At 38.9% G+C, this 57,671-nt stretch carries 52 protein-coding genes and 3 pseudogenes (1 of these 55 running past the window's edge); 16 read left to right on the top strand and 39 right to left on the bottom strand.

Going from position 1 to position 57,671, the window contains the following annotated elements; genetic code table 11:
* A protein-coding gene (gene groL, locus A9Y75_RS11810; protein WP_071190125.1) for a chaperonin GroEL crosses the window boundary here: on the bottom strand, window positions 1-640 show its beginning. Its footprint begins 1,052 nt before the window's first position; 640 of the gene's 1,692 nt are visible here — the first part of the coding sequence; its start codon is at window positions 638-640; its stop codon lies beyond the left edge, outside the window.
* A 158-nt stretch (window positions 641-798) separates the two neighbouring features.
* On the opposite strand from groL, the gene A9Y75_RS11805 reads away from it, so the two are divergent.
* A complete protein-coding gene (locus A9Y75_RS11805; RefSeq protein ID WP_071189764.1) occupies window positions 799-1,899 on the top strand; it encodes an MraY family glycosyltransferase in 1,101 nt (366 codons plus the stop codon).
* 550 nt (window positions 1,900-2,449) lie between these two features.
* Here A9Y75_RS11805 and A9Y75_RS11800 read toward each other — a convergent pair.
* The 11 genes from A9Y75_RS11800 to A9Y75_RS11750 all read right to left on the bottom strand — a co-directional run bounded on the left by A9Y75_RS11800 (window position 2,450) and on the right by A9Y75_RS11750 (window position 13,222).
* Entirely contained in the window at window positions 2,450-3,088 is a 639-nt protein-coding gene (locus A9Y75_RS11800) for a lysophospholipid acyltransferase family protein (RefSeq protein WP_071189763.1), read from the bottom strand.
* 241 nt (window positions 3,089-3,329) lie between these two features.
* Complete coding sequence (locus tag A9Y75_RS11795; protein WP_071189762.1) at window positions 3,330-4,196, bottom strand: phosphate ABC transporter substrate-binding protein; 867 nt, start codon at window positions 4,194-4,196, stop codon at window positions 3,330-3,332.
* A gap of 10 nt (window positions 4,197-4,206) precedes the next feature.
* Window positions 4,207-4,920 carry a PspA/IM30 family protein gene (locus A9Y75_RS11790; protein WP_071189761.1) on the bottom strand — a complete coding sequence of 238 codons (714 nt, stop codon included), beginning with the start codon at window positions 4,918-4,920 and terminating at the stop codon, window positions 4,207-4,209.
* Window positions 4,921-5,189: 269 nt separating this feature from the next.
* The gene (locus A9Y75_RS11785) at window positions 5,190-6,308 is read right to left on the bottom strand and encodes a fatty acid desaturase (protein WP_071189760.1); all 1,119 of its coding nucleotides are present in this window, start codon (window positions 6,306-6,308) and stop codon (window positions 5,190-5,192) included.
* A gap of 200 nt (window positions 6,309-6,508) precedes the next feature.
* Window positions 6,509-6,901 carry a DUF5615 family PIN-like protein gene (locus tag A9Y75_RS11780; protein WP_071189759.1) on the bottom strand — a complete coding sequence of 131 codons (393 nt, stop codon included), beginning with the start codon at window positions 6,899-6,901 and terminating at the stop codon, window positions 6,509-6,511.
* On the bottom strand, window positions 6,898-7,272 hold the full coding sequence (locus tag A9Y75_RS11775) for a DUF433 domain-containing protein (protein ID WP_177176164.1): 375 nt from the start codon (window positions 7,270-7,272) through the stop codon (window positions 6,898-6,900). The genes A9Y75_RS11780 and A9Y75_RS11775 overlap by 4 nt, the downstream gene beginning before the upstream one ends.
* A 60-nt stretch (window positions 7,273-7,332) precedes the next feature.
* Window positions 7,333-8,214, bottom strand: coding sequence for an ACP S-malonyltransferase (gene fabD, locus A9Y75_RS11770; RefSeq protein ID WP_071189757.1), 882 nt, complete (start codon window positions 8,212-8,214; stop codon window positions 7,333-7,335).
* 77 nt (window positions 8,215-8,291) lie between these two features.
* The gene (locus tag A9Y75_RS11765; RefSeq protein WP_236721385.1) at window positions 8,292-9,329 is read right to left on the bottom strand and encodes a beta-ketoacyl-ACP synthase III; all 1,038 of its coding nucleotides are present in this window, start codon (window positions 9,327-9,329) and stop codon (window positions 8,292-8,294) included.
* A gap of 345 nt (window positions 9,330-9,674) precedes the next feature.
* Window positions 9,675-10,700: a phosphate acyltransferase PlsX gene (gene plsX, locus A9Y75_RS11760; RefSeq protein ID WP_071189756.1), complete on the bottom strand. Its 1,026-nt coding sequence runs from the start codon at window positions 10,698-10,700 to the stop codon at window positions 9,675-9,677.
* Window positions 10,701-10,969: 269 nt separating this feature from the next.
* Complete coding sequence (locus tag A9Y75_RS11755; protein WP_071189755.1) at window positions 10,970-11,821, bottom strand: DUF4351 domain-containing protein; 852 nt, start codon at window positions 11,819-11,821, stop codon at window positions 10,970-10,972.
* A gap of 21 nt (window positions 11,822-11,842) precedes the next feature.
* The gene (locus tag A9Y75_RS11750; protein WP_236721384.1) at window positions 11,843-13,222 is read right to left on the bottom strand and encodes an NB-ARC domain-containing protein; all 1,380 of its coding nucleotides are present in this window, start codon (window positions 13,220-13,222) and stop codon (window positions 11,843-11,845) included.
* Between the two features lie 241 nt (window positions 13,223-13,463).
* Between A9Y75_RS11750 and A9Y75_RS11745 the strand changes: the two genes are divergently transcribed.
* Window positions 13,464-14,147 carry a US12 family protein gene (locus A9Y75_RS11745; RefSeq protein WP_071189754.1) on the top strand — a complete coding sequence of 228 codons (684 nt, stop codon included), beginning with the start codon at window positions 13,464-13,466 and terminating at the stop codon, window positions 14,145-14,147.
* A gap of 71 nt (window positions 14,148-14,218) precedes the next feature.
* Window positions 14,219-14,743, top strand: coding sequence for a hypothetical protein (locus tag A9Y75_RS11740; RefSeq protein WP_071189753.1), 525 nt, complete (start codon window positions 14,219-14,221; stop codon window positions 14,741-14,743).
* 158 nt (window positions 14,744-14,901) lie between these two features.
* On the opposite strand, the gene A9Y75_RS11735 is transcribed toward A9Y75_RS11740, so the two are convergent.
* From A9Y75_RS11735 to A9Y75_RS11725, 3 genes are all read right to left on the bottom strand, one after another.
* Complete coding sequence (locus A9Y75_RS11735) at window positions 14,902-15,237, bottom strand: DUF5615 family PIN-like protein (RefSeq protein WP_071189752.1); 336 nt, start codon at window positions 15,235-15,237, stop codon at window positions 14,902-14,904.
* On the bottom strand, window positions 15,221-15,547 hold the full coding sequence (locus tag A9Y75_RS11730; protein WP_071189751.1) for a DUF433 domain-containing protein: 327 nt from the start codon (window positions 15,545-15,547) through the stop codon (window positions 15,221-15,223). The genes A9Y75_RS11735 and A9Y75_RS11730 overlap by 17 nt, the downstream gene beginning before the upstream one ends.
* Window positions 15,548-15,734: 187 nt before the next feature.
* Window positions 15,735-17,207: a leucyl aminopeptidase gene (locus A9Y75_RS11725; protein ID WP_071189750.1), complete on the bottom strand. Its 1,473-nt coding sequence runs from the start codon at window positions 17,205-17,207 to the stop codon at window positions 15,735-15,737.
* Between the two features lie 294 nt (window positions 17,208-17,501).
* On the opposite strand from A9Y75_RS11725, the gene A9Y75_RS11720 reads away from it, so the two are divergent.
* On the top strand, window positions 17,502-18,833 hold the full coding sequence (locus A9Y75_RS11720) for a hypothetical protein (protein WP_071189749.1): 1,332 nt from the start codon (window positions 17,502-17,504) through the stop codon (window positions 18,831-18,833).
* A 298-nt stretch (window positions 18,834-19,131) separates the two neighbouring features.
* Here the strand turns inward: A9Y75_RS11720 and A9Y75_RS11715 are convergent, their stop codons facing one another.
* Window positions 19,132-20,415 (bottom strand): aspartate aminotransferase family protein, encoded by a 1,284-nt coding sequence (locus tag A9Y75_RS11715; protein WP_071189748.1) that lies wholly within the window; start codon window positions 20,413-20,415, stop codon window positions 19,132-19,134.
* A gap of 163 nt (window positions 20,416-20,578) precedes the next feature.
* On the opposite strand from A9Y75_RS11715, the gene A9Y75_RS11710 reads away from it, so the two are divergent.
* Entirely contained in the window at window positions 20,579-21,643 is a 1,065-nt protein-coding gene (locus A9Y75_RS11710) for a potassium channel protein (RefSeq protein WP_071189747.1), read from the top strand.
* A gap of 73 nt (window positions 21,644-21,716) precedes the next feature.
* Here the strand turns inward: A9Y75_RS11710 and A9Y75_RS11705 are convergent, their stop codons facing one another.
* From A9Y75_RS11705 to A9Y75_RS11695, 3 genes are all read right to left on the bottom strand, one after another.
* Window positions 21,717-22,277 (bottom strand): methylmalonic aciduria and homocystinuria type D protein, encoded by a 561-nt coding sequence (locus A9Y75_RS11705; RefSeq protein WP_071189746.1) that lies wholly within the window; start codon window positions 22,275-22,277, stop codon window positions 21,717-21,719.
* A gap of 194 nt (window positions 22,278-22,471) precedes the next feature.
* Window positions 22,472-22,678: a glycogen debranching protein gene (locus tag A9Y75_RS11700; protein ID WP_071189745.1), complete on the bottom strand. Its 207-nt coding sequence runs from the start codon at window positions 22,676-22,678 to the stop codon at window positions 22,472-22,474.
* A gap of 118 nt (window positions 22,679-22,796) precedes the next feature.
* Window positions 22,797-23,432 carry a MotA/TolQ/ExbB proton channel family protein gene (locus tag A9Y75_RS11695; RefSeq protein WP_071189744.1) on the bottom strand — a complete coding sequence of 212 codons (636 nt, stop codon included), beginning with the start codon at window positions 23,430-23,432 and terminating at the stop codon, window positions 22,797-22,799.
* A 385-nt stretch (window positions 23,433-23,817) separates the two neighbouring features.
* Between A9Y75_RS11695 and A9Y75_RS11690 the strand changes: the two genes are divergently transcribed.
* Window positions 23,818-24,255 (top strand): helix-turn-helix transcriptional regulator, encoded by a 438-nt coding sequence (locus A9Y75_RS11690; RefSeq protein ID WP_071190122.1) that lies wholly within the window; start codon window positions 23,818-23,820, stop codon window positions 24,253-24,255.
* Window positions 24,256-24,262: 7 nt separating this feature from the next.
* Here the strand turns inward: A9Y75_RS11690 and A9Y75_RS11685 are convergent, their stop codons facing one another.
* The 5 genes from A9Y75_RS11685 to A9Y75_RS11665 all read right to left on the bottom strand — a co-directional run bounded on the left by A9Y75_RS11685 (window position 24,263) and on the right by A9Y75_RS11665 (window position 28,747).
* Entirely contained in the window at window positions 24,263-25,000 is a 738-nt protein-coding gene (locus A9Y75_RS11685) for a DevA family ABC transporter ATP-binding protein (protein ID WP_071190121.1), read from the bottom strand.
* Window positions 25,001-25,187: 187 nt separating this feature from the next.
* Window positions 25,188-26,369: an ABC transporter permease DevC gene (gene devC, locus A9Y75_RS11680; protein ID WP_083389568.1), complete on the bottom strand. Its 1,182-nt coding sequence runs from the start codon at window positions 26,367-26,369 to the stop codon at window positions 25,188-25,190.
* Between the two features lie 26 nt (window positions 26,370-26,395).
* Window positions 26,396-26,719, bottom strand: coding sequence for a DUF2834 domain-containing protein (locus A9Y75_RS11675; RefSeq protein WP_071189743.1), 324 nt, complete (start codon window positions 26,717-26,719; stop codon window positions 26,396-26,398).
* A 96-nt stretch (window positions 26,720-26,815) separates the two neighbouring features.
* The gene (locus tag A9Y75_RS11670; RefSeq protein ID WP_071189742.1) at window positions 26,816-28,105 is read right to left on the bottom strand and encodes an ABC exporter membrane fusion protein; all 1,290 of its coding nucleotides are present in this window, start codon (window positions 28,103-28,105) and stop codon (window positions 26,816-26,818) included.
* A 48-nt stretch (window positions 28,106-28,153) separates the two neighbouring features.
* Entirely contained in the window at window positions 28,154-28,747 is a 594-nt protein-coding gene (locus A9Y75_RS11665) for a TetR/AcrR family transcriptional regulator (protein ID WP_071189741.1), read from the bottom strand.
* A 243-nt stretch (window positions 28,748-28,990) separates the two neighbouring features.
* Between A9Y75_RS11665 and A9Y75_RS11660 the strand changes: the two genes are divergently transcribed.
* The gene (locus A9Y75_RS11660; protein WP_071189740.1) at window positions 28,991-30,256 is read left to right on the top strand and encodes an HhoA/HhoB/HtrA family serine endopeptidase; all 1,266 of its coding nucleotides are present in this window, start codon (window positions 28,991-28,993) and stop codon (window positions 30,254-30,256) included.
* Between the two features lie 800 nt (window positions 30,257-31,056).
* Here A9Y75_RS11660 and A9Y75_RS11655 read toward each other — a convergent pair.
* From A9Y75_RS11655 to A9Y75_RS11645, 4 genes and pseudogenes are all read right to left on the bottom strand, one after another.
* Window positions 31,057-31,386 (bottom strand): hypothetical protein, encoded by a 330-nt coding sequence (locus tag A9Y75_RS11655; protein ID WP_071189739.1) that lies wholly within the window; start codon window positions 31,384-31,386, stop codon window positions 31,057-31,059.
* A 497-nt stretch (window positions 31,387-31,883) separates the two neighbouring features.
* Window positions 31,884-32,021 (bottom strand): annotated as a pseudogene (locus A9Y75_RS26415) (DNA-binding response regulator); the annotation flags it as partial.
* Window positions 32,022-32,218: 197 nt separating this feature from the next.
* Window positions 32,219-32,905, bottom strand: coding sequence for an NYN domain-containing protein (locus A9Y75_RS11650; RefSeq protein ID WP_071189738.1), 687 nt, complete (start codon window positions 32,903-32,905; stop codon window positions 32,219-32,221).
* Between the two features lie 167 nt (window positions 32,906-33,072).
* Window positions 33,073-33,600: a universal stress protein gene (locus tag A9Y75_RS11645; protein WP_071189737.1), complete on the bottom strand. Its 528-nt coding sequence runs from the start codon at window positions 33,598-33,600 to the stop codon at window positions 33,073-33,075.
* 426 nt (window positions 33,601-34,026) lie between these two features.
* On the opposite strand from A9Y75_RS11645, the gene A9Y75_RS11640 reads away from it, so the two are divergent.
* The 3 genes from A9Y75_RS11640 to A9Y75_RS11630 all read left to right on the top strand — a co-directional run bounded on the left by A9Y75_RS11640 (window position 34,027) and on the right by A9Y75_RS11630 (window position 36,835).
* Entirely contained in the window at window positions 34,027-34,704 is a 678-nt protein-coding gene (locus A9Y75_RS11640) for a phosphoribosyltransferase (RefSeq protein ID WP_071189736.1), read from the top strand.
* Window positions 34,705-34,862: 158 nt separating this feature from the next.
* A complete protein-coding gene (locus A9Y75_RS11635; RefSeq protein WP_071189735.1) occupies window positions 34,863-35,921 on the top strand; it encodes an ATP-binding protein in 1,059 nt (352 codons plus the stop codon).
* 2 nt (window positions 35,922-35,923) lie between these two features.
* Window positions 35,924-36,835, top strand: a complete 912-nt coding sequence (locus A9Y75_RS11630) for a DUF4435 domain-containing protein (protein WP_071189734.1) — start codon at window positions 35,924-35,926, stop codon at window positions 36,833-36,835.
* Window positions 36,836-36,995: 160 nt separating this feature from the next.
* On the opposite strand, the gene A9Y75_RS11625 is transcribed toward A9Y75_RS11630, so the two are convergent.
* From A9Y75_RS11625 to A9Y75_RS11615, 3 genes are read right to left on the bottom strand one after another with little or no spacing between them, the layout of a single operon-like run.
* Window positions 36,996-37,493, bottom strand: coding sequence for a DUF1622 domain-containing protein (locus tag A9Y75_RS11625; RefSeq protein WP_071189733.1), 498 nt, complete (start codon window positions 37,491-37,493; stop codon window positions 36,996-36,998).
* A gap of 5 nt (window positions 37,494-37,498) precedes the next feature.
* On the bottom strand, window positions 37,499-37,885 hold the full coding sequence (locus A9Y75_RS11620; RefSeq protein WP_071189732.1) for a response regulator: 387 nt from the start codon (window positions 37,883-37,885) through the stop codon (window positions 37,499-37,501).
* A gap of 22 nt (window positions 37,886-37,907) precedes the next feature.
* The gene (locus A9Y75_RS11615) at window positions 37,908-41,771 is read right to left on the bottom strand and encodes a response regulator (RefSeq protein WP_071189731.1); all 3,864 of its coding nucleotides are present in this window, start codon (window positions 41,769-41,771) and stop codon (window positions 37,908-37,910) included.
* 512 nt (window positions 41,772-42,283) lie between these two features.
* Here A9Y75_RS11615 and A9Y75_RS11610 point away from each other — a divergent pair.
* A complete protein-coding gene (locus tag A9Y75_RS11610; protein WP_071189730.1) occupies window positions 42,284-42,814 on the top strand; it encodes a universal stress protein in 531 nt (176 codons plus the stop codon).
* Here the strand turns inward: A9Y75_RS11610 and A9Y75_RS29560 are convergent.
* The 4 genes from A9Y75_RS29560 to A9Y75_RS11595 all read right to left on the bottom strand — a co-directional run bounded on the left by A9Y75_RS29560 (window position 42,737) and on the right by A9Y75_RS11595 (window position 44,935).
* Window positions 42,737-43,027, bottom strand: a complete 291-nt coding sequence (locus tag A9Y75_RS29560; RefSeq protein WP_083389567.1) for a response regulator — start codon at window positions 43,025-43,027, stop codon at window positions 42,737-42,739. The two genes, A9Y75_RS11610 and A9Y75_RS29560, sit on opposite strands and share 78 nt — an antisense overlap.
* 166 nt (window positions 43,028-43,193) lie before the next feature.
* The gene (locus tag A9Y75_RS11605) at window positions 43,194-43,760 is read right to left on the bottom strand and encodes a hypothetical protein (protein WP_071189729.1); all 567 of its coding nucleotides are present in this window, start codon (window positions 43,758-43,760) and stop codon (window positions 43,194-43,196) included.
* Window positions 43,761-43,842: 82 nt separating this feature from the next.
* On the bottom strand, window positions 43,843-44,502 hold the full coding sequence (tsaB, locus tag A9Y75_RS11600) for a tRNA (adenosine(37)-N6)-threonylcarbamoyltransferase complex dimerization subunit type 1 TsaB (RefSeq protein ID WP_071189728.1): 660 nt from the start codon (window positions 44,500-44,502) through the stop codon (window positions 43,843-43,845).
* Window positions 44,503-44,686: 184 nt separating this feature from the next.
* Window positions 44,687-44,935: a Ycf34 family protein gene (locus A9Y75_RS11595; RefSeq protein WP_016952413.1), complete on the bottom strand. Its 249-nt coding sequence runs from the start codon at window positions 44,933-44,935 to the stop codon at window positions 44,687-44,689.
* 86 nt (window positions 44,936-45,021) lie between these two features.
* Here A9Y75_RS11595 and A9Y75_RS11590 point away from each other — a divergent pair, with 86 nt between their 5' ends.
* Window positions 45,022-46,293 carry a CCA tRNA nucleotidyltransferase gene (locus A9Y75_RS11590; RefSeq protein WP_071189727.1) on the top strand — a complete coding sequence of 424 codons (1,272 nt, stop codon included), beginning with the start codon at window positions 45,022-45,024 and terminating at the stop codon, window positions 46,291-46,293.
* Between the two features lie 251 nt (window positions 46,294-46,544).
* On the top strand, window positions 46,545-49,541 hold the full coding sequence (locus tag A9Y75_RS11585; protein ID WP_071189726.1) for a PAS domain S-box protein: 2,997 nt from the start codon (window positions 46,545-46,547) through the stop codon (window positions 49,539-49,541).
* 50 nt (window positions 49,542-49,591) lie between these two features.
* Here A9Y75_RS11585 and A9Y75_RS11580 read toward each other — a convergent pair.
* Window positions 49,592-50,086, bottom strand: a pseudogene (locus A9Y75_RS11580) (cobaltochelatase subunit CobN); the annotation flags it as partial.
* Between the two features lie 148 nt (window positions 50,087-50,234).
* Between A9Y75_RS11580 and A9Y75_RS11575 the strand changes: the two are divergent.
* Entirely contained in the window at window positions 50,235-50,516 is a 282-nt protein-coding gene (locus A9Y75_RS11575; protein ID WP_071189724.1) for a hypothetical protein, read from the top strand.
* 88 nt (window positions 50,517-50,604) lie between these two features.
* Here the strand turns inward: A9Y75_RS11575 and A9Y75_RS11570 are convergent, their stop codons facing one another.
* The 3 genes from A9Y75_RS11570 to bchH all read right to left on the bottom strand — a co-directional run bounded on the left by A9Y75_RS11570 (window position 50,605) and on the right by bchH (window position 55,956).
* Window positions 50,605-51,132 (bottom strand): cytochrome b, encoded by a 528-nt coding sequence (locus A9Y75_RS11570; RefSeq protein ID WP_269086298.1) that lies wholly within the window; start codon window positions 51,130-51,132, stop codon window positions 50,605-50,607.
* Between the two features lie 377 nt (window positions 51,133-51,509).
* The gene (locus tag A9Y75_RS11565; RefSeq protein WP_071189722.1) at window positions 51,510-52,124 is read right to left on the bottom strand and encodes a Uma2 family endonuclease; all 615 of its coding nucleotides are present in this window, start codon (window positions 52,122-52,124) and stop codon (window positions 51,510-51,512) included.
* Window positions 52,125-52,215: 91 nt separating this feature from the next.
* Complete coding sequence (gene bchH, locus A9Y75_RS11560; RefSeq protein ID WP_071189721.1) at window positions 52,216-55,956, bottom strand: magnesium chelatase subunit H; 3,741 nt, start codon at window positions 55,954-55,956, stop codon at window positions 52,216-52,218.
* A 163-nt stretch (window positions 55,957-56,119) separates the two neighbouring features.
* Between bchH and A9Y75_RS11555 the strand changes: the two genes are divergently transcribed.
* The gene (locus tag A9Y75_RS11555; protein ID WP_071189720.1) at window positions 56,120-57,124 is read left to right on the top strand and encodes an N-acetylmuramoyl-L-alanine amidase; all 1,005 of its coding nucleotides are present in this window, start codon (window positions 56,120-56,122) and stop codon (window positions 57,122-57,124) included.
* A gap of 170 nt (window positions 57,125-57,294) precedes the next feature.
* A pseudogene (locus A9Y75_RS11550) lies at window positions 57,295-57,671 on the top strand (hypothetical protein); the annotation flags it as partial.

The following is a 57,671-nucleotide window of genomic DNA, read 5'->3' as shown; positions in this document are numbered from 1 at the left end:
CAAACTCCACCGTCATCCGTTCGTTGTTGGTGATGAAGTAGGGGGAAATGTAACCCCGGTCAATTTGCATCCCTTCTACTACCTCTAATTCGGTTGTGAGGGATTTGGATTCTTCAACGGTGATGACACCATCTTTGGTGACTTTTTCCATTGCTAGAGCCAGCATATTGCCCACTTCTTCGTCATTACCAGCAGAAACTGTAGCAACTTGAGCGATCGCACTGCCTTCTACTGGCTTGGCTATTTTGGCAATTTCTGCCACTAGCAACTCAACGGTTTTATCAATTCCCCGTTTCAAGCTAATGGGGTTTGTACCAGCAGCAACGTTCTTTAAGCCTTCCTTAATGATAGCCTGTGCTAAGACCGTGGCAGTAGTAGTGCCATCTCCAGCAATATCTTTAGTTTTGGAGGCTACTTCTTGAATTAATCTGGCTCCGGTATTTTCCAGAGGATCTTCTAATTCAATTTCTTTGGCAACAGTGATACCATCGTTGACAATTTGAGGTATACCAAATTTTTTTTCTAAAAGGACATTACGACCTTTTGGCCCCAAGGTGATTTTCACCGCGTCAGCCAAGGCGTTAATACCCCTTTCTAAAGACCGTCGTGATTCTTCATTAAATGCAATAATCTTGGCCATGTTTGATTTCTCTAGCGCTTCCATTAGACAATTTAGCACTCACAGGCAAAGAGTGCTAAGTGCCTCAGCTACTGAATTTAACAGATACAAATAAAAAATTGATTAATATTACAGTTAATGCTCATTTTAGATACTGGCAGTAATGGTGGAATTGGGAGATGAATCTAGAGAACTCCCTGAAGTACCTTGGTATAGCTGACCCTAGCGGCACCGGCTGGTTGGCAGTAGTTTTTACTTTTCTTTTGGCTTGGCTGGTAACGTGGCGTTTAATGCCAATTATACGCAAATTTGCTTTGCGGGTGGGTTGGGCAGACCAACCTAACGCCCGGCGACTCAATCGAGAACCTTTACCTAATGCAGGAGGTTTGGCTATCTATGCCGGTGTTATTGCCGCTTTGGTACTAGCCAGCCTTTTACGTCCTATTGAACTCCAAGGCGTATTAGCTCAAGTTTTAACGATTCTGTTAGGAGGGTCGATATTAGTCCTTGTCGGCTTTATTGATGACCAATTTGGCTTACCCCCTTCTGTCCGTTTGTGGGCGCAGATTACAACAGCACTGTTGCTGGTTGCCAATGGTATCAGCATCAAAGTTTTTTTTGGTACTCCTATTGATTCGCTGCTGTCGATGGCGTTGACAGTATTGTGGGTTGTAGGTATTACCAATGCTATTAACTTAATGGACGGTATGGATGGTTTGGCAGGAGGAATTAGCTTTATTACCGCCATGAGTTTGTTAGCGGTTTCTGCCCAATTTAATAATCGGGCGGCGGCTACTTTAGTTTTGGCAGCTTTGGCGGGTGCAGCACTAGGCTTTTTGCGCCATAATTTCCACCCGTCGCGCATCATCATGGGTGATGCTGGAGCATATTTTTTCGGTTATGTACTAGCAGCAACTAGTATTTTAGGCAAACTTCAACAAAATACTGTTTATGCTCTGATCCCCACGGTTTTATTTCTGCTGTTGCCAGTTTTAGATACTACTCAGGTGTTTATCCGGCGACTCTTGGCAGGAAAAAACCCTCTCAGTACTCCCGGTAAAGACCATTTACATCACCGCTTGTTAGCTTGGGGATTATCCCAACGTCACGCCGCTTTTACATTGTGGTCAATTACCTTGTTTTTTAATCTGTCGGCAATGAGAGTACAAGGGATGAGTTTGCCGGTGATGATGGCCTGTGCCAGTAGTATCATTTTGCTTTTGGCTTTTACTGTCTGGCAACGAATATACAGTAGGGAACAGGGAGCAGGGAACTCTTAACTCTCTTTTTATATGATTGATACAAATGGACAGACGCGGTGACGGGGAGATGGGGAGATTCATTTGTAGGGTGGGTTAGCGCAGCGTAACCCACCATTATCCCCTAAATTTATGGTGGGTTACGGACTACCGTCCTAACCCACCCTACGATTTTTGGGTAATTTATTTTTTGGTGTTCCCTAAGTGAATTGGAAAGTAAGTAGGTGGGCGTTAAAAAATATAATATAGACCTAACCCCCCCAGCCCCCTTCCCTACCAGGGAAGTGGGAGTCAAAGCCTCTCCCCTACAAGGGGAGAGGTTTGGAGAGAGGTTTTATATTTAATTGCGCCAAGCTACTTACCCCGACAAAATTAATTACACGCATTGTTTTTCTGTTCCCCTTTCCCTGTTAAGAGTTCCCTCTCTCCACAAATGAATTTAATTTTGTCCGACTACTTGTAACACCTTGATAATTGCTATAACTGCGGCATTTTCATCTCTTTATTTCTCATAAGTGTGAGATCAACAATGTGATTCACTTACTGGAAAATCGAAAATCTAAAATTGGTATTATCGCCCTAAATCGTGCATTTCATTAATCACAGATGCACATTTTTGTGTCAATGTCTCCAATTCTTGTTTATTAGTGGAACTAGGAGCATCAATTAATTTACCAATTCTGACAGTCAGGGGAACTGAACGGGGAAGTGATGAACCTGGTTGTAAAATCTTGTCAGTACCCCATAAACTTACGGGTAAAAAAGGTACTTTTGCCTTGGCTGCTAGTAGTGCGGCTCCTCTTTTGGGGTCAGTAATGCGACCATCTGGGGTACGAGTCCCTTCTAAAAAAACGCCCACAGCCCAGCCATTATCAAGACATTCTAAAGCAGAACGGATTGCAGTCCGATCAGCACTTCCCCGACTGACCGGGTAAGCACCGTATAATTTAATTGCTTGTGCTAAAACTGGAACTTTAAATAATTCTTCTTTAGCCATGTAGGCGACGGGACGACGTACACAACTAGAAACAATTGGTGGGTCAAAGTAACTAGCATGATTGCTGACTACTAGCAATGGGCCTGTTTGAGGGACGTTTTCCACGCCATAAATCTTGATACTAAAGTAAGTATGCAGCATGGGACTAACCACTGACCATTTAAAGGCGTGATACAGTGCCAAACTAATTAAGGGTTCACGAGTTCTAGTCACAGAAAATAATATAAATCAAACAGAATACAAAAGTCAGAATTCAGCAGTCAGAATTCAGCAGTCAGAATTCATTTTAACCTTTAACTGGGAGCATTCTCCCAGATCATAACTTCCTATTTCTTCTACACTAGTACCGCAGGGCGGAAGTCAAAAGTCAAAAGTCAAAAGTCAAAAGTCAAAACGAAGACAGCATAAGATTGTTGGAGATTTAGAATGGTTGGTTTATTTACGCCGTGCTGTACTAGTTTCCTAATGTTAAAGCTTGCTGACCTTGGGGCGAACTTGCATAGCCTAGGAATGCTTGCACTCCCACATTAGCAGGGTCTTTATAAACGTAATACAGTGAACGCTGGTAGGGATAATTACTTGTATCTGGAGCCAAACCATCCACAGCTACGACTCGCACGGTTTGCTGATTAGCAACCTGAGCAAAGGTAGCATAGCCGATACCATCAGTTCCCAAAGCTTGAATTAAGGGAGTTGTGGCATCTCGTTGTAGTGTAGTAATGTTGGGTGTTGTCCCAAAATTAGCTCCTTTTAGCACTAATTCTTTAAATGTTTGATGTGTGCCACTAATTACCGGTCGATTAATAACGCGGATTGTTGCAGGTGAACCACCCACTGCTGACCAATTATTAATTTTTCCCTGAAAAATATCTGCAATTTGGCTGCTGGTTAATCCTCGGTTGAAAGGATTTGCCTTACTGACAATCAGAGCGATCGCATCTTGTGTTACAGTAACAGCCTTTAATCCCTGACTTTGCTCTTGTGCTGTCAATGGTCTGGAAGCTGCGGCCAGATCAACTTTACCAGCTAATAGATCCTGAATTCCCTTATCTGTTCCATTCCCAAATGCTTCTACTTTTGTACCCGCAAACTGTTTCTCAAAACCATTTTTCAGGTTTTGGTTAATTGTCACCATACTGGTAGAACCGTCTATTTTTACGGTAGTGCCGCTGGCTACTGTTGTTGGTAGTGAAAAAGCCCCAGTCGTAGTTGTAGTGGTTGAAGCAGAGTTCCGCATGAAAAACCACCAGTAACCACCACCTAAAAGCCCTAAAAACAACAAGATAAAAACAATAGGTGGTGGTCCGCTTTTCTGACTCATAAATTCCTATTTATTCTGGTAGTTGTTTGGGTAGAGAATCTTGTAACCTTTGCAAACGACGGGCAACTTCGTCGTCTAATGTCATATTTTCGATTTCGGCCTGTAGTTTTTCTGCTGGATTTTCTGACAATTCTGCTAAAGCTTCTGTCTTTAAATTCCGACGCTCAACTGCACCTTTAGCTTTTTCAAAGTCACTTTTAGCGGAACCAATGTCAAATTCATTATTGACTTTGGCTATCATTGCCAGAGCTTCATTTACCTCTGACATATCTTTCATATTCTGCATATCAGCTTTATAGCTTTCTAGCTTCATGCGCTCACGGTTGAGTTTATCTTTAGAAGCTTTTACTGCCATTTCTGCCTGTTTAACCATTTCCTCTAGTTTGGGCAAGATTTGCTCTGTTTGAATGGCTTTACTCATGGCCATTCGCGCTGCTTCTTCATTGCCACCATTTTGAGCAATCATCGCTTGTTGCTCTAGGGTTTTGAATTCTTTAACTTTTGTCTCATATTTATTCTTGGCGGTTTTATAAGCACCTTCTTGAGCCGCAACTGCTCCAGCCAGTTTCTGCACTGCTTCTTGCATTGACTGTAAAGATTCTTCAGCAACTGCTACAGCCACTTTACCACCAGACTCGACAGGCATTCCCCATAACCAGTTCCAAGTCCCAACTATGGTTCGCCCTGCCCTTTCACCCATTATCCAGTAGACAGCTTTTTTCATAACCCAAAGTTATTTCAGTGAGGATGGTTATGGTAATATTTTTACCTTAATATAGACACATACACCAGTCTTCTGTCAACTTTTTCAGGTATTTCGCAAAAACTTATATTAAGCTGTCACGCCTGTAAATTGCATAATTATGATTTTAGGCAAAACTTTTTCGTTAGCCAAACCTATTATTAGACAGGGATGAAATTTAAATTTGCATCTTCTAAAATTCTTGTAGAGAAGTTCCTGAGAAAGTCTCCACATTATTTATCACCAGATATTTATTGAGGATTACTATCATCAGTGAGATGATTTGTGCATAGAATTGGACATTCCACGGACTTGTTTCCAGACCAGTCTGTGAAAGTGTTGTCATCTTTGTAATGACGAGGGGTTTGCAGCATCAATTGCCATGCTTGGCCAGCATTTAACAAATTGAAACGTTCAGGGTAATGTGTTTGTAGTAATTCTTGCACCATTGGCGCGTAATCTGAATTTATGCCAGGAAAAATGTGATGTTCTGTGTGGTAAGAAAAGTTAAAATGTAAAACATCAAATATTTTAGGAACTCGAATAGAGAGACTATTAATCAGAGGATCATTTACACTTGTCATTTTACATACCATATGATTGGTATAGATATAAAATATCAGCCCTGCATAGCCTATCCAAATTGGTAAAAAGTAGCCCAGAAGAAGTTTAACGGGATGAAATTCTAGGTAAGTTAAGATGCTTGCATGGATTCCGACCATAATTAATAATTCTAGAGCGATCGCACGTCGTTCCTTACCACTAACTGTAAAAGCTACCACAGGATATTGCGCTTTACCATTGTTAAACAACAAAACTGATGTGAGATTACGAAATGCGTGAATTCCCCAAGCATGACCCATACCGATAGTCAATAAAATAGGATTTACCTCAGCTGACGGCACAAAAGCATTCTGAATCCATTTACCCCAAGTTTTAGATTGGCTATCTAAATAATTGCGATCTGGATCTTGCAAGGAATTGGTTTTATTGTGATGTTCTCGATTGTGTACTGCCTTCCACAAAGTTGGTGGCATCCATAACATTGTTAATCCCAGCAGACTAATTACTTGTCTCAACCGGGGATTTTTAATGCTGCGGCTGTGGAGCAAATCATGGGTACTAAAAAGGAGAACAATCACACTATTACCCATCACTAATGCTAGTGGCAAATAAAGCCAGAGAAAATACCAATTCCATTTATCAAGGTGATTAGCAATTCCCCAACCCAGCCCTAAAATTGCTAGATTAATTAACAGAATCCAGACTTTATTGGTATCAGGTAGAAATGCCTCTGCTGGCAGTAAAGGACGCAGCTTTTTAGCATAATCAGCTTGCGTCATCCAAATTGTTTTTTCAACTGTATTCATGAATATTTCTAGTTTTGTTTGAATAGTTATTAAGCTGATTTTGGAGAAATTTGCAGGAAGTTTAAGGTTGATTTTTTTGGCGTTATCTTACTGATACTCTTCACAAATTACTGGAATTAATCAAGTAAATCTTTAGACAAAAAATAGGCAACAGAACTTTTTTATGATATTGAAATCGTTAGTCCACAACACCAAAAACTTCAAGGAATAAAGATTCTACCTGCTCCCATATAGTTTTCAATATCTAATAAAATATCTACTAGACGAGCAGCACATCTTTCTCTATAACCACGCTCATCGAATCGATCAGGATTTCCAATAGTGAGAATTGGTAGTGAAGTTGCTATATTTTCCTCACGAATCATTTGCTCTAGGGAATCAGATCCTTTCATATTGCGATTAGCTGTAATCAGAATCATTTGGTTTGCTTGAGCAAATTGCCACACAATTCGGTCACTACTATCTGTTGCTAATCCAATTTGTTTGAAAGTGAAAAAGCGAATTGACAAGAGATCAACCCAACCTTCTGCTGCAAGTGTTCCCCAGAATAAAACCGCGTTCCCTGTCAAATTATAGTCAATTAGGAAATTCATGATTGGGATGTAATGCGCTCTTTCCACGATTGCAGTTTCGCACGCAGAGCTTCCTGACCAATTTTAGTAGGCATAGCTGCTATTTTGGCAAATCGTTCGCGGTTTTGTTCTTGCCAATACTGTCGAATTTCCTCTGCTGTTTGGAGAAATTCTTGATACTCAGTTTCTATTTCCGCAGAATGAGCATCTATGTAAGCTAAAGCCAAGTTAACTTGCTCATCATTGAGTCCGAGCTTTTCACGAATCAACTTGGATGGATATTGGGCTTTTAAATAGTCCATCACATCGTACAAGGTAATACGAGTTCCGGTTATCATCAGTCCTCTTTCTGTCCGAATGATACCTGATTGTTCATTGGATACGGTTGTCATATCCATCATCTCCTAGAAATTGTTTCTGTTGACCCTAATTTAATTGTGAATGAATTTACCCTAAACAGGTAACTCAGCAGCATTACGAATGTTTTCTAAAATTAAGCCAGCAGCAGTACGTTTTATCAAACCTGTTAAAACATTACCAGGACCAATTTCTACAACTCGCTCAATTCCATTTTCTGGTAATTGCAGAGAAATTTCTCGCCAGCGAACTGAACCTGTCATTTGTTGAGAAAGCCGCTGTTTTAAAATTTCCGCATCAGTTTCTGGAACTGGGTCTACATTAGATAAAACGGGAAAAATTGCTGACTGAAAAATCACTGAGTCCAGAATTTCTTGGAATTCAGTGGCAGCAGCTGTCATTAAATGTGAGTGAAATGCTCCTGAAACTTTTAAGGGGATAGCACGCTTGGCTTTGACTTGCGACATTACAGCCTGTACACCATCTGGAGTCCCAGAAATGACGACTTGAGCCGGACTGTTATCATTTGCTAGGACTACATTAGGTGTATCGCTAATGACTTTTTCTAATTGTTCGCGGTCAAAGTTCATCAGTGCGGCCATCATCCCTCCTGCGGAACTATCCATGATTTCCGCCCGACGTTTAACTAAGTGTAAGCCCGTAGACCAATCAAAAACGCCAGCAATATAAAGGGCTATGTATTCTCCTAAACTATGACCAGCAACTAAATCTGGTTGCTGCCCCCGTTCTCGGAGAATATCAGCGATAATGCTTTCTACTACGTAAAGAATCGGTTGAGTATAGAGTGTGCGTGCTAATTTTTCTTCGTCGTGTTTACAGATATCGACGACAGACCAGCCTAAAATTGCCTCAGCTTGGGCAAATTTTTCTTGAGCAGATGGTATTTCTAGTAGATCCATTCCCATGCCTAAGGTTTGCGAACCTTGTCCGGGAAACACCCATGCAGTTTTAGTCATTGTCATTAGTTATTAGTCATTGGTCATTGGGGAAAAGGTAATTGGTCATTGGGCAAGAAATTCCCTCCCCTGCCTCTTTACCTTCCCCATTGAAAAATTGCTGCACCCCAGGTTAGACCTGCTCCAAAGCCGGAGGTAGCAATGATATCATTGGTTTTAATTTTTCCTGCTCGCACTGCTTCATCTAAAGCTATAGGAATAGAAGCGGCAGAGGTGTTGCCGTATTTGGCAACGTTACTGATTACTTTATGTTCTGGAATATTTAAGCGATCAGCGACAGAGTTCAGTATCCGCTGATTTGCTTGATGTAATACGAGCCAATCTATGTGGTCAACGGTGAGATCAGCTGCAAATAAGGCTTTGTCTATAACTTCTGGGACTTTTTGGACAGCAAAGCGATAAACTTCTTTGCCGTTCATGCTGATAGGTTGGTAAGTTCCCTTGGTTACATTTATACCTGGACTAAGTTCTTGGGCAGAACCGTCATAACCGAGGTTGAGATAATGATTTTGAGTACCGTCACTTTTAAGAGAAAATCCTAATAAGCGATCGCTCTTATTGGCCTGCAAAACTACTGCCCCTGCACCATCGCCGAACAATACACAAGTGCGCCGATCTTGCCAATCTACCCAACGAGAGAGGATATCTCCCCCTATCAACAGTACATTTTGATAAACACCTGTTCTAATGTATTGGGCTGCTGTGACTAGTCCAAATACAAAGCCTGAACAAGCTGCTGTTAAGTCAAAAGCGACTGCTTTGACAGCGCCTAATTCAGCTTGAATGCGGCAAGCATTACCAAATAAATCGTCTGGGGTAGAAGTTGCCAGCAAAATTAAATCAATATCCTCTGGATTAATTCCTGCGGCGGCAATAGCCTGCTGACTAGCAGTAGTAGCAAGTGAAGTTAATGACTCAGGTGGCAATGCTAACCGCCGTTGACTAATTCCTGTTCTTGTGGTAATCCACTCATCTGATGTTTCTACCAGTTGAGTTAGTAATTCATTATCTAGGGTAGTTGTTGGTACTGCCGACCCACTGCCTGTAATTGCTACACCGTTGAATATTGGCACTCTTAATCTCCTATAAGCTTCAGCATTTTTGTCAGTTGTCATGTGTCAGTTGTCATGTGTCAGTTGTCGTTTTTATCAAGATAAGTAACTAATACTAATGACTAGTACCGCAGGGCGGAATTAAAAATTAACAATTAAAAATTAAATAAAGTAGATTAAACAGGCTTTTTCGGTATTTTTAATGGTTGCTTAACTTACGCCGTGTTGTACTAGTGACCGTGCCAATTTTAGATTTTAGAGGGGAGATTTTAGATTAATAAAGAAAACCTGTTTTGAAAATGAAATTAATTTTTCAATGGTTCATCCTAAATCTAAAATCCCAAATCCAAAATTGAATGACCAATGACAAATGACTATGGCTGTTCGCGTAGCGTTTCCTAGAGAAGGCTAATCGCTTTCACTCTGTAGGATTTGATATTGGGACTGAAGTCTTTGCAGTACCTGATTGTCTACAGCTTCTTTGGCCATGCGAATCGCACTAAAAATTGACGGCGCTTGGGAACTACCATGACCGATAAAACAAATTCCGTCTACGCCTAAAAGTAATGCACCTCCATGTTCGGCGTGATCCATGCGCTGTTTAACGCGCTTGAGGTTGGGTTTTAAAATTGCCGTGCCAATTTGACCATGTAAACCTTGGGGTAGTTCTTCCCGCAAAATTTGCAGAATTACTCCGCCCACGGCTTCGGCAAATTTTAATAAAATATTACCCACAAAGCCATCGCAAACAATTACATCAAATTCACCAGAGAGGACATCTCGTCCTTCGGCATTGCCAGTAAAATTAATTTGGGTATTTTCCCTTAAGAGTTGGTGGGCGCGGAGAGCTACTTCATTACCTTTAGTATCTTCTTCGCCAATATTCAATAAACCTATTTTGGGTTCAGGTGTTCCCAAAACATATTGACTATAAATCGATCCCATGACAGCAAACTGTTCTAAAAACTTAGGACGGCAGTCTACATTAGCGCCGACATCAAGTATCATTACTGGTTTGCCTGCAACGATTGTGGGAAATACTGTCCCAATAGCGGGGCGATCAATTCCTGGTAATCGCCCTAAGCGGAGTAACGCTGATGCCATTGCTGCCCCAGAGTGACCCGCAGAGAATACTGCATCTGCTTGCTGGTTTTTGACTAAATCCATCGCTACATTGATGGAAGCCTTACGTTTGCGTCTAACAGCGGTGATCGGTTCCTCATCCATAGCGATCGTTTCCTCAGCAGGAACAATCTCTAAACCCGCCATATTTGTTTTTGGCGGCATTGCAGCCTCAATTTGCTGTGGATCACCCACCAATAATATTTTTACACCCAATTCTTCCCGCGCTCGCAGTGCGCCAGAGACGATTTCAGCGGGTGCATGATCTCCCCCCATTGCGTCAATTGCGATCCTTACACCAGTCGATCCCATTGCTCCTAGCTCAAAGAAACCTTACAAATTTTATCAGATTGCAATACTTAACAATTAAAAATTCCCAAAAAAGCATTAAGAAAATGGACTTTTTTCTGGAAACAAGCACCGCTGCTAAACGTATTATTATTAATATACGCTTATAAGGTATCATAAGACAGTCTTGTCGGCACTATTAGTTATTGGGTAATTTTACTAATACCACAGTCTAGAATGAAAACTTAAATATTCCCGATTTTTGCAAAAATCGGGAATCTGGAAAAATATTATCAACTTCTGGGAATTTGTGAATCTAACCAAGTAACTAAATCAGATACTTCTGAAAAGTCTAAAAATTCTTCTCCTAGTGCTTCTAATTGTTCGGTAGATAATAAGCGAATCCTTTCAACTATGAATGAATCTATTTCACCAAAACGGCGATTTAACTGACGATTCAAGAAACGGAAAGCTTCTTTTCGTTCTCCTATCTTTTCTCCTTTCTGTTCACCCTTTTGCAAAATATCCTGATAAATTACAGATTCTTGCATAATATCCTCGCTCAATAATTGACGAATTAGATTTTTCTCGAATCGTAAACCTGCTAAAATCTCTGTGTAAGCAGCAGTATTCTGTCTGGCTGGTACATCTGTAATTTTAGCAATTTCTGTGGCTACTTGGGATAATAACTCTGGTGCGGAATTTGTTCTTGTTAATGGCGCTAATGGAAGTAATGCTGGGTTATTGAGAAAGAAATCTGAATCTTGTTCCCACATTCGGATGACTCGATAGCGATGATTTGTCATTTCATCAATATAAGCTTCGGTAAATGCGATTTCATTACTTGTTTCTTGTAAGAAAATCACCACTTGGGTAACAGGTAGATTATATTGTCTAACTAATCTGACAAAATAATCCAACATTCTTAAGGGAATGGGAGTTTCTGATTTGGTGTTGGTTTGAAATTCTAGATGTAGGATTCGGTTTTTCGTTTGCAGCAATATAACAGAATCTGCGCGAATTGGTTCTATACTGAGTTCTGTTTTTAAGACTTTGATTTTTTCGACTGCTTCAGGTAATAACCAGTTGGCAAAATCAAGAGGATATTTTTCGGCTAGGATTTTACAAACATTATCAAAACTCACAATTTATACCCTGTTTACTCTTTAATTATTACTATCATCAAGCTGTTTTAAATATTCTTTGAATGCGGATGAAATATGAAATGATTTTTCATTACTTTCTAGTTTGGTTAATAAATATCTTCTAGTTAATGATTGTAACCCATTAATTATATCCGTTGATGATAATGATAAGGAGTTTTTGATATCATGTCTAGATACAGATTGAGGATTTTGACTTATTTTTAATAAAATCTGTTTTTCCACCTCTGTTAGTTTCATCCAAGTTAAATCAAGTTGGGTTTTAATATCTTCGGTTAATATCAAACATTGTTCTTGGAGGAATTCAGAAACTTCACCCTGAAATACATCTTTGATTAAAGTGCTAATATATTGTAAGTATCGAGGATGACTTTCATATAAGTTAATTAAGTCTAACCAAGCTTCCTGATTTTTCAATCCTTGGTTTTTTAATATTTCTGTAGCTGCATTACCTAATCCTGATAATTCTAAACAATGACTAGGATAAAGTTCATCGTCTAAAGATATCATTTCTTGGCATTTTTCCTGACTAATTAAAATAATAGAACTTTGATGTTCAATTTCTGTAATCATTTGCAGGAATGTTTGATAATCTTGATATTCAGGTTTATATTTTCCTGCATATTGTTGAAGTGTAAATATTTCTTCTAGGTTATCGAGAATAATTAAGCAGCGTTTCTGATTGAACAATTCTAAGGATTGTTTTAATAAGTTATTGGTATTTATATCTTCGTTATTTACATTTAATTCGGTGATAATTTCTGTAAGGATAGAGTTTAAGGAGTTAGATAGTTTAATATTTTTCCAGATAACTGCATCAAAGGTTATGGTGTGAGTATCAATGAAGTGTCTAACAAGGGAGGTTTTACCAATACCTGCAATTCCTAAGATGGATATTAAGCGAGTTCTGGGGTTTTCTATCCATTTTGATAGGGTTGCTAGTTCGTTGGTGCGTCCGTATAAATGGGTGATTTTTGGGGATTGTTTGAGGTTTATATAGGTTGTTATTTGTTTAATTTTATCTTCTTTATTAACTTCTGTTTTTTGAGTATCTTTATTGTTAGGACACCAATTAACATGATTTTTTATTCCTATTCCAATAAGCTGTGGATTAAATGAATTACCTATTCTTTCTATAGACCAACAAAAATTAGATTTAGTTACATCTTCACCTAATTCTTTAGACAAGATTTTATATAATTCACGACTTACATTTCCAACATGATTTTCGCTTTCATAACCAAATTCATCAGCAATTTCACTATAAATTTTACCTTGCCAAATGCCGTGAACAGCACTTCGTTGTAAGTCAGTTAGGTGGTTTCCCGTGTGTTTAAAGACTAGCTCATCCACTACTTGTAACACTTCTGTAACAGTTATCATAACTAGGTGTAGTAACGCTTGTAGCTATTTTAGCCTAGTCTGGGGTTAGAAAATCAAGGGGTTTTGAGGGTTTAGATTAATATTTTTTTACAAAATTGGGTAGGAAATAAAGGATTTTTATCTGTAATGGTTCAAACAAGATGATTTAGACTGCTTAACATCAAACAAGACAAATCAAAAATTGCCGACTATAGCTGATTAATTCGCAAGCAAATAAATTTTAAGGGTAAAATAATTAATTATGCTTGAGAAGATTCTCACTTTTGTTACTCCAGGTCCAATCACTGAGAACTTTAGGTTTAATGTCAGAGTTCTTTATAGCTGGATCAGTTTGGGGTTGGTTATAGATGTAATTGTAGCTATCATAGCTTTAAGTTCAGGATCATCTTTTGATGTTCAAGTATTAATTGCAGTTCCAATAGTAGTTTGTATCTTTGGTTTAGTTGGTTTAGGATTAGATTCTCTTCGCGGACGTAATGATAAACATCCAGGTTGGTACTGGTGGTTATTTCCCATTATAACTTATCTTGTTATGGGTTTTTGGTTATGTTTTGCAATTTTTGGTATGAGTCTAGCAATGGTAGGAATTAGACTACCGAAATTTCAGCAATCTCATAAACCCAGATATAAAAAACCAAATCAAAAAATTCCAAATAAAATTAAAGAAGAGATTGAAAAAAAGACATCAGAAGAATTATTAAAAGAATATGAAAAAAAACTAATTCATCAACAAGAAGAACAATTAAAAAGGCTTGAAAGGGAGCAAATTAAAGAAGAAGAGAAAAAAGAAATTCGTGAATTTTTATCAATTCGTGAACAGATTCTTCTGAAATTAAGAGAAAATCCTGGAGCAAGACCAAAAGATATTCTAACAGAAGAAGAAATGGAAGAATTAGCTACGATGCTTTTTGAATCAATATTTTAAGGCTAATTCTGTTTTTGAATTTTATCCAGTTACAAATATAAAACAAATTTTTCTTTTTTATCACAAAAACCATGAAAGATTGTTGGATTACTCGTACTATTACTGAAGAAAGTCCGATTTTTTCACATATACCTGGAGTAAAACCAGGAACGTATGACTTTATGTGGGACACATATAGAGGACTACTACTTGTCAGAGAAACTGCATCTGGTCGGGAATTGACACCAATACCTATGAAGTCAGCAAGTGATCTTATGAACTTCATGAATAGAAATACTTTTGTTGAGTCAGAAGAAGACCCTGAAACTGGAGAAAAGTCCACACAATTTGTAGTAAACTACAGATTACCTAATGGTGAAATAATTCATGTTAAGATTACTCGTCAAGATAATAAAAACTTTGAAATAAGACCATTAGCTGGTAACTCTTTTCATGTCCATCATCATATTTTTGATGATCCAAAAACTGGAACTACAGAAATTATATTCCGTGATCAATCTAATCAAAATGTAGCAGCTTATATTTTTGACAAAAGTCGTAATACTCTAAACGAAAGACCTTTAACAGATGCAGAAAAAAGACCAAGAGGAAGATAAGGAACAGTCAGCCATAATTCATTTCATGGCGGGTGTGGAAGCTAACAGATAAGGCATTTTTCGGTTAAGTTGACACCATTAAGGAATGCTAAACCCCTAAATTACCGTTTTTTGAAAAAATCTACTCCTTAACCCCAACTACAATTTTATTAACTCAACTACAAAAATTCAATATTATTGTACATATATTCAGGTTCTAAACATTCCCAAACTAAAACTAAATCACTAATAACTTTTCCAATTGACTGACGTTTTTGGCGAGCATAAATAATACCACAATGTTCAATTCCTGTAGCAGCTAAACTTAGAAAATCATCATCAAAGGTAAAAATGACTCGTTTTTGAGAAACAGCAAAAGCTAATTGTTGTTCATCAGATTCACCAATTAACTTTTCTTCTGGGGAAGTTGTCACATCAACTCCTCTAATTCTCAAACCGTTAGCTATTGCATTACCAACATTTTCATCAAGGTGAAACTTAATCTTGTTTGACATTTTCACCCTTTAATATTTTTTCAACTAAAGATGGTTTATTACCTTGTAATTGTTTGGCAAAAGCTTCTCCCTCTTCAATTTGTTGTCTAATTTTTTCTCTGTGATCATGGTAATAGGTTAAAGCTGCATAAACATCTGCGAGAGAAATACTAGGATATTGATAAACAATTTCATCAGGTGACATTCCCATCCTTTCATGCCAAATGACAATATCTTGAACCTTAATTCGATGTCCAGCAATACGCGGTTTTCCTCCACATACTCCAGGGGTAATCACTATGTGTTCTTTGCTAACAGATAGAGTATTCATAAACTGTGATTTTCAATTTTCATGAATTGGTAAAATCATCTTATATTTTATCATATAAAAATTAATATTTTCGCTTCAATTATTCAACATAAATAACCTGAACAAAAAAAGATTCTACCTTGGATATCACCCAAAGCAGAACCTTAATTCATTCCCATACAGAGTATGGGAACGAGAAATAATTAAACTAACCTAAAACCCAACTAACCAAAGTCCTGACACCAAAACCGGTTGCACCTGCGCCGTTGTAGCCATTTTCCTTATCTGTCCAAACGGGACCGGCAATATCTAAATGCGCCCAGGGGGTATCTTTCACAAATTGCTTGAGGAAAAGGGCAGCTGTAATGGAACCACCATAACGGGGTCCGGTGTTTTTCATGTCGGCAATACCCGATTTTAACCCTTCAAAATATTTGTCTTCCATTGGCATCCGCCAAATTTTCTCACCGGCACTTTCAGAGGCTGTTTCCAATTGGGAAGCGACAGCATCATCAGGTGTAAATAAACCGGCGATATCATCACCCAAAGCCACTACACAAGCACCTGTGAGAGTTGCTAAATCAACGATCGCATCTACTCCCAATTTATCGGCATATACCAAGGCATCAGCCAGGGTTAAACGCCCTTCAGCATCGGTGTTGTTGACTTCGATTGTTTTGCCATTAGATGCGGTAAGGACATCTCCAGGGTGCATGGCCTTACCGCTAATCATATTTTCAGTAACGGCAGAGATAAAGTGAACTTCCACATCTGGTTTTAATTGTCCAATAACTTTGGCTGCGCCTAAAGTTGCCGCTGCACCACCCATGTCTATTTTCATGGTTTCGATACCGCTACCAGCGCCTTTAATGTTCAACCCACCAGAGTCAAAGGTTAAACCTTTACCGATAATTGCTAATTTGCGTTTGGGTGTGGTGGCTGGTTTGTAGATGAGGTGAATAAATTTCGGGGGTAAATCAGAAGCTTGGGCGACTCCTAAAAATGCACCCATACCTAATTTTTCACATTCTTCTTTTTCCAGGATTTCCAGTTGCAAACCGTGTTCAGCAGCGATCGCTTGGGCAGTTTCTGCCATAGTGATAGGTGTAACGGCGTTAGCTGGGGCTGCTACTAACTGCCGTGCTAAAATTACCCCGGAAACAATTTGTTCCGCGCGGGTTATGGCTGCTTCTTGTCCAGTTAATCCTAGTAAATCGATTGTTTCGATATTGGGAGTTTTATCTTCTGGCTCAGATTTAAAGCGCGTATCTTGGTAAAGTGCCAGTTGTGTACCTTCGGTTATGGCTTGAGCCGTTGCGGCGGGATCGTTGTTAAATACTGGTAAACTAATTCCCAGAGTTTTGGTTTTTTGCTTTTTGGCAGTTCGCGCTATTGTAGCCGCAACACGGCGTAAAGTTTCTAGTTTCAGCGCGTCTGGTTTACCTAAACCGACCAAAATCAATTTCCGCACATTGTTTCCAGCACCTACCCGCGTAAAAATGGTGCTATTGACTTTACCAGTAAATTCTTCTTCGGCAATCAGTTCTTTTAAGATGCCTGCGAATTTCTGATCTAAAGCTGCCAACTCACCAGTTAATTCTACTGCGTCTTCGAATAAGGCGATCGCTAAAGTATCACCACTCCAATCTAATAAAGCCTTATCGCTAGGTTGAATCGTCATTTTTGTAATGTTCTGTAAACCGTGCTTCTTGTACCAGTATTGCTCAAAATTTCAGAATCATGGGAAAGGGTGTTATGACTACTCGCTTCCATGTCTTGTAGATTAAATCTATGGGTAGATGGTCAAAAAGTGCAATTTACGCATATGTGTATTTAAAGTAACCTGTGTGTCTTTGCAACTGCTAAGAAGTGTAGAAAGTTACACAGACTTGGGAACTTATCACTATGCATTAAGTCATAGAAAAAATCAAAATCAAGTAATTTAGCTGACTAACCACGTCACAAAAGGATTTCAATGTCACATAAGTCTTCCTTCACTTTGTTTTGCAAAGATGTTTTAACAGTTACAAGCCTATCCGTAATAGCTGCTGTCTCTGTTCCCTCTCAAGTTCTCTCTTTAACAACTCAAATAGCAGATATACAAGATAAACAAGATAAAACTGTTGGTGAACCACAGCAAAAAAACTACTCATTTATAAATCAGTTGACAGGAGAAGAATCAAATTTTCTCCTGTCTAAAAAAGATAAAGATGATGATAACAATAATCGTCGCCGAGGTGATGATGACGATGATGACGATGATCGTAGAAATAATCGCAGACGTTATGACAATGATGATGACCGTGATAATTATCGCAGAGGTGACAATTACAGGCGAGGATATCATCGTTCATCAAAATTATATCGAATCAGAGATTGGAATTGCTTCTTCAAAGTAGGAAGGTTAGTTAATTCCAACCGTAAGGCATTGGTCATACACCTAGATATTTTAGAAAAACCAGTTACTAAATACGCAAATGTAGTCTACACAGTCTACGCTCGTCAAAACAATCGTTGGGTGCAATTTTATAGCAGTACCGGAGCAAGGCTAATTGAAAAGAAGGGAGGAAAATTCTCCTTGACCCCAGAGGTAATAGAATTTAACAAACTGCGGGTAGGTAATCTTGATTGGTCGAGATCAGACTTAAGGTTTGTCACGGAAATTCGCTACGATTCCAACAACAAACGAGACCAAAGATTAGTATTTGAAGATGTGTGGAACTATAGTTCAATTACAGAAATTAGTAGTATCAGTCAGCTAACGAAAGTCAGTTACAGAAATACCAAAAAGGATTATGATGATAACAATAACTATCGCAGACGTGATGATGACGATGATGATCGCAGACGCGAATACCGTCCAGTAAACAATCGTTACTCATCAAAAGCGTTTAGGAGCAAAGACTGGAATTGCTTCTTCAAAGTAGGCAGGTTAGTTAATTCCAATCAAAGAGCCTTCGTTCTACATCTAGATATCCTAGAAAAACCAGTTACTAAATACGCAAATGTAGTCTACACAATCTACGCTCGTCAAAACAATCGTTGGGTGCAATTTTACAACAGTACAGGAGCAAGACAGATTGCCAAGAAAGGAAACAAATACTTTTTAACTCCAGAGGTAATAGAATTTAACAAACTGCGACTAAATAATATTGACTTATCGAGGTCAGAAATAAAGTTTGTCACAGAAATTCGCTACGATTCTCAAAACAGACGTGAGGAAAGATTAGTATTTGAAAATAGCTGGAACTATAATTCGATTGCGGAAATTAATAGTATCAGTCAACTGGATATTGTCAGCTTTTAACAAAGGCTGAGGTCTTGCTTACAGCAATTTTTATGTATTTAGACCAGACTGTTGATTTCTCTTTGTACTTCTGCGTCTGGAGCATGAGAAAAGAATGTGGTTTATTTACCTGAAAATGGCTGTAATTAGAAAATGAATGTAAGTGTAAAAACATGACTGGGAAAATCTATACATTTACATTTGTATGGATTTATCAATGCTAAACCCATACTGATTTTTAGATAAAATAATTCGTAATTGATAATTCTTAAATTACGAATTACGAATTACGAATTACGAATTACGAATTACGAATTACCTAAGCTGTGACAGTAGCTAATGCCTTTTCTACAGCTTTTAATGCTTGATTGATTTCTGCTTCTGTAACAATGAGAGGCGGTACAAACCGAACGACTTTTGGACCAGCAGGTACTAATAATAAACCCTCATCCATAGCAGCTTTGACGATATCAGCAGCAGTTAAGGGAATATCAGCTTTGAGTTCCAAACCGTTGATTAAACCCCAACCGCGCACTTCTGAGATATGGTGAGGATATTTGAGAGAGATCGCTCTTAAACCTTCTCGCAAATGTGCGCCTTGTTCCTCAACATTCTGCAAAATATTTTCTTTTTCCAAAGTTTCACAAACACTGAGCGCCACACCACAGACAAAAGGATTACCACCAAATGTACTAGCGTGTTCTCCTGGTTGGAAAATATCGCAGAATTTCTTACTCATCATTGCACCAATAGGAATACCACCACCCAGTCCCTTGGCACTGGTGAAGATATCCGGCTCTACGCCCAGATGTTCATAACCCCATAACTTGCCACTGCGTCCCATTCCCACTTGCACTTCGTCAAACATTAACAAAATGCCAGTTTCATCACAAATCTGCCGCAGCCGTTTAAAATATGCCACATCTCCAGGACGAACACCACCTTCACCTTGCAAAGGTTCAATTAAAATCGCTCCGACGCGATAATTACCTTCATCTAACTCAGTAACAGCGGCTTCCACTGCTCTAATGTCGTTGTAATTTATATAGTGGAAACCAGGAACTAAAGGATCAAAATACTTTTGATACTTAGGTTGGCCTGTGGCGGTAACGGTGGCTAAAGTCCGACCGTGGAAACTGGCATGGGCAGTTAAAATTATGGGGTGGGCAATCTCTAGGACTGTATGGGCGTATTTCCGCGCTAGTTTAATTGCTGCTTCGTTGGCTTCAGCACCAGAGTTACAGAAAAATACCCGATCTGCACAGGAATGATCAACAATCCATTTGGCTAATTCACCCTGTTCGGGAATATAGTACAAGTTAGAGACATGATGCAGCTTTTGGATTTGGCGTGTTACTGCTTCTACCATCGCTGGGTGGGCGTGTCCTAGAGTACAAGTGGCTATTCCGGCTACAAAATCCAGATATTCCTTGCCCTGGGTATCCCAGACACGGCAGCCTGCACCCCTTTCTAAAGCCAGGGGAAACCGTCCATAGGTGGACATGACAGATGCATTGAAACTATCAGCATCAAATGGTGTAGATGGCATAAAACCTGACTCTGGGGGGATCGTGGCTTGTTCAACTAGAGTTTGGAAACTCACTACCGCTCCTCCTGAAAATCTTTTATATTAATACTCTATTTACCAGTTTTACGGCAATCTTTCCAAATTTATTTTTATTCTAGGAGTGAAATAGACAGAAGTAGAAGTTTTGTAATTTTGAATTTTGAATTTTTGATTTTTCATTTTTCATTTTTAATTGCCTGTGTACTCTACCCTTGAGCAAAAATATAAACTGATTCAAAAAGAGTTAATGGCTGGGGCGTTTGCTCTGGGTTTTGTGTTTCTAATTGGTACTTTATGGTACTGGCTAGTGGAGGGTTGGTCATGGGAAGATGCAGCTTATATGACCGTGATTACCTTAGCTACTGTAGGTTATGGAGAAACCAACCCACTAGGTAGTCGGGGAAGATTGTTTACAATTGCCCTGATTTTGATGGGTGTAATCAATATCGGTTACATAGTCAATAGATTTACAGCAGCAGTCATTGAAGGCTATTTTCAAGAAGGAATTAGACTACGACAACAAAGGCGCTTAATGGAATCCTTGTCAGGTCATTATATCATTTGTGGATTTAGCCGAACTGGGCGGCAGATAGCTAAGGAATTTCGGGCTGAAGGGGTGACTTTTGTCGTGATTGATGCGGAGGTTGAATCTGTACGAAAGGCGCAGATGGAGGGTTACACGGGATATCAAGGTGATGCGACTTTAGATGATACGCTGTTGAAGGTTGGCATTGAAAAGGCAACTTGTATTGTGGCGGCTTTGCCTTCGGATGCGGAAAATTTATATATAGTTTTATCCGCAAAAACTCTGAATCCAGAAATTCGCGCGATCGCACGAGCAAGTACAGAAGAAGCTTTGCAGAAGCTACAACGAGGCGGTGCAGATGCTGTGATTTCCCCTTATATTACGGGGGGTAAGCGGATGGCAGCAGCAGCCCTCAGACCGCAAGTTTTGGACTTTGTGGATGGGATTCTGACTGGTGCAGACCGCCAGTTATATATGGAAGAATTTCTACTTGATTCTTCTAGGTGTCCTTTTGTGGGTCAAAGTTTACATAAAGCTAAATTGCGATCGCAATCTGGAGCATTAGTTCTGGCTATTCGGCGTACTGATGGTAATCTGATCGGTGGACCAACTGGAGATACAGTTTTAATGTCAGGAGATACTCTGATTTGTATGGGTACTGCTGAACAATTGCGAAGTTTAAACCAAATTCTCGGACCAATTAATTCTCAACAACTACGACGACCGAAAAACAGTTGATTTGTAATCGGAAATATGGCTGCAAACTTATACTCAAAATCTAGGTAAAAAGCCAAAGATTAATTGCCATATACTATTGTGGTAACTCTGTCCACCCATGTAGAGGTGCGATCGCTTTCGTTACCAATTCAATCATTTCTGGGGGAGCTTCGGAAAGCAAAACGCTAGGATAAACAGCAGTACCCCATTGAGGATGAACTAGCACACGACATTTATTTTGGATAACTGGATAATTGAGTAAAGCTGTAGCTACAGCTGTGTCGTCGTGGGGAACTGCACCAGGATGGGAAAGTAAAGGATAGCCTGTCCGGGGGTCGATTAGATCTGTTAAAAAACCGCGATCGCGCAAATTAAAAGACAAATCGCAACCAAACCGCATAAACTTTTCTCGCAACCGTTCTTTCTCTGTCTCTACTTGGGCTGTTTTTTCCACCAATGGATATCGTGATTGCTGCAAGACAACCACAACCCATAAAAACTGCTGCTGTTTCCAATCTGGTAATATCTGTTCGCAGTTGGCACAGATATATTGACTGGGATTATGAATGGAAATTTGCACCGCTCGTCCCGTTTTGCCAACTAAATTAATGGGACAGCCTTGCTCCGAAGTAAAAACGCTGGAATAGTTCACCACATTTATTCGGTTTTTGCAAGTTTGTTATTTTTTGATCATAACTCTGAAAAGTTCCGAAAAATCAGCAAATTTTCATGATATATAAAGTTTCTCAAAAATGTTGTGTAAATCTTGTGTATTTCTCATCATGAATTTTAAAAATCCAAAATCCTTCGATTTGGTAAATGCAGTGCTGACAAGTGTGTGAAAAAAGATTAATTGAGTTTTAAAGCATTGACTGGGACTAGATCCCAAGAATCAACTAACCGTAATTGTGCCACCCAACCATCAGATTTTTGCTTCTCAGTTAAATTTTTCTTAAAGGACTCATGACAATCTTGAGCCTGAGACTCATTACAACAGGCAATGCAGGCATAAATCATGCCCGATGGATCAATTTGCTCATTTACCCAAATAGTCATAGATTATCTCCTCAAAATCAGGCGGCCAAAACAGTTATTGATAATTTCAGAATACTATCTAATATCAAGTCTGGCTAATTGCTAATCAAAAAAATCTCCGCATCATAGCGTCAGAGCGTTATTTATCCCCTCTTTCATAGCGACGACGGTAAAGCAATTCTAACTGTCCGCCATATTCTTGAATCCAAGCAATCTGCCGCAGATAAAGTCCCCGAAAGGTATTGGCAAAGAAAAGAGTAATGATAGCAACAACTAAACCTGAAGCTGTGGATACCAAGGCTTCACTAATCCCAGAAGTGACACCAGAGGTTTTTGTACCGCCGACATCGCCAATATTTAAAGAAGCAAAAGAAGCAATTAACCCCAAAACTGTGCCGAGAAGTCCCAACAGGGGAGCAAGACCAATGATTGTATCAAAAATGTTTTGAAACCTTTTTAACAAAGGGATTTCCGCTTGTGCTTCACTTTCTAAAGCTAAACGGAATTCTTCGGGGTTGGGTTCTTCTAATTCTAAGGCTGCTAAAAAAATCCGAGCGATTGGTAAATCGGTGTTGTTGTGAAGTGCTGTTAAAGAGCTAACCACATCACCTTGACGATAAAGTTTGAGAACGCTTTGGACAATAAGGTTTTGGCGATTACTAATTTTTGCCCAAAAGGTAATCCGTTCGATAATGAGGGCGATCGCTAAGACGGAAAAAAACAGCAGTGGCCACATGACTACCCCACCGGCTTTAAACAGATTACTAATTTCCATTGACTATTTTATTAATCCTGCACACAGCTAGATTAACAGATTGCTGCTCAGAAACAAGTATCAGTAGGGGATGTCTGGGAGTTGGAGTGCGTTATTTTACAATCCTGTCTGTATTGCTGGGTTAATGGCTGCGAGTTTTCGATTCCTAACAACACTTTTGAAGATCCATTTACCACTTGTTTAGAATTTTTTCAGCAAGACCGTAATGGCAATATTAAAGGTATAGTAGCAGTTAATCTGTAAGAATAGGAGGCTAAATATTTTTTGCTGCGGTTGATTATTCAACATTCAAAATCAGCAATAAAGGAATAAATTGGCATTACCTAATTAATTCTAATCGTTAGGTAATGCCACAAATAAACAAATGATTTATAGGTTAAACACTATGATTTTAAATGAATGGCAGTACAATATTACTAAGGCAGAAATGAAAAAATTTGAGTTAGCAATAGCTCAAATGATCAGTAAACCAGTTCCAGAAGATGAAAATGACCAAATATGCCATGAAGCTTATTTAGAATCTCTACAAAGCCAAATTGAGGAGTTTACTGAAGACATAAAAGAGTACGAAAATCTCAAAAATAATCAAGGTAAAATTGAGCGATTGCAATATGATAATTTAGAAAAATTACCAGAAGCACTAATTAAAGCGCGGATTATTCGTGGACACACTCAAGAGAGTTTTGCCAAACTTTTAGGAGTTAAACCTCAACAGTTACAGCGTGATGAAGCAAATGGATATGCTAGTGCTAGTTTGACAAAACTTTTGAAAATTCAAAAAACTCTTAACCTGGAAATTCGGGAGGAAATTATCTTTAAATAAAGGAGGATTAATTTACTTTTATCCCAATATCTACTCCATCACTTTTCAATTGTCCATCTTCCATGTAAACGATGCGATCAGCTATATCGAGAATTCGGTTATCGTGGGTGACTAGCAAAATGGTACAATTTTGTTCTTTAGCTAATTTTTGCATTAATTCCACCACGTCGCGTCCAGATTTTTTATCAAGTGCTGCTGTGGGTTCATCAGCTAATACTATTTGAGGATGACTAACTAAAGCGCGGGCAATGGCAACTCGTTGCTTTTGTCCCCCTGATAAACTCTCTGGATAGTAATCGACACGATTTCCCAAACCAACAGTTTCCAACATAGCTGTAGCTTTGGCGTTCATATCTCCTTGCAAATAATCTTCATGCAACTCTAAAGACATCCGTACATTTTCTTTGGCGGTTAAAAAAGTCATCAGGTTATGCGCTTGGAAAATATAACCAATTTGACGACGCAATTTAGTTAACTGTCGCTTACTCGCACTGCACATTTCTTGTCCTAAAATTTGCAAACTCCCTTCTTGGGCAGAACGCAAGCCCCCCAACAGTGACAACAGGGTAGTTTTTCCCGAACCGGAAGGCCCCGTCATAATCACAATTTCGCCAGCTTTAATCTCCAAATTAATATCAAATAAGGCTTGTTTACGCAGCCCTCCATCACCAAAATAATAATTGAGGTTAGAAACAGCAATGACTGTTTCAGAAGCAATATTAGATTGAGCATACACTTGCAACATAGGATTTTTCTTGGTATTAAAATTAGTCAAGATTGCTTTTTTACTCCCCCGCAACAGCGGGGTATAGGGTGGGCTTACAGCGGTTTCCGCTCTTATGAGGTAAATCTTAGCCCCCTCATCGCTTGCGGGGAGGGGGTTGGGGGTGGGGTTCTTGTACCTCATAACATCGGGAAGTGCTGTATAAAGCCTAAAAAACATCCGCAGGGTCAGCAGAACGTAATTTTCTAATAGCAATTGCCCCAGAAACACTACACATAATCACCGTTAAAATAAAAACATTAATCGCTCGATCTGTTTTCATGAAAATCGGCAGCAATGTAGCAGAATAAGTGAGTTGATACAGCCCGAAAGATAGAAAAAATGCAGGTAAATAACCCAAAACTGCTAAAAATAATGCCTCTTGCAACAAAACTACCAAAAAATAATTATCGCTGTAACCCATTGCTTTGAGAGTGGCGTATTCTGGTAAGTGATCAGAAACATCAGAATAAAGAATTTGATAAACTATTACAATACCGACAATAAACCCAACTCCTACACCCAAGCCGAAAATAAAACCAATTCCAGTCCCATTAGCCCAGTAACTTTTTTCTTTTTGAGCAAATCCTTCAGGAGTATCAACTTGAACAAAAGGATTTTTTTGATCTGGATTTAATCCTGTTCTCAGTTGTGCTTTGACTTTTTCAATATCAGCACCTGGTTTGAGAGTAATTAACCCAACTTCAATTTGATCAGCTTTGCGGGTAGGAAATAATTGTAAAAAGGTGGAATCACTAGTGATAACATTACCATCAGCTGCAAAGGAAGCACCATTACTAAATAAACCTTTGACACTAACAAATTTACTATTTAGTTCTGTTTGAAAATTACCTGTGTTTTTAAAGATCTCACCCACAGCACCATATTCAGGACGACTGGCTTGATCAAACATAACTTGATGCAGTTGCTTGAGATCATCTTTATTTTTTTGGACTTCAGGAAATCTCAATCCAGGTTGAACTGGATCTACACCCCAAATTAAGATAGCTCGATCAATTCGTGTTTGTGGATTTCGCCATTGTCCGGTACTAATATAAATCGAACTTACAGACTTAACACCATCATAACTTAATGCTTGATAAAGTTTTTCTCTAGAAAAGCTTTTAACTGAGAATAGAGTTTCAAATTGGGGGTTAATTAAAACTAAATCTGCTTGTAAATTCCGATGGGGTTGAATCGCTGAATCAAATAACGCACTTTCAAAACCCATCTGAATAAACATCAGCATATCTGCAAAAGTAATCCCAGCGACTGCAATAGCCAGCCGCGTTTTTCCCTTCATTAACTGTCGCCAAGCTAGAGGCGTTTTACGAAATAGTTGAAATAACATTTTTTCACCGCCTCTTAATAACTAAGTTAATCAGTCTTTTGTTCTATCTGTCGTTGTCGCATCAACAAAAATAAGGGCAGACCAAAGGAAACACCAACCGTAAGATTACAAACAATGTAAATCCACAAATTTTGCATTTTTAGCCTTGTTCCTTCACTAAATATTAATACCCAAAATACGAGGGAAGAAACAATTACATCAAATCCAAAAAAACCAGATATTTTGTTAGCAAAAAGTTGTTCAAAAAACAGTTTTATATCAAATCCATGCTCTAATATAAAGGGAATAAACTGAGAATATGGAAGAACTAAGCCGAGAATAGCAAGCGATATGTATATAGGTGTAAGCATGATTTAATTCACCACGAAGTAGTTTTTAGGTTGCAATTTCAACTAATTGATTATAATTGATAACGAACATTCGTTATGTTTAACAGCAAACAATCTTTACAATTTAATTGCTGTTTGTACTTGCAAGTTAGTTAAACCTCCAACTTGTTTACTATCTTCCGGGTTGAGGCGAATTTTTACTTCAACCACCCGGCCATCTAAATTTTCCCCTGGCTGATTACTAAAAACATTTTGGCGATTAACTTGTAAGCCAATTTGTGCAACTGTTCCCCGCAGTTCACCTGTAAATGCTTGACTCGTAACTACTGCTTTTTGTCCGAGTTTGATTTTGTTAATATCAGTTTTATAAACTTCTGCAATTGCCAACATTTGGTCTGTTTGTGCGAAGTCTGCAATACCAGAGTTGTTAATTTTTTCACCGACACGGGTATGAATTTTCAGAATTTGTCCTGTCATTGGGGCGCGAATATAAGCCCCTTCTAGGTCAATTTGGGCGCGTTTGAGGATAGCTATCGCACTTTCGACTTCTGTTTGTGCTAATTTCACATCTACGGGACGAACTTCGGCAATACTGTTGAGTGTGGCTTTAGCTTCGGTAACTTGTTTATTTCCAGTAGTATTAATTCTGTTTAGTGCAACTCTAGCTTCTGATAGTTGCTTTTTAGCAGTGGCGTTAATTCGGTTAAGAACTGCTTTAGCTTCACCTAATTGTTGTTTAGCAGTTTCTACATTTAAGCGTTTGCTATCAATCACAGAATTAGAAATCGCACCTTCAGAATATAACTGTTGATAACGTTGAGATTCTACTTCGGCGTTGTTAAATTCTGCGGCTAATTTATTAATAGTTGCTTCTTGTGCAATTCTATCACCTTGCCATTGTGCTTCTATGCGAGCAATATTTTCTTGTTGCTGTTTTTTGTCTCCTTGAGATTGGGCTTTGATCCGTTCAATACTCGCTTCTTGTGCTTGAATATCTCCTGATTTTGCTCCAGCTTTGATTTGCTCAAGTTTAGCTTGGGAAACTCTAACTTGTTTCTCCGCTTGGAGAACAGCATTTTGTAACTTAGCGCGTGAATCTAAAACTGCAACTACTTGTTTCGCTTTTACTCTTTCCCCTTCTTTAACTAACACTTGTGCCACGCGATCGCCATCCAAATCTAAAGGTGCAGATAAGCTAATGACTTCCGTTTCTGGTTCCAATCTTCCCAAAGCCGTCACTTGTTGGGAAATAAAAGCAGTTTCTCCTAATTCCGATACAGGCTGTTTCCCAACTTGTCCAAAATTAGAAATCCCATAAGTAGCAATTCCGGCTGTAATAGCAGTAGCAGCTATAACTAAAGAAATTAACCCTTGATTTCCTGATTTAAATACTATCTTTTGAGTCATCCAATTCTACCCAAATAAACTGATAATTTTATCTGTTATTCTCGGTGCTTAATTATTTATTTTAACTTTTGGCTTTTCCTGTAAATATGCCGTTAACATTACGCCTAAAATCTCACATTGTTCTAGGAAGTTTATATTTTCATTACCCCATAATTTTTCTAAAATTACACCATTGATAAAACTCAAAACAAAGGATGCTAACACCACATCTTGAATACCTAATACATCACAGACTACTTGCTGATATCGTTGATTAGCGTGTTTAAAAACAATACTATTATTTAGCATTGTTTTTGAGTCTTGATGTTGACAAAAATCAATCCAGACATAAGTCCACTTAATTAAATATTCCTCATTTTTAACGAGGTATTGACCCAAGACTTGCATCAATTCAGATAAGTTATTCTTTCCTCCAAACTCGGTCAAACCTGTAATTACATCTTGCTGACTGATCTCTTCCACCAATTGCTCAAACAAAGCTTGTTTGTTGGGGAAGTAATGATACAGCGTACCTGTAGAAACCTTTAATTTCTCAGCAATTTGCCGCATGGTGATGGAACCATAACCTTTTTCGGCAAATAAATCGAAACACGCACCGAGTAATTCTTTGCGGTATTGTTCATGATCAACAATTTTCGGCATAACTCGGTTTATCTATATCAAACGCTCGTTATTTATTAACTTAAACCTTATTTACAAGTTTGTCAATAGATGCGGAACTTAAGCGCCTAAACCCAGTCATGAGATTGATAACTTATAATTGTTAATACTGATTTGCCAGGAGGTTATGTCTCTATTGTCACAACTTCTCTACAAGTCTGCAACAAGATCTTCAAAAACAATATCTACATTAGTAATAACCTTCAATATCCTTCCAGACAGCAAATGCAAAACCAGCCACAAGACAGAGATAACCTATCCAACAGCGTTTCCTCAAACACTGCTAACACCACAAGCCATCATGATACACCCTGGAAAAAAGCAGCGGCTTCTCTATCTTTGGTGCTGCTGGGATCAGGTATGACCCTAGGCGGTGGTTATCTAGCTGGTCACCAGCATGATGTAACTAAAACAGCATCTAACCTAGCCGTAAGTCCAGTTAATGCTGCACCTCCGATATCAGGAACTACAGATCCTAATTTTATTACTCAAGTTGTGCAGAAAGTAGGACCTGCGGTAGTGCGAATTAATTCTTCCCGTACTGTCCAAAGTCGGCTACCTGAGGAATTTAATGATCCATTGTTCCGTCGCTTTTTTGGCTCACAACTGCCAGCACAGGGAGGCAGGCGTGTAGAAAGGGGTACCGGTTCAGGTTTTATTCTCAGTGCGGATGGTCGCATTCTCACCAATGCTCATGTAGTTGATGGTGCTGATACAGTGACTGTCACCCTTAAAGATGGGCGCAACTTTAAAGGTAAAGTCGTGGGGAAAGATGAATTAACAGATGTTGCAGTTGTAAAGATTCAAGCAGATAATTTGCCAACAGTGACTATAGGTAATTCTGACCAACTGCAACCGGGACAATGGGCGATCGCAATTGGTAATCCCCTTGGTTTAGATAATAGTGTCACTACAGGCATTGTTAGCGCCACCGGACGCTCTAGTAATCAAGTTGGTGTTCCCGATAAGCGAGTGGAATTTATTCAAACTGATGCCGCAATTAACCCTGGTAACTCTGGTGGGCCTTTGCTCAATGCTCGTGGTGAAGTGATAGGCATGAATACAGCTATAATTCAAGGAGCGCAAGGCTTAGGATTTTCCATTCCTATCAAAACAGCACAACGTATTTCTAATCAACTCATAGCTACAGGTAAAGCACAACATCCTTATCTGGGAATTCAGATGCTAGGTTTAACACCTGAAGTAAAGCAAAGCATCAATTCAGACCCCAACAGTGGGTTAAATGTGAATGAAGATAAAGGCGTGTTAGTCGTAAAAGTGATGCTTGATTCACCCGCTGCTAAAGCCGGAATACGTGCTGGTGATGTCATTCAAAAACTCAATGGTCAATTAGTAACAGATGCTGCTGGTGTGCAAAAGGCAGTAGATAAAAGCCAAATTGGCGGAAATTTGCAGCTAGAGTTGCGTCGCAATGGCCAGAGTTTGAATATTGCTGTTAAACCAGGCGCATTCCCCACACGAGTTCAGTAATTTTATGGAGTAGGTAATTTATATCATGTCTGTTTGAATACTTATCATTTAAACTGACGCTCTTACGCGGAGATTTTTTTTGATAAGTGATTAGCGGACATGATATTATCCCTATTTGGGATGTGATATTTGGAATTCAACCTTCTCACTCAGAGGTTATTCCACAAATCTTTGAGAAAACTAATATACACAAATTGGAATTACCTATCCTTTTTTAACATTGCACTTAAAGAGCAATTATCAAATTCAAATTATCTCTAGATTTAATCTCCTTAAATTTATTTCCATATAATTGATAAAAGCACAAAAGCACTCTAAGTAGGTGGGCGTTAAAAATTGTCGTTGGGGCAAGGGAACTCTTAACAGGGAACTCTTAACAGGGAACTCTTAACAGGGAACTCTTAACAGGGAACTCTTAACAGGGAACTCTTAACAGGGAACTCTTAACAGGGAACTCTTAACAGGGAACTCTTAACAGGGAACTCTTAACAGGGAACTCTTAACAGGGAACTCTTAACAGGGAACTCTTAACAGGGAACTCTTAACAGGGAACTCTTAACAGGGAACTCTTAACAGGGAACTCTTAACAGGGAACTCTTAACAGGGAACTCTTAACAGGGAACTCTTAACAGGGAACTCTTAACAGGGAACTCTTAACAGGGAACTCTTAACAGGGAACTCTTAACAGGGAACAGGAAGAGAGCTTTGGGCGATTTTACTTTTCTTCACATACCTTTAAATTTTTCTGTTAACCTACTTATGTCTAAAGTACTAGATGACGATAGTTTAAATTAACCGAATTAGGAAGAATAAGGGCATAATAAATCATAATAGCAAAACCAATGCCCATGAAAAGAACTGAGATAGTAGGAAATACTAAAAGCAAACATTGTTAAAAGAACGGGAATTACATTACTAAATTCCAGTTTGCCATTTTTCAGAATTTTTGAGCAAGAAATGGGAATAATTAGAGGCCAGAAAATAGTAGTTATCAAAAACATCACAAAAGATAAAAATTTATCTTCTGGAGAAGATGTCGGTTGACGCAAGGAAAACTTTAACCAATTAGTAAAGAAATAGCAAGTCATTAGCAGGTAACTAATTACTAAAGACAATTGGATCTGATTCACTTTTGGCACTCCTTCAATTATGTAAAATCTAGCAACAAGGTCTGTATTAAAGGTATTAGTATATTTGGTGTAAACGAAATGTATCTGTTGGCAAAGATGCTTTCACATTTAATAACTTTGATGCTAACTATACATTCCCCCATAAAATTAATGTTAATCTAACACTAAAAACTCCTTAATCAGTAGTTCCACTGGATTTGAAATTCAAATGAGTAGGATAGCAATTATACTTGAAATGTTAATTAGCTTTTCCCACCCTGGTATAGCACACATCTAAAAAAAGTTGCAAATAAAATGAAACATTTGCTACCTAGTAAATCGATTTAGTATGACTTAGTAGTTTTAAAAGACCAAATAGAGGGGAAATTACTTTTTTTCAATTGTTAAATATGAGTTTTGAAATCAATCCCAGACTCATACCAAGATGTTTTCATCCCCACCCTATGAGTACATTGAAGGTGGGGACTTTCCCTTGTTGTTAAATCAAGGATGATTCAATCTGATGGTTGCTCTGCAAACATTTGTAAAGCACTTATCCCGTCGCGGCTCATACGACAGAAAAATCCTTCTTTTTCTACAGTAAGTTGGATTAAATGAGCAATTTCTGGCTCATATTCAACTATTAAAATATTCATCTTGATCAGGGGTGAGCAAAATATACAGATTAATTTCCTGGTTTGTTATAGCAACAGACAGGGTGGTGAGGACACCAATTGATTATAAAACCTAGACACCAAAAGACTTTTCAGACTGTCACCTGTTAAGAGTCACCTGCTATATTTCACTTCAGCAGTAATTCAGTATTGGCTGAACCCATATTTGAGATAGTAATTTACAGTTGAGCATTGGACGAAGATCGGTAACTATAGCCGATATGAGAATCTTTTTGAATGTGTTGTTTAATACTGTCGAAATCGGTAAAGCAATCAGCTACATCAATCAAGCTATCGCTAGTCATTGTTTGTAAACCGATGACTTCTACCCTAGATCCCAAGCTGCTAACAGTACTGACAGCGTAGGCTAAATCTCCATCCCCACTGACTAAGACAGCAGTATCATAGTACGGGGCTAAAGTAATCATATCGACAGCAATTTCTACATTCAAATTGGGTTTTTTGCAATTCTCTGCCACTGCAACTATGTCTTTAGTGACTACACGATAACCATTACGGCGCATCCACAACAGAAACCCCTGTTGCTTTTCTTTGCTGCTATCGATTCCTGTATAAAAGAAAGCACGCAGCAACCGAGAACTTTTTGTTAAACGACAAAGCAATTTAACATAGTCAATTTCAATGCCAAGTTGCAAAGCGGCATGAAATAGGTTTAAGCCATCAATAAAAATCGCCACTCGACCACGATTGAGATCATCACTATTAGTGCTGTCAATAACCGTCTCTTGTGCTTTGATTTCTCGACCTTTGACACCAGGTTTCATCGGTGGAGGCCCTTGCCAATGAGGTTTTTCCTTAAGTTCTTTATATTCGTTTGTTTTTTTGCTAAGATTAGTAAAACTCATTGATACCTCTAGATGTTAAATTGAGAATGATATTTGATAAATTGCTAATACTAGTATAGTCTGTGGTAACTTAATAACTTAATCACAGTAGTAGTAAACGTAGCAGGAAATTCTCTTCAGACACTAGTTGCAAATAAACTTAACGCAGTGAAAAAATTGTCACAATTTTAGGTAGATGCTGGTTCCGTGGTGGCTGGATTTGTGAGAATGCTGGGAATTAAGCCTTGTATAGTCATAACAGAGCAAGGCGCATGATGCAGCACGTAATTGCTGACACTTCCTAAGAAAAGCTCAGTCATACCACTATGACCCCGACGGCCGAGAATAATTAAATCAGCTTGCCAACTGCTGGCTAATTCACAAATGAGACGACCGGCACTACCTAAACTTTGGGTAAACTCAGTTTTGACTCCGGCATTAATTGCGGTTTGAGTGAGAGATTGCATCCAAATAAGTCTCTGTTGCTTCAATTCATCCCAAGCTTGCATATATCTATTGATAGCGTCAGTTTGCAAAGAGGGATAAATAGTTTCTGGTTGCAAAAATATAGGATTGAGGTAAGGATCTTCTAAAGGTGAGAGAACATGAAGCAACATCATCGCTGCACCACCGGCTTTGGCCATAAATAAGGCTTGCTCAAAGATGTACTCGCTAGTTTCTGATTTGTCTAGGGCAACTAAAATTCTGTGAAACATAATTTAATAGTCCTTAATTTATACTTGTACTGATTTGTAAATAGCAAAGCTTGACCTATATTTGCCATTTTAGTCAAATCTTGCCTCAGTTTCACAGCTATAGCAGGAGTCAGGAGTCAGGAGTCAGGAGTAAAACCCTCTTGTAGTGGGAGTTTCATTATCAATTGATGTCCTAACCACCCTGTCCACGGCTATATATAGATATTGTGTAAGATCTATCATATAAGTAGAGTCGAGTGTTTGGGAAAATCTGCAAAATTCAAAGTTCACACTGACTCTAATAGCCTTCTTAACTCTGATTTCTGATTTCTGAACACTGGATTCTGAATATTTACGCATTTATCGCCTAAATATTTTGTGCGAATCATCACCCAAAATCTGCCAGCATTGTTCATTTTCAGGAATGGATCACAGGAGATGAGAACAATGATCAAAAGATTCCGTAACCGCACTGAAGCAGGACAGATTTTAGCATCACATCTAATAAAATATGCTAACAGCAAAGACTTGTTGGTTTTAGGTTTAGCTCGTGGAGGTGTGCCGGTGGCGTTTGAAGTAGCCAAAGCCTTAAATGCGCCTTTAGATGTGTGTATAGTCAGAAAACTGGGTGTACCCGGACATGAAGAATTGGCGATGGGTGCTTTAGCCTCTGGGGGAATTAAGGTACTGAATTACGATGTTATTAATAGTTTGGGAATAGACTGGGAAAGAATTAGGGCAGTTGCTGCTGAAGAATTGCAAGAATTACAGCGGCGCGATCGCACTTATCGGGGTAATATTCCACCTATAAACGTCAAAAATAAAACAGTTATTTTGATAGATGATGGTATTGCTACTGGCTCTAGCATACGTGCTGCCATTGCCATTATCAAACAACAGCAACCTGCAAAAATTGTTGTTGCAGTCCCAGTTGCACCGCCAAGCACTTACGAAGAGTTACGCTTGGAAGTAGACGAAATAGTTTGTTTACAAATTCCAGCGGACTTGTCAGCAATTGGTATTTGGTATGAAGATTTTTCCCAAACCACTGATGATGAAGTACGCGAACTTTTAGCAAAGCAGTCAGCCTCTTCTCTAGGAGACGCTCCGCAAAGGGGGAATTAGGGAATTAGGGCGGTAAAGTTTGACGATTATGTTTTATTCTATCTGATAAGATACATATAATTTAATCATCTCAAAACTGATATTAGTTTAGTTTTCACAAGCTAAAATTTGAAATCTAAAATGATATTAGCTGTTTTTATTGCCAATGAGACTGAATCATGAAAGTTCAAAGTGTTGAGCTAAAGTATTTTAAGAAATTTCGGAGTCAGGAATTTGATTTTACTGATCCAGAAACTGGATTAGCACGGGATTTAATTGTTATTATCGGCATGAATGGGGCTGGAAAAACCAGTCTTTTACAAGCTATTGCAGCTACGTTAGGCACTGCTACCGGTCGGTTAAAGAAACTCTCTGATTTAGAATGGCCAGGATTTAACTATGAATTACTAGCCAATAACTGGGGACGATTTCAGCCAGAGGTAAATGTAAACATACAGTTTTCTGCTTCAGAACTCCAAGCTGTAGCAGATTTTCACCAGAAATTACAAGACATGGGGCGCGATTTAGCTCCTCCTGGTAATAACTATGCTGTCACCCTAAGATGGCAAAATGAGCGTGTTCAAGCAAACACTGCTGCTGAATTGTTTCAATTTAAAGGCAGAGAATATGCTAAACAACTGCGCCGTTCTGAAGGGTTTCAGGTGTTTGAAAGAGTCGCTTCAGTCTTTTGGTATACAGAACAAAGAACTGCGACAAGCTTAACCACTGAAGATCCTGATAGCCAAGTGGAAATTAATGAAGATATTTTACGCGCTCGCTTTTCTCAGTGGCGGCAATTTCATGAAGATGTTGAAAAAGGTAAAATTAGACAGCTACGTCCAGGACAAAAGGATATTTATGCTGAAATTGAACGAGCTTACAAAACTGTATTTCCAGAGCGTAGTTTTGAAGGACCAATTCCACGAGAGAATGTAGACGATATTTTGAGTCAACCTTGGTTTTATCTATACGACGGAAAAAAACAGTATGAAATTTCTGAGATGTCTGGAGGTGAGCGTGCTGTATTTCCAATACTAATGGATTTTGCTAATTGGACTATCCATAATTCTGTTATCTTGATTGATGAAATTGAGTTACACTTACACCCACCAATGCAACAGGCATTACTTAGAGCTTTACCTAAGTTAGGGAAAAATAATCAGTTTATTATTACAACGCACTCTGATTATGTAGCACAATTAGTGCCAGAAGAATATATCATCCGGTTAGAGGTGTAATTGTGAGTGTTGTTAATAGCAAAGTTATTTTTTGTGAAGGTACAAAAGATAGTTTAGACTCTTCACTAATCAATAAAGTAATTGATAACCTATTAGATAAAATTACGATTGTTCCCGTCGGTGGGAAATTTAGTGTCGATAGCAAATTTGATCTTCCGCCATTTGCTAAAGGCTATTTCTCAAATAATGAAGCCAATAACCAACAATACATTATTTTTCGTGATCGTGATTTTGACGTTAAACCTACTGATAACATTAAATTGTTAACACTAGGAAAACGCACTTTTCTCACTCATCGTGCTTGTATTGAAAACTATCTGCTGGATGCTAACTTAATTCATGCCTATTGGCAAGCAAGATATGCTCAAACGCAGGAGAATCCAAATCTAAAATTTGAGCATGGAAATTCACCGGGAATTGATACTATTTCACAATGGATTGAAAATGCAGCTAGGAGTTTACAACATTACCAAACTGTAAGATGGGCATTGGGTGATTTATCGCAGTTACCGGCAAGCCGAAAGCAATTGGCAACAACATGGACAGGGAATAGTGGTAAACTCCCTTCTTCTTTAGCTTTGGAAGATTGTAAAAATGAAGCTTTAGGTTTAATTGATGAATTTCAAAATGCCGTTGGAACTGTCACAACCGAAAAATTTGAAACAAGTCTTGCTGAATATCAGCAACAGTTTAGTCAAGAGGAATTTTGGACAGAGAAGCAGTATCTAATTTGGTTTCATGGTAAAGATATTCAAAAAGAGATGCAGATACAGCAACCTCAGTACATTTCTTTAAAGAATTTTTTTAAAACGGTACTTCCTCCACCTGGTATTAATTCATATCCTCATCTTCCAAATTTTATTGAATTACACTCGGACATAATGCAATTACGAAACGAGATAGAGCAACTATAGACATAAATGATCAAATTTACCTAGAGAATCTCCTCCTACTTCTCCAAACTCCAACCTAAAGTGGCTGCTACTTGACCAGCTAATTCTGGAGGATTAAACAGTTTAGCTTGAAGGGGCATCGCATTGTTTTGATCAATCTATCTGTCTCTGATCATTAGAGTCATTTATCATCAAATTCGCTCTGTTGTAAACGACTTTGCTCCGCTTGTTTAATTTCAGCTTCTAAAAAATAATTGAGTAGAGTTCTTAAAAGTACTATTGCTCCCAAGTTTAAAATATCCTGACGAGTGGGCGCAACTGCTGTTCTGAGTATGTCACTAGCTACAGTAAATTCTAATCCTAAAACTAATACCCGTCCCAATTTGAGGCGAATTGATTCAGTGGCATTAAAACTCTGTCGAGAACGGGAAAATAACTGGCGGATATAAGCAAAAATACCCTGAATCACCGCACTACCAATCACTACTGCGGCGGCTATTTCTGTACCTGCTGCTAAATAGCCGACAATCAGCTTCAGCCATGACTCCAACGGACTACTTGATATTGCTTCTGTGTGACTAGGTTCAGCATTGAGGCTTAACAACAGAACCAAACCGAGAATCAATGCCAGAGGTAGGATAATATTCACTGAAGCAGGGCTGACAGGCTCTCGTTTCATTTCTTCTACTTCTCCAAACTCCAGCCCAAAGCTGCTGCTACCTGCCCTGCTAATTCTAGCGGATTAAACGGTTTAGCGATCGCACTCTTGATTCCCAATTGAGCATAGCGACGACGATCAGCAGCTTGGATTTTTGCAGTTAACAAAATCACTGGAATCTCCTTTGTGGCTGGATTTGCTTGTAAATTTTCAAAAGCTGTAAGTCCATCCATATCGGGCATCATCACATCTAGTAAAATGGCATCTGGTTGGTAAACTTCGGCTTGTATGATTCCCTCTTTCCCAGAACTTGCAGTTACCACTTCCCAAGCTGCGACTGTTTCCAAACAAATCTTCGCTACTTCTTGAATGTATAGCTCATTATCAACTACTAAAATTCTCTTTGTTGTCATTTTATTAATTACGAATTACGAATTATTCTGTCATTCTTTGCAACAAATACATCACTCGTTGTTCAAATTCATGAGTTGTAACTCGTCCTTTAGTCAAAAATTCTGTATGTCCTAATTTAAGTCTATGACGTTCAGACTCATCCAAATCCTTAGCTGAATAAACAACAACGGGAATCTGACAAAGTTGATTGTGCTGCTTGAGCCAATCTACTACTGTAAATCCATCTATTTCCGGCAAAATTAAATCCAGAATTAGTAAATCAGGCTTAACTTTTTGGCTGAGATGAATAGCTTCTCTACCAGTTTTAGCGAAGAAAGTTTCAATATCATGTCTCTCAAATAAAGTTGCTAACAAATCTGCCAGATCTTTATCATCCTCAACAATTAAAATTCTGACTTTTTTGGAAGGTTCAGCTACTACTTGTCTCAAGGAATGTAACAGAGATATTTCTTCTACTGGCTTACTTAACCAATCCACAAAATCGGCGTTGGGATTACTTTTATTAGGTTTGTAAACACTACAAATCACAATCGGTATATCGTGAGTATCTGAGCGTTCTTTCAATACTGCCATTGTTTCCCAACCATTCATCCCTGGCATCAGCAAATCTAGTAAAATCACATCAGGATGTTCGACAACTGCTAGAGCGATAGCATCCTCACCTGTAGCAGCGGTAATCACCCGATATCCTCCTTGTGCCAACAAAGTTTCTAACTCTGTGCGAATTACAGCATCGTCATCACAAACCAAGACGAGAGGATCATGTTTATTGATCATCATTGCTGCTGAGGTAGTAGACTGTTCCCAGTCTCCACTGTTGGGAGTGACTACAATCGGCAGCGTCACATAAAAACTACTACCTTCATTTAAGACACTTTCCACCCAGATCCTACCACCATGTTGCTGCACAATACTTTTGCAAATTGCCAAACCTAAACCAGTCCCTTCATGGTTACGGGAATCAGAAGAATCAACCTGTTGAAAGCGCTCAAAAATACTGTCCAGTTTGTCACTGGGTATTCCCCTGCCCTGATCCTTAATTGTTAACAGTACTTGATCTTCTTGTTGTTGCGCTATTAACCAAACCGTAGCACCAGCAGGAGAAAATTTAATCGCATTACTCAACAAATTCGTCAAAGTTTGGACAATGCGATCTGGATCAGCCCAGAGTTGAACAGATAAGCTGGAAATGGATAAACTCACCTCAGCTTTAGCCGCTAGAGGCTGCATAATATTCACCGCTGAAGCAATTAACTCCTCCAGATTGCAGGTTTCTTGCTCCATCTTCACCTTACCCGACTCAATTCGCTCAATGTCGAGGATATCGTTAATTAGCCTCACCAAGCGCTCAGTACTATCAGTAGCAATTTGTAGCAAGCGTTTACCCTGCGCTGAGTCTGTCGGTAGCATTCCACTAGCTAACATTCCTAAAGAACCGTGAATTGAAGTCAGGGGAGTACGAAGTTCATGACTCACCACAGACACAAACTCATCTTTCATTCGTTCTACTTGCTTGCGCTCAGTTATATCACGCAAAATAACTGTATAAACACATTCCTGATCAACATCTATTTTAGAGATAGAAGCCTCCGCCGGAAACTCAGTTCCATCTTTGTGACGACCAAATAGTTCGCGTCTTTCGCCCATTCTGCGGGCAGGATTGGGAGATTTACCAAAGTCCACCACATGATGTCGATGTTGTTCAGCAAAGCGCATTGGTAATAGTAAATCCAGCTTTTTGCCTATAACCTCTGGAGACAAATAACCAAAAATCTTTTCTGCACCTTGGTTAAATAAAGTAATTTCCTGATTACCATCAATAGAAATAATCGCATCATCAGCAATACCCAAAATTCCTTCAAAACGAGTTTGGGAAATCCGTAAAGCTTCCTGTGTACGAAGTTTCTCCTCTAGTTCTGAGCGTAAATGATGATTTACAGCCATTAACTCCGCTGTGCGCTCTGCCACTCTTAATTCCAGTTCATTATTAGCTTTGTGGAGAGCTAACTCTGCCTGCTTGCGTTGAGTAATGTCACGAGCTAAAAATTGTAATGCCGGTTTGCCCTGATAACTAACAGTAGCTGCAACAAGTTTTAAATCAATTACGTTTCCATCAAACCGTAAGAACTGTTTTTCATGTAAGGGAATTGATTCTTTAATTTTTCTCAGATGTTTGAGGTGTTCACCCATCTCAACTTGCGAATTTGGATGTACAAAGTCAAGTAATGATTTGCCTAATAATTCTGTCGGTTTTGTTGCACCAAATAGCTTTACTGCGGCACTATTGAAAAAGACTAAATTATCTTCACTTTCAATAAAAATTGCTTCTGGACAAAGTTCTACTAACTGTTCGTAATTTTCTTGACTCTGCTGTAGTGCAGTGCTGTGAGTTTGAGCCATGCGCCGCAGCAATTTTACCCGTTCTAAACGGTTGAGAATTCTAGTTACTAGTTCTGGTCCAATGATGGGTTTGCTCACAAAGTCATCAGCACCCGCGCTAAACACCTGATTCACCATTTCTGCGTCGTTATGGACGGTGAAAAAGAGGATGGGTAACTCACTCCATTGGGAATTGCTGCGTACTCTTTGGCAAAGTTCAATCCCGTTTGTATAGGGCATTTCTACATCTAGAATCAGCATATCTGGCTTTTCAGTTTCTAGAGTTTCCCAGCACTGACGGGGGTCACTCAGAGGAATCACCCGCAGACCCCAAGGAGTAAGTAAGGTTTGTAATAATGCTAAAATTTGCGGGTCATCGTCTACAACCAAGATATTGGCTTTAGCTGCTTCTGGGGCTAATTCTTCTGCCACAACTAAGGACTTTTTATTGCTGTTAGCTGCTGGTGGTGATAGGTTTTGCTGATTTTTAGTTTGGATTTCATGACGCAGTAGCTTAACCAAATTTTGTAGGTTGGTCGTATCAGTTACATTTAAGTTTTTACTAGATTTGAGTAACTTCTCAATTTTTCTGGCTAACTGTGAACCGAAGGGTAAACCGAAAGTTCCTAAAGAACCTGCTAAGGTGTGTGCTTCTTGGGCAGCTTGTGAACGCAATTCTGGGTTTAAAGCTGACTGTGTAGCTTGTTCTATGATGCTCACTTGTTGATCAACTCGTCCTCGAAAACGCTGCCAAATATCTGCAATGGCTGTCAAAGTTCGCTGGGATTTCAAATCAGCATCTTCTTCTTCTGTTTCTTGCAACTTTTCTTGTTCAAGTGCTTTCAGGCGATAGCCGATTCCATATACTGTTTCTATTAAATCACTATTAGCGCCTACGCTTCTCAACTTCATTCGCAGTCCTTTGATATGGGTGCGAACGGCTTCTTCTCCTGGTGTGTCTTCATAAGACCAAAGATGCTCCAAAATCATGCCACAGCTAAATACCCGACGATGATTTCGCAAAAATAATTCCAATAGGGCATATTCTTTAGGAGTGAGTGAAAGTAAATTTTGGCTATAAGTGACTTCACAGCTACTAGGATCTAGTCTTAAATTGCCCCACTCTAGTACAGGCTGTGAGGTTATACTCCCTCGGCGTAATAATGCCCGTACACGTGCTACTAATTCTTCTTGGTCAAAAGGTTTAACTACATAGTCATCTGCACCTGCATCTAAACCGATGGCTTTTTCGTGAGAGCGATCGCATCCGGTTAATAATAAAATTGGTACTGTCCGACCACTAGACCTAATTTTCCGACACAGACTAATACCATCTAGCTTGGGCAGAATTACATCTAAAAGAATTAAATCATAATCGTAAGCTGTAATTAAATCCCAAGCCGCATCACCATCTGTCGCCAGTTCAACGGCATAATTTTGGTTATTGAGAACTGCTGTGAGTGCATAGGCATTTAACTCATCATCTTCCACAATTAAAATCTTCATCTTAAATGCTTTCCTGATGTAATACTTTTAAAAGTTGGATATAAGGCAAAGTTTTATTTTAGAATAAATTATGATTAATTGGTAAGAACTTAAATAAGTTTAAGAGTATATCTTAAGTATTAATTTAAGTTAATTTTTCTAAAAATATATCAAGCTAAAGATATAGATTAATACGCTTACTTTTGAGAAATATTATAAATAATGTCGATAATCCATTTATATCCAGCTTAAGGGACTTCCAAATAAAAAATTCTCTAATTTTTAGGGTGGGTGAGGATAGTAGGCCGTAACCCACTATAAACTGAAGCAATAATGGTGGGTTACGCTGCGCTGACGCACCCTACAATTTTTGTTTTGGTTTTGGTTTTGGGTAATTTATTTTTTTTGTGTTCCCTAAAATGAGATCGTGATCTTGAATTTGTACCTTTCTACTGAGGAGAAAAATCCATCCTCACAAGTTCCTCAAATTTTTGACTTATAAACAAATTAAGTAAGCAGTAATGGAGGCATCTATGTTCAACAAGATTATAGCTGCATTAGATCGCTCAGAAATGGGACAGTCTGTTTTTGAGCAATCCTTAGCATTAGCAAAGCTAACATCGGCTAAGTTAATGCTACTGCACGTCCTATCTCCAGAAGAAGAGGGTAGCCCTGATTTGATGATAGCTCCCAACATTGACTATTATCCGGGCTGGAATGAGCAAAGTTTTAAATTATATCAACAACACTGGGAAACCTTCAAAAATGAAAGTTTGCAGATGTTACAGTCTTTATGCGCCCAAGCAAACACTGCGGGAATAAATGCGGAATTTACTCAAAATACTGGCAATCCTGGTCGCATGATTTGTCAATTAGCTACAGCGTGGAATGCTGACCTGATTATAATGGGGCGGCGGGGTCGTTCTGGACTGACGGAACTAGTACTAGGTAGCGTGAGTAATTATGTTTTACACCATGCTCCTTGTTCAGTGCATATTATACATTTTCCTGGCAGTATCAAACCAACAGAAGTAAAACCAGAAACGACAAGCGTTATCAGCTAAAATGATAATTGGTAGTTGGTAATTTGGGAATAAAATCCTAATTATCTCCACAAAGTCATCAGCACCCGCGCTAAACACCTGATTCACCATTTCTGCGTCGTTATGGACGGTGAAAAAGAGGATGGGTAACTCACTCCATTGGGAATTGCTGCGTACTCTTTGGCAAAGTTCAATCCCGTTTGTATAGGGCATTTCTACATCTAGAATCAGCATACGCTACGCAGACCTGCGGTTCAGGAGAATAAAGGCTTTTTTAGTCAACTTTGATGATTTTGATAAAATCTTACTTCTCTGTATTCTTCATTTCATAAGCATTCTGAACCAAAGGTCTGCGAAGCGTCTCCTGACTCCTGACTCCTGAATTCTTACATATCTCCAACTAATATTGCTCATCCCAAAGTTTTTCTAACCGATTTCTCCAAGCGGTTAAAACTTGTTCTCTTACTGCTGCATTTTGGTCTATTTCTCCTAATAATCCTTCTGCATAAAAACGATCTAAATTTTGCATTGTTGCTTGTAGAGATTGTCCTTGTTGTTTTGCAGCTTGAACAATTTGCCGGATGCGAGTTTCTATCAGTTGATTGAAGACATCATTGAGACCAGTTTCATATAAAGATTTAAGTCGAGCGATCGCACTAGCAAAGTCTGCACTAGTTAAAGTTCCGCTATTGTGCTGAAATACTCCCCACACTACCCCATCATAAACCGCGTAGCGTGTTTCTTGAGTATCATCAAAGTTGGCTTCAAGGAACTGTGTTAAAAATGGTTCGGCTTCTTGTAGAGGCATAATTGGCAACAATACCCGCAGCCAACTATTATCTTCTGAAACTAGTGCCAATAACCGAAAAGCAGAAGTTTCAATTTGCCAAGAACCAGGTGCTATAGTTTGCAAGACTTCTGCACCAAATAACTCGATTAATGTAGCTGCAATTTCTGCCTGTGTCATAGTTTTTTGTAAAAATTTTCAGATGGACGATTTCTTGAAAAAGTCATGGTTTTTATTGTTTATTGTAGCTTACTTTTGTTGATCAAATATCTACAGGATGCTGTCCATAATATGGTAAAGCCTCTGACCAATCAGGACGTTTACCTTGTTGCCAATCTAAATAAGCTAATTCTAAAATACTCGTCACAGTTGCCGCTAATCCAGTTGTGGCTTTAATTAGTTGATATTCTGTATGCCAATTCGCTAAAGTTTCCTGCCATGTTTCTGGTGTAAATACTGTATCTGTTAATAATACGATGATGCCAGAATTATCAGCGGCTATTTGATAAATAGCACCAAACACTTGCCCTCGTTGTGCTGGCATTTCTACGGCAATAATTGGTTGTGGTTTTGGGTTTTTGCTGTTTTCCTGCCAAGCAAAAGCGGCTAAAGTGGAAATAGCAAATACGGGAATTTCTAATTGTTGTCCTAAAGTCCGGGCTGTGACTACACCAATCCGACTGCCTGTAAAACCACCGGGACCTTTAGCAACGGCAATAAAAGCTAAGTCTACCCAATTTTGGGGTGCAATTAAATCAATTATATATTGATGGATTAAACTTGATAAATCACGTCCTAAATTCCAAACATGGGCGCGGGTATCATCTGCAAAATTACTAATTACTAAACCTAGTTCTGGTGTAGTGGTGTGCAGTGCTAAAGCGTATTTTGTGGTTGGGAGATGTTCTAATTGAGTTGTCAAAGTAAATATAGATTTTGAGAATATGAAAAAGTTAACTTTGGCGAAATTAACAATTTATAATTGTATCAGTTTTAGATACATAAAATATATAAAGAAACTTAAAATACAGCAGATTGCAGATAAATGAGGTATAGAGTCTAAATTCAAGGGCGTATTGCAATACGCCCCTACTCAAATCTAAAACTTAAGTCGGGACTAATTCACCGGGACGTAATTTAGCCCACTTACCCATTTCTTTCTTAAAGCTGAGACAACCGACCACATCCCATTCCATTTCAATTATTTCGTCTTTTGTGCGAATATTGACATTAATGGACGGTTCATTTGGGTCAAAATCGGGGGTTTCAGTCAAATGAGGCTGTTGGTGCTGTGCTTCTACTGCGTTGTAGGTTACACAACGGTCTACATAGTGGCAATTTACGCAAATACACATAATAGAACCAACTCCAGAAACCTTTATAGTTAATGTAGCTTAAGCCAAACTATTCAGCATGAGTTAGTAGGTTGATTTTTATGACAATGAGTAACTCAGTTATTTCTCGTCTAGCTGCCGAAAATTGGCCTTTTAGTCTGGAATGGTTGCCACAAGAAGCTTACATGGTTGGTGGGGCGGTACGAGATGCGATTTTGGGTAGAAATCGGGAATATTTAGATTTAGATTTTATTATCCCAGATAATGCTGTAAAAGTAGCGAGTGCGATCGCTCATCATTATCAAGCTGGTTTTGTTTTACTAGACGCAGAAAGAAAAATTGCCCGTGTGGTGTTTCCCCATGCTACGGCAGATTTTGCCCAACAGGAAGGAGATAGTTTAATCACGGATTTGCATAGAAGGGATTTTACAATTAATGCGATCGCTTATAATCCCCATACTCAAGAAATTATTGACCCTCTCCAAGGCTGTGCAGACATAGAAGCTGGTATCTTACGGATGATATCACCGGCTAATTTGCAAGATGATCCTTTGCGGTTAATGCGGGCTTATCGTCAAGCCGCCCAACTTGGTTTTACAATTGAACAGGCTACCCAAGCGACTATTCGTACCTTAGCCGCAGATATTAGTAAAGTTGCCGCCGAACGAGTGAGAGTGGAAATTGGTTATCTGTTAGGAAGTTCTCAAGGTACACCTTGGCTAACCGCTGCGTGGGAAGATGGTTTATTAGCTACTTTCTTTACCAATACTACCCGTGAAAGCTTAATTAAATTAGCCGCAGTTGACAAAGCCGCAACTTTAATTTCTCAAACCTGGCCACAATTAGGGGACGAATTGCAAAATTATGTCCGTGATACCGTCAAAACTACTTGGTTAGGTATTGCTAAACTCGCTTGTCTGGTTCACAAAAATCCAGAATTTGCAGAAATAGAACTACAGGAATTAACCTATAGCCGTGCAGAAATTCGCGCTGTCATTATCGCCCTGAGACTGTTCCCACAGTTCAAAGTAGTTAATTTGTCCCTACGAGAACAGTATTTTTTATTTCAGGACGCGGGAGTTGTATTTATTGCTACAACCACCTTAGCATTAGCAGATGATATGCGAGTAGAGGCGATGTCTGGCGATAATCCGCTATGGGTCTATGCACCCTTAATCAACCGTTACCTGAACCCTGATGATTTGGTAGCTCACCCCTCACCGTTAGTGAGTGGTAAAGAGGTGATTATAGCACTAAATGTTCCAGCTTCACCACTTGTGGGAAAAATATTGAGTGAAATTGCTGTAGCCCAAGCTGAGGGGAAAGTTTCAACGCCAGAAGCAGCAATAAAGTTTGCAAAGCAGTTTATTGATGGTTAGTGTGGGAATGCTTAATTGCTTGTCATTGAGTTTGACAAAAAAGATTTGAAAATCAAAATAAAAAATAAATTGCGATTAACTATGATAGTGATATAAAAGGAAGTTGCAATTCTATTGCCTGGATAAAAAGATTGTGAAATCACGTAGTTTGATAACTAGCAACTTGGGTTAAATAGGATTGAGAGTGGGTAATTTATAGAAAAATCATTATATTTGCGAAAAAACACATTTAAAACCTGGAAAATTACGAAATGTCAAAAAAAAATAATTACCCAGAGCAAATTGCTGCCGAATTATCCGTATTACCCCAACAAGAACAGGAAATTAATTCTACTGAAGAGGGGATGATTTTCCAGCTTGCTGATACCACCATACAGGCGTGTAATGCTTCTGCCGAGAGAATACTTGGATACACAACTGAGCAAATGCTGGGAACGACTCCCTTTAAACCCCCTTGGCAAACTGTTTATGAAGATGGGTCGATTTTTACAGCCGAAACTTATCCATATCAAGTTAGTTTACAAACAGGTAAACCATGCAAAAACATTGTCATGGGAATTTATCAGCCAACTGGTGAGCTAGTTTGGTTATTGCTCAATTGCCAACCTTTATTTCAAGCTAATAAAACTACTCCCTACGCAGTTGTTACTACATTTACTGATATTACAGAAATTAAACTCCAGCAATCTAAGCGTGATGTTTATATTACAAGCAATAAAAAACTATTAACAACCGCTAATCAAAATCAAATTGATAAGCAAAAGCTAGAGCAGCAAGTTGCAGAAACTATATCTGAAAACCGCAGCAAAGCCTTCTTATCGATGCAAAATTATATTTTGGAACTAATTGCTACTGGTACTTCTCTTGCCGAGGTTTTAACAACCTTAACTCAATCCATAGAGATGCTGTTAGCTGAAGTTTTTTGTTCGATTATGCTATTAGATGATTCGGGAAAAAAGTTGTATCCTGCCGTAACTTCTAGCTTACCTGAAAAATATACTCTTGCCATAATAGATGGTGTTGCCATAGGTAGTGATGTAGGCAGTTGTGGCACATCTGCATATACCAAAAAAACAGTAATTGTCTCAGACATTGCCAACGATATAAAATGGGAAAAATACCGCGATTTGGCACTAGATAATCACCTGAAAGCTTGTTGGTCTACGCCCATTTTCGACAGTCAAGGCGAGGTATTGGGAACCTTTGCGCTGTATTATCCCACAGTTCGCTCTCCTGAAGAATCAGAACAGCAACTGATTGAGAGAGCATCTCACTTAGCGGGTGTAGCCATTGAGCGTGAGCGATCGCAACAGGCATTGCAACAAAGTGAAGATCAATTGCGGTTGATGACAGAAACTATTCCCCAACAGGTATGGACAGCAGAGCCTAATGGTGAGGTTGATTATTATAATGAGCGGTGGTGCGATTTCACAGGCAAAACGGTGGAACAACTTAAAAGTGAGAGTTGGGAGCAAATTATTCACCCAGAAGACTTACCAAAAGTACAAGAAGTTTGGACTCAAGCAGTGCAGAATGGCAGCGAATATGAAGTAGAGACTCGAATGCTCTCTGCAAGTGGGGAGTATCGGTGGATTTTGGGACAAGCACGACCTTTGCGAGATCAACAGGGACAAATTGTGAAATGGTACGGTACTAACACTGACATTACAGACCATATCCAAGCCAGGGAAGCTTTACAAGAAAGCGAGTTAAATTTCCGCACTTTGGCAGATACCATGCCGCAGATATTCTGGGCTGCTAGACCTGATGGTTGGTTAGAATACTATAACCAGCGTTGGTTCGATTACACAGGCATGACTTTGGAACAAACTCAAGGTTGGGGCTGGGAACAGGTACTGCACCCTGATGATTTCCAAATGTGTATGGATCTTTGGTGTGAGTCTATTCGCACAGGAAAAATTTATCAAATTGAGTACCGCTTTCGTCGTGCTAGTGATGGGCAATATCGCTGGCATCTAGGACGAGCCTTTCCTCTACGTAATGACAAGGGACAGATTATGAAGTGGTTTGGCTCCTGTACAGATATTGACGACCAAAAGCGGGCAGAGGAAGCTTTGCGAAATGCCCTACAACAACAGCAAGCAGCTTGTGAAGCAGCTGAAAAAGCAAATCTGATTAAAGATGAATTTCTGGCAGTCCTCTCCCACGAACTGCGTACCCCACTCAATCCGATCTTGGGTTGGTCTAGGCTGTTGAAAACTGGCAAACTTGACAAAGCTAAGACTGATGAAGCCTTGAACAGTATTGAGCGTAATGCCAAATTACAAGTTGACCTGATTGAAGATTTGCTGGATGTGTCCCGTATTCTCCGAGGTAAACTTACTCTGAATATTTCTACAGTTAATCTGGCAACTGTAATTTCCGCTGCATTAGATACAGTGAGTTTAGCGGCTTCTTCTAAAGAAATTGCGATTCAAACCCACCTAGAAGCGAATATAGGGCAAGTAGCAGGTGATTCGGCACGTTTGCAACAAATTGTCTGGAATCTCCTTTCTAATGCTGTTAAGTTCACACCCCAAGGCGGGCGAGTTGAAGTCTGGTTACAGCAAGTTGGTTCAATGGCTCAAATCACAGTCAATGATATAGGCAAAGGTATTAACCCAGACTTTCTACCACATATTTTTGATCATTTCCGTCAAGAAGATAGTTCAATCACCAGAAAATTTGGTGGACTAGGGTTGGGACTCGCAATTGTCCGGCAGTTAGTAGAGTTACATGGTGGAACTATAGAGGCTGATAGTTCAGGTGAAGGACAGGGAGCAACTTTTATTGTCAGAATTCCATTAATATCTTCTAGTCCAGAGATGCTAACAGAGAAAAAGCCACAAGATGTATCTTGTAATTTAAGTGGGATTAAAATTTTAGTTGTGGATGATGATGCTGATTCACGGGATTTTATTACTTTTGTGTTGAAACTGTATGGGGCTGAAGTTACCACAGTTGCATCAGGATTTGAAGCACTGGAAGTTTTTATACAGTCTCAAGCAGATGTGTTAGTTAGTGATATTGGAATGCCAAAAATGGATGGCTATGAATTGGTAAGAACAATTAGGGCTTGGTCGTCAAATATAGGTAGACAAATTCCAGGAATCGCGCTGACAGCATTTGCGGGAGAATTTGACCAACAACAGGCAATGGCCGCAGGTTTTCAAATGCACATATCCAAACCAGTAGAACCAGATGCTTTAGCAGCGGCTGTTGCCCAAGTGGCTAAAATTAGTACTTAGTTCAGAAATGCTAAAGTTTATACGGAATTTTTGTTTTCTTATTGAGTTTCCGCCATTTCTGGATCTAAAGCATAAGTTTCTGCGGCTTGATCATAAACCCAATCATCTTGAAAATCAGCAGTACCACCCCAACCTATTAACGCCGTCATGCGTTGGGAAATTTCAAAAGCACCACCAGAACCTTGATTAGCCATTGCGTCAGCCCATTTAGGATTTAACAACTTGGTTCTGTATTCCATTCGCAATAAATCATCTAAATTGCGGGGTGTAGTATCTTTTGAAAAACTCTCCACAAAACTCGCTGTCACCTTTTTACCGCTTTGCTTTTCTGCGGCTTTTTTCAAACCGCCAGTATTTGCATAATATTCCTGAATATCAGTTAAACCATATTCTACCGAATCTATTTCTTGAACAATGCGATCGCTAGTTTTTAATAAAGTCTGCAATACTTCCGGCCTAGCTTGTCCCTTATCATTTCTACCATAACTAAAGACATTGCGACTTTCCCAAGTATTCCCCAACTCTTCCCCAGATTCCCAATTACCATATTATCAATTGATGTCCTAACTACCCTGTCCACGGCTATATGTAAAACATAAACTCAAATTCTAATATTCAGTATATTTACAATTGTATTATTCTTTAGTATCAGCATACTATGTAGCGCAATAACTTCTCATTATCTAAGCTATTATGAAATCTATTCTACAAACCTACGTAGATCAAGAAATATGGTTATTAATCAGAGATAAATGGTATTTCGGAGCAATTATCGGGGTTTCCGATGAATTGTTGTGGTTTAAACACAGAACTCACAACAAAGAAACAGAAGAAGATACTTTGTGGGAAAGAGTTGTCAAAATCAGTGAAGTAGTTGCTATTGATAAAGTTATATCTGTGATGAGTAGAAAACCAGATGTGTTTATGTCCCGGTTAGTGGAAACTGAGAATAACACAAATAATCATCAACAATAAATTGTCAGGAGTCAGGAGTCAGGAGTCAGAATTCAGGATATCCTGAATTCCTAATACTTACATTTATAAATGTTGATTTTCTTCTCCTTTAATCACGTGATAAACTGTTTTGAAAATTGATAAGCTTTGCAAATTTGCGCCATAGCGATCGCACTACTTTTCTTTGTTGAATTGTGTGCAGAATAATAAAAGCCAAAAATGTGTAGGCTAACCAGAAATGCAGACTTCTACCGATTTCTACCATTGCTGAATTTTTCGGGAAGATATCAGGTAAAAGAATGCCAAAAAATTTGACATTATTACTTTTAAAAGAGTTAGAAAGTAAGAAACCAGCGATAGGAACAGCCCACATAAAGATATATAAACTGGTATGTAGGGCAACAGTTTGAAACCATTCTGGTGTAAATTTAGGAAATTTTTTTGTATATTTGCGCCACCAAACACGCAACAATACTAAAATCCGCCAAGTGAGTACAGCCATTACTAAAATAGCCATTGATTTATGAAAATCATAAAGAGAGGGACGAATAAAAACCTCTCTTGGCAATCTGGACATAAATGTTCCAGTGATAAATATTATTAAATAACCAATTGACATCCACCAATGGATAGACATTAGGTGCTTAAATGCAGAATTTTGTCTAGGTTTAGGGGGTGTATTGACTGAAGACATAGATGATGATTGATGAAACTCTATGATTATGAAAATAGGTAAATTTAGTTTAGCGAAGATTTAAGTTATACGCTCGTCTTTTTGGGTTAAGGTATACTTAAGGAATTGGATAACCTCACGATTTACGTATATAGATATAAAAATAGTATTTAAATTTTGAAAAAATCTAAGTATTTGTAGGGTGCGTTACGGCTTTGCCTAACGCAAAGCTGATTTTCTCAATTTACTTGAATATCTTGAAGAACATTCTGATATTGAGAGTTTAAAAAATAAGTAGTTAAAAGTGGGTTAGCAACAGCGTCACCCAGCCTACTAATTAATCAAATACTACCTGCTTTAAAAATCTGTTCAGCCGTCAAATTCAATTTTGCAAAAGCTGTTGATACTATCAAATCACTACCTCTAAACTGAGTAACTTGATATTCTCCATCTATGAGATTGTGAACAGAAATAGTAGGTTGTTTAGGATTACCAATAAACCTGCCACTTCCTAATCCTAGATAATCTACAATCCAGTATTCAGAAATACCTAATTTTTCATAATCTCCCAGCTTTTTATAATAATCATCTTGCCAATTTGTACTCACAACTTCGATAATTAAAGGAATAGCGTCTGGTTCATAAATTACGGCTGACTTTCTCCAGTTTGGGTCAGTTGCTAAAATATTTCTATTGATGACTAACACATCTGGTAAATAGCTTGATTCGCTTCCTGGGGGTTTAACAAAAGTTGTCCTTGGTATTCCATAGGGTAAATTTAAGCGTAAATACTCAGCCGTAATTTTTTCAGCTAAAAAACAAATGATATCTTCATGAAAACCTACAGGTGGATTCATTTCAACAATTACCCCATCATGTAATTCATAGCATCCCTTATCAGGTAGCCATTCTATAAATTCGGCAAAAGTTATTAGTTTTGGTAAGGCTTGAAACATAATTTACCTACCTTTGTTAATTAAATTGTACTGTAAATGTGTTGGGTTGCGCGTTGCTTAACCCAACCTACATTTTTTAATTTTGAATTATTTAAACTGTCACTCCTTCCAATTCTTCATCACTTAATTCATACAACTGACGCAATTTATCTAACTTATCACCATCAGCTTGCCATAAACCGCGTCCCGATGCTTCTAACATTCTCCCCACAATATTTCTAAAAGCTTCAGGATTGGCTTTGCGTAATTTTTCCGCCATTTCTGGATCTAAAGCATAAGTTTCTGCGGCTTGATCATAAACCCAATCATCTTGAAAATCAGCAGTACCACCCCAACCTATTAACGCCGTCATGCGTTGGGAAATTTCAAAAGCACCACCAGAACCTTGATTAGCCATTGCGTCAGCCCATTTAGGATTTAACAACTTGGTTCTGTATTCCATTCGCAATAAATCATCTAAATTGCGGGGTGTAGTATCTTTTGAAAAACTCTCCACAAAACTCGCTGTCACCTTTTTACCGCTTTGCTTTTCTGCGGCTTTTTTCAAACCGCCAGTATTTGCATAATATTCCTGAATATCAGTTAAACCATATTCTACCGAATCTATTTCTTGAACAATGCGATCGCTAGTTTTTAATAAAGTCTGCAATACTTCCGGCCTAGCTTGTCCCTTATCATTTCTACCATAACTAAAGACATTGCGACTTTCCCAAGTATTCCCCAACTCTTCCCCAGATTCCCAATTACCATCAACAACCCTATCATTAACCAAAGAACCAAAATCACCAGAAGGATTAGAAAACAATCTTGCGGAAGAATTTTCCACACCTTGGGCTTTTAAAATCAAAGCGTGCTTTCTAATAAAATTCATTTCCTCCGGTTCATCAACTTCCGCAGCCCGTTGAAATAAATCATCTAATAATTCAATGATATTCACAAAACTATCTCGGAAAATACCCGATAGATTTGCTAACACATCAATGCGTGGATGTCCAACTTGATCTAGAGGTTTTAAATCATATCTAACAATTCTTCCAGTTCCCTCCTTCACAGGTTCAGCACCCACCAATTCTAAGAGAATCCCCAACGATTCACCCTTAGTTTTAATAGCATCCAAACCCCATAACAAAACCGCCACAGTTTCCGGATACTTCTTATTTTCATCTAACGCTTGAGAAATAATTTTCTTAGCAATTTCCTTACCCCGTTCAAAAGCAGCAGGAGAAGGCATACGATAAGGATCTAAAGCATGAATATTCCTACCCGTAGGCAACACCCCAGCACCATCCCTTAACAAATCCCCACCAGGTGCAGGAGGAATAAATTCACCATTTAAACCCCTTAAAAGATTGGTTAACTCATCAGTAGATTGATTTAATAATCTTGTAATTTCCTTTCTTTCTTCTTCTTTTCTTCCTTCGTGTTCTTCTCTTCGAGACACTTCGTGAACGCTTCTTTGTGGTTCGTTCTCTTCTCCAAAATAAGCATCCAAATAACCAGTTAACTCCTCCTGATTCGGTGCTTCCCCCAAAGTATGTAACCCAGAAGAAAAAAGACGATTTTCGAGAACTTGCAAATACTCATACAACTTCACCAAATAATGATCAAAAGCATGACCACTAAACATCCTCACATTTTCCGGTGTAAACGGAATACCCAACCGTTTCGCATCATCAAAAGGACAATCCACCTCCAAACCAGTATCAACAATCTTCTTACAAATCCCTTCCTTTAACAGATAATTCTTTTCTGGATCTTCTCGATATTCTGCAATCAAATCTCGTAAATTTACCAACTCCTTATATAAACCAGCGCGTCCATAAGGAGGAACATTATGAGAAATTAACACCCCATAACCGCGACGTTTGGCTAAAATTGATTCTGAAGGATTATTTGCGGCATAAATGTAGAGATTGGGCAGATTTCCTAACAGAATATCAGACCAAGAATAACCTGTATTTCCTAATGGTGAACCTGGCAACCATTCCACAGTTCCGTGCATTCCAAAATGAACGATCGCATCAGCTTGAAAATCATTTTGTAACCATTTATAATAAGCTGCATATTGGGGATGTGGGGTTAAATCTCTTTCAAACATTAACCGCATCGGATCGCCTTGAATTCCCAAGGGTGGCTGGACACCTATCCAGACATTTCCTAATTGCACACCACCAATATTAAACTCATCACCATAGGTTTTAATGCCGCTACCAGTGAGATATTTCCATTGTTTTTCAATGCGAGATGTAAAAAGATAACCTAACCATTTTTCTAATGTTCTAGCATTGACAGTGTTTTTATTTTGTAGTAGAGACGTTCCATGGAACGTCTCTACATTGAGGGGATTAACTTCATCTGCTTCTTTAATTTGGCGAATTAATTCTTCCCCATCTTCGGGAATTTCACCAACTGTATAACCTTGTTCTTTCAGGGCATTTAGTAATTTAATTAAACTGCGAGGAACGTTTAATAAAGCAGCAGTTCCTACCGCACCATAGCCAGGGGGAAACCCATATAAAATCAGGGCAATTTTCCGTTCAGAAATAGGTTTTTGGCGGAGGGAAACCCAACTTTTAACTCTATTAGTTAATCGCTGTAATCGTTCAGGAACTAAATAAATTTGTTCACCTACTAAACCACCCAGGGGAATTGTATCAATTGCCCCATCTAATTCTGGTAAAGAATACAATACAACACTTTGTAAACCGCCGATACCTTGCCTTGTCCAAGAATAAATATCTTGAATTAATAAAGGTGCAGCGACGATATAAGGAACATTTTTAGCGGTGAGAATGCGTTTAGCAACTTCTATTTGTCTTCCTGCTTCCATTGAACCAGCGGGGCCACCAACAAGGGGAAAACCGATAGTAGAAACTACAGCATCTACTTTCACTGCTTCTGATGAAAGTGAAGGAGTTTCAATGTTACCTATTTGACGTTGTTGGCTTTCGTAGTCGCTTGTCATCCAATCACGGACGGCTACGTGTCCTTCTACACCGTTGATAAAGATGGGTAAGGGAACTAAACCGGCTTTTTCAAAATAGCGAATCAGTTGGGGAATATAGGGCAATTTGGTGATGACGTGCTTTCTGTAAAGAAGAATTCCCACAACTGGTGAATTTTCTCTTCCCTGTTCCCTGTTCCCTGTTCCCTGTTCCCTTTTTTCATACCATTCTAAGTATACTTTGGGTGATGTAAAAAACCCTTGATAGTCGGGATGTAATAATCCCATGTTGGGGGTTTCGATGGGTGGCGGTATATCGCCGACTTTCAAATCTAAGTATTTTTCCGCAATTGTCCAAAATAAGGAAGCGACGTTTTCTGAACCGCCGGCGTTCCAGTAACCATAGATAATTAACCAGTTGCGTAAGTCTTGGACTTTCTGCACTGGCACGAATTTTAATAACTTGGGTCCGATTTTTAAGAAACTGATATAACCGGCGAGTTTGTCTTCTTCTTTACCGTTGCTGAATTTGTCAAGGATGAATTTAACGGGTTTGGGCATTCCTTTGGGTTTGTCACCAATGGAAAATGCACCGATTTTGGTTAAACTCATCAATTCCAGTGCTGACTCGAAAATGAGACGAATGGGGATGTTAGCGACACGCTCCCGCAACCACACAACTTGGTCATAATCGAAGAGTAAACTGCCAAAGAAAACGTCTGCGTCTTTGAGTGCTGCTTCTACTTCCGTGCGATTAGTGGTAATATTGCGATCGCTAAAAACTCGAATATCCAACTCTGGACACCGAGAATTAGCCACAAAAGCCGCTTTCCGGTACAAATCCGCGTTAAACGATTCAAACCCAGCAATCAAGACAATGCGTTTCATGCGCTTTTGCTACGAAATATTTCTTTACCTTGATCTTAAACATTGTTGGGGATTAATGGGGGAATCTCTACCTAGAGATTAAAATAATGTCTATGCTTTTTGGAACTAAATTAACAAGTAGCAGACTACTGGAATACTGGGAAAGTCAATTAAGGAGATACAAATGAAATTCGGCATTGATATTGGTCATAACTGCCCTCCCGATACCGGCGCAAATGGTATTAAATCCGAAGATAGATTAACAACGGAGGTGGGCAATAAGGTTATAGATAAATTAAAAAGTCTAGGACATACAGTTATTCCCTGTAAACCAAATAGCGCTCGGACAGTAAGTCAATCTTTAGGTAGTCGCTGTAATATCGCCAATAGTAACAGAGTAGATGTATTTGTATCTATTCATTTTAATGCTTTCAATGGCAAAGCTAATGGGGCAGAAATATTTGCTATGAGTGATGCTGGCAGAAAAATTGCCCAACCAGTATTAAACGAAATCATCAAGTTAGGATTTTTTAATCGCGGTGTTAAAAATGGTTCTCACTTATATGTTCTCAGAAGAACAAATATGCCGGGAATTCTTGTAGAATGTTGCTTCATTGATTCCGCCAAAGATATGCAACTATATGATGGTGAAGCAATGGCTAATGCTATAGTTGCTGGCTTAACAGGTAAAGTAGCAACAACTCCTGTAAGTCCTAAGCCTATAAATCCTCCTCCTAACGTACCTGCAAATCCTGTTCCTAATGCTCCTGTCAATACTATTACAGGTGAAGAAGAGAACAAAGATAGAAGCATTCTCAGACTACAACAGACTTTAAACCGCCTGAAAATTACTGATAGAAATAATAAGCCTCTCGTAGAAGATAATAGCATGGGACCAGCTACATCTTCGGCTACGGAAAAATTCCAAAGAGTTGTGGGAGTTTTAGCAACAGGAATGGCAAGCAAGACCACATGGGATGCCATAAATGAAATATTATCTAAACGAGTCGTCGCCGGAACCAAAGCTACCGGAGCGATTGTTAGATACTTGCAATATCGTGTTGGTGCTGTATCTGATGGTATCTACGGCCCACAGACACAAGGGGCAATTAAGAAATTTCAACAGCAAAATGGTTTAACTGCTGATGGCATTGTCGGAGTAATGACTTGGCAGAAATTAATAGGTTAGATTGAGGAACTGCTGGGAACTGGGGACTGGGAAAGAACTCTTACCAATTCTTTTCCCCATCACCCAGCTAAAATTCTGAAAACAGAGTGCATAAACTGAAAAAGGTCAACCTATAAGTCAGTGAAGGGGATAAAACCCCAGCAAAAAAACGACTTCTTAGGAGTATGACTATGAAATTCCGTCACTTCACTGGCTCTTTGTTAACAGCTACCGCACTACTAACCACTACATTACCCGCTTTCGCCGGCCCCTTTGAAATCAAGCCTGCTGGTGTTTTTGCTCCCGCAACTATCACCCCCGGAACATCCATAGGAAATGGAACTCCCAGCACCTCCACTCCTAGCAACCCAATTGGTACTAGTGAAGTTCAAGGATTAGGAGATCATCAATCTTGGGTAGATCCCAAAACCCTCGCCAAAGACCCCCGCGCCCTATGTAGTGATGTGGGCTTGGGTAACAATACTCGCAACAGTTCCAGTAAACTGGCCCTAGCCACCTCTACCAGCACTCGTTCCAGTTCTGCTGGTAGCCATAATAATGGCGGTGG

Source organism: Trichormus sp. NMC-1, assembly GCF_001858025.1.
Classification (GTDB): domain Bacteria; phylum Cyanobacteriota; class Cyanobacteriia; order Cyanobacteriales; family Nostocaceae; genus Anabaena.
This window is presented reverse-complemented; position numbering and strand designations above follow the sequence as displayed.

Excerpts from the sequence above, each read along its gene's own strand:
- A9Y75_RS11805 (WP_071189764.1), top strand. The coding sequence starts at position 799 with ATGAATCTAGAGAACTCCCTGAAGTACCTTGGTATAGCTGACCCTAGC.
- A9Y75_RS11795 (WP_071189762.1), bottom strand. The coding sequence starts at position 4,196 with ATGAGTCAGAAAAGCGGACCACCACCTATTGTTTTTATCTTGTTGTTT.
- A9Y75_RS11790 (WP_071189761.1), bottom strand. The coding sequence starts at position 4,920 with ATGAAAAAAGCTGTCTACTGGATAATGGGTGAAAGGGCAGGGCGAACC.
- A9Y75_RS11785 (WP_071189760.1), bottom strand. The coding sequence starts at position 6,308 with ATGAATACAGTTGAAAAAACAATTTGGATGACGCAAGCTGATTATGCT.
- A9Y75_RS11780 (WP_071189759.1), bottom strand. The coding sequence starts at position 6,901 with ATGAATTTCCTAATTGACTATAATTTGACAGGGAACGCGGTTTTATTC.
- A9Y75_RS11775 (WP_177176164.1), bottom strand. The coding sequence starts at position 7,272 with ATGACAACCGTATCCAATGAACAATCAGGTATCATTCGGACAGAAAGA.
- fabD (WP_071189757.1), bottom strand. The coding sequence starts at position 8,214 with ATGACTAAAACTGCATGGGTGTTTCCCGGACAAGGTTCGCAAACCTTA.
- A9Y75_RS11765 (WP_236721385.1), bottom strand. The coding sequence starts at position 9,329 with ATGACAACTGACAAAAATGCTGAAGCTTATAGGAGATTAAGAGTGCCA.
- plsX (WP_071189756.1), bottom strand. The coding sequence starts at position 10,700 with ATGGGATCGACTGGTGTAAGGATCGCAATTGACGCAATGGGGGGAGAT.
- A9Y75_RS11750 (WP_236721384.1), bottom strand. The coding sequence starts at position 13,222 with ATGATAACTGTTACAGAAGTGTTACAAGTAGTGGATGAGCTAGTCTTT.
- A9Y75_RS11745 (WP_071189754.1), top strand. The coding sequence starts at position 13,464 with ATGCTTGAGAAGATTCTCACTTTTGTTACTCCAGGTCCAATCACTGAG.
- A9Y75_RS11740 (WP_071189753.1), top strand. The coding sequence starts at position 14,219 with ATGAAAGATTGTTGGATTACTCGTACTATTACTGAAGAAAGTCCGATT.
- A9Y75_RS11735 (WP_071189752.1), bottom strand. The coding sequence starts at position 15,237 with ATGTCAAACAAGATTAAGTTTCACCTTGATGAAAATGTTGGTAATGCA.
- A9Y75_RS11730 (WP_071189751.1), bottom strand. The coding sequence starts at position 15,547 with ATGAATACTCTATCTGTTAGCAAAGAACACATAGTGATTACCCCTGGA.
- A9Y75_RS11725 (WP_071189750.1), bottom strand. The coding sequence starts at position 17,207 with ATGACGATTCAACCTAGCGATAAGGCTTTATTAGATTGGAGTGGTGAT.
- A9Y75_RS11720 (WP_071189749.1), top strand. The coding sequence starts at position 17,502 with ATGTCACATAAGTCTTCCTTCACTTTGTTTTGCAAAGATGTTTTAACA.
- A9Y75_RS11700 (WP_071189745.1), bottom strand. The coding sequence starts at position 22,678 with ATGACTATTTGGGTAAATGAGCAAATTGATCCATCGGGCATGATTTAT.
- A9Y75_RS11695 (WP_071189744.1), bottom strand. The coding sequence starts at position 23,432 with ATGGAAATTAGTAATCTGTTTAAAGCCGGTGGGGTAGTCATGTGGCCA.
- A9Y75_RS11690 (WP_071190122.1), top strand. The coding sequence starts at position 23,818 with ATGATTTTAAATGAATGGCAGTACAATATTACTAAGGCAGAAATGAAA.
- A9Y75_RS11685 (WP_071190121.1), bottom strand. The coding sequence starts at position 25,000 with ATGTTGCAAGTGTATGCTCAATCTAATATTGCTTCTGAAACAGTCATT.
- devC (WP_083389568.1), bottom strand. The coding sequence starts at position 26,369 with ATGTTATTTCAACTATTTCGTAAAACGCCTCTAGCTTGGCGACAGTTA.
- A9Y75_RS11675 (WP_071189743.1), bottom strand. The coding sequence starts at position 26,719 with ATGCTTACACCTATATACATATCGCTTGCTATTCTCGGCTTAGTTCTT.
- A9Y75_RS11670 (WP_071189742.1), bottom strand. The coding sequence starts at position 28,105 with ATGACTCAAAAGATAGTATTTAAATCAGGAAATCAAGGGTTAATTTCT.
- A9Y75_RS11665 (WP_071189741.1), bottom strand. The coding sequence starts at position 28,747 with ATGCCGAAAATTGTTGATCATGAACAATACCGCAAAGAATTACTCGGT.
- A9Y75_RS11660 (WP_071189740.1), top strand. The coding sequence starts at position 28,991 with ATGCAAAACCAGCCACAAGACAGAGATAACCTATCCAACAGCGTTTCC.
- A9Y75_RS11650 (WP_071189738.1), bottom strand. The coding sequence starts at position 32,905 with ATGAGTTTTACTAATCTTAGCAAAAAAACAAACGAATATAAAGAACTT.
- A9Y75_RS11645 (WP_071189737.1), bottom strand. The coding sequence starts at position 33,600 with ATGTTTCACAGAATTTTAGTTGCCCTAGACAAATCAGAAACTAGCGAG.
- A9Y75_RS11640 (WP_071189736.1), top strand. The coding sequence starts at position 34,027 with ATGATCAAAAGATTCCGTAACCGCACTGAAGCAGGACAGATTTTAGCA.
- A9Y75_RS11635 (WP_071189735.1), top strand. The coding sequence starts at position 34,863 with ATGAAAGTTCAAAGTGTTGAGCTAAAGTATTTTAAGAAATTTCGGAGT.
- A9Y75_RS11625 (WP_071189733.1), bottom strand. The coding sequence starts at position 37,493 with ATGAAACGAGAGCCTGTCAGCCCTGCTTCAGTGAATATTATCCTACCT.
- A9Y75_RS11620 (WP_071189732.1), bottom strand. The coding sequence starts at position 37,885 with ATGACAACAAAGAGAATTTTAGTAGTTGATAATGAGCTATACATTCAA.
- A9Y75_RS11615 (WP_071189731.1), bottom strand. The coding sequence starts at position 41,771 with ATGAAGATTTTAATTGTGGAAGATGATGAGTTAAATGCCTATGCACTC.
- A9Y75_RS11610 (WP_071189730.1), top strand. The coding sequence starts at position 42,284 with ATGTTCAACAAGATTATAGCTGCATTAGATCGCTCAGAAATGGGACAG.
- A9Y75_RS29560 (WP_083389567.1), bottom strand. The coding sequence starts at position 43,027 with ATGCTGATTCTAGATGTAGAAATGCCCTATACAAACGGGATTGAACTT.
- A9Y75_RS11605 (WP_071189729.1), bottom strand. The coding sequence starts at position 43,760 with ATGACACAGGCAGAAATTGCAGCTACATTAATCGAGTTATTTGGTGCA.
- A9Y75_RS11595 (WP_016952413.1), bottom strand. The coding sequence starts at position 44,935 with ATGTGTATTTGCGTAAATTGCCACTATGTAGACCGTTGTGTAACCTAC.
- A9Y75_RS11590 (WP_071189727.1), top strand. The coding sequence starts at position 45,022 with ATGAGTAACTCAGTTATTTCTCGTCTAGCTGCCGAAAATTGGCCTTTT.
- A9Y75_RS11585 (WP_071189726.1), top strand. The coding sequence starts at position 46,545 with ATGTCAAAAAAAAATAATTACCCAGAGCAAATTGCTGCCGAATTATCC.
- A9Y75_RS11575 (WP_071189724.1), top strand. The coding sequence starts at position 50,235 with ATGAAATCTATTCTACAAACCTACGTAGATCAAGAAATATGGTTATTA.
- A9Y75_RS11570 (WP_269086298.1), bottom strand. The coding sequence starts at position 51,132 with ATGTCTATCCATTGGTGGATGTCAATTGGTTATTTAATAATATTTATC.
- A9Y75_RS11565 (WP_071189722.1), bottom strand. The coding sequence starts at position 52,124 with ATGTTTCAAGCCTTACCAAAACTAATAACTTTTGCCGAATTTATAGAA.
- bchH (WP_071189721.1), bottom strand. The coding sequence starts at position 55,956 with ATGAAACGCATTGTCTTGATTGCTGGGTTTGAATCGTTTAACGCGGAT.
- A9Y75_RS11555 (WP_071189720.1), top strand. The coding sequence starts at position 56,120 with ATGAAATTCGGCATTGATATTGGTCATAACTGCCCTCCCGATACCGGC.